45 protein-coding genes (1 of these 45 cut by a window edge) are annotated in these 46501 nt (G+C 59.8%); 20 read left to right on the top strand and 25 right to left on the bottom strand.

What is annotated here, in order from left to right:
* The first annotated feature begins 237 nt into the window (after positions 1–237).
* The 5 genes from GH784_RS15770 to GH784_RS15750 all read left to right on the top strand — a co-directional run bounded on the left by GH784_RS15770 (position 238) and on the right by GH784_RS15750 (position 5542).
* Positions 238–1365, top strand: coding sequence for an S-(hydroxymethyl)glutathione dehydrogenase/class III alcohol dehydrogenase (locus tag GH784_RS15770; RefSeq protein ID WP_065702461.1), 1128 nt, complete (start codon positions 238–240; stop codon positions 1363–1365).
* Between the two features lie 276 nt (positions 1366–1641).
* The gene (locus GH784_RS15765; RefSeq protein ID WP_065702460.1) at positions 1642–2400 is read left to right on the top strand and encodes a hypothetical protein; all 759 of its coding nucleotides are present in this window, start codon (positions 1642–1644) and stop codon (positions 2398–2400) included.
* 88 nt (positions 2401–2488) lie between these two features.
* The gene (locus GH784_RS15760) at positions 2489–2752 is read left to right on the top strand and encodes an acyl carrier protein (RefSeq protein WP_003515534.1); all 264 of its coding nucleotides are present in this window, start codon (positions 2489–2491) and stop codon (positions 2750–2752) included.
* Positions 2749–4281, top strand: coding sequence for an AMP-binding protein (locus GH784_RS15755; RefSeq protein ID WP_065702459.1), 1533 nt, complete (start codon positions 2749–2751; stop codon positions 4279–4281). Before GH784_RS15760 ends, GH784_RS15755 begins: the two co-directional genes overlap by 4 nt.
* Positions 4265–5542 (top strand): type III PLP-dependent enzyme, encoded by a 1278-nt coding sequence (locus GH784_RS15750; protein ID WP_065659340.1) that lies wholly within the window; start codon positions 4265–4267, stop codon positions 5540–5542. The genes GH784_RS15755 and GH784_RS15750 overlap by 17 nt, the downstream gene beginning before the upstream one ends.
* Before the next feature lie 113 nt (positions 5543–5655).
* Here the strand turns inward: GH784_RS15750 and GH784_RS15745 are convergent, their stop codons facing one another.
* The 6 genes from GH784_RS15745 to coaD all read right to left on the bottom strand — a co-directional run bounded on the left by GH784_RS15745 (position 5656) and on the right by coaD (position 10897).
* Positions 5656–6813, bottom strand: coding sequence for an aminodeoxychorismate synthase component I (locus GH784_RS15745; protein ID WP_065702458.1), 1158 nt, complete (start codon positions 6811–6813; stop codon positions 5656–5658).
* 36 nt (positions 6814–6849) lie between these two features.
* Positions 6850–7980, bottom strand: a complete 1131-nt coding sequence (gene tgt / locus GH784_RS15740) for a tRNA guanosine(34) transglycosylase Tgt (RefSeq protein ID WP_065702457.1) — start codon at positions 7978–7980, stop codon at positions 6850–6852.
* Positions 7980–9062: a tRNA preQ1(34) S-adenosylmethionine ribosyltransferase-isomerase QueA gene (gene queA / locus GH784_RS15735; RefSeq protein ID WP_065702456.1), complete on the bottom strand. Its 1083-nt coding sequence runs from the start codon at positions 9060–9062 to the stop codon at positions 7980–7982. The genes tgt and queA overlap by 1 nt, the downstream gene beginning before the upstream one ends.
* 195 nt (positions 9063–9257) lie before the next feature.
* Positions 9258–9767, bottom strand: a complete 510-nt coding sequence (locus GH784_RS15730; protein ID WP_003515547.1) for a peptidylprolyl isomerase — start codon at positions 9765–9767, stop codon at positions 9258–9260.
* Between the two features lie 36 nt (positions 9768–9803).
* Complete coding sequence (locus GH784_RS15725; RefSeq protein WP_019566173.1) at positions 9804–10373, bottom strand: peptidylprolyl isomerase; 570 nt, start codon at positions 10371–10373, stop codon at positions 9804–9806.
* A gap of 29 nt (positions 10374–10402) precedes the next feature.
* Entirely contained in the window at positions 10403–10897 is a 495-nt protein-coding gene (coaD, locus tag GH784_RS15720) for a pantetheine-phosphate adenylyltransferase (protein WP_003515552.1), read from the bottom strand.
* 418 nt (positions 10898–11315) lie between these two features.
* On the opposite strand from coaD, the gene GH784_RS15715 reads away from it, so the two are divergent.
* The 8 genes from GH784_RS15715 (at position 11316) to GH784_RS15680 (ending at position 19008) form a co-directional block, all read left to right on the top strand.
* Positions 11316–11495, top strand: a complete 180-nt coding sequence (locus GH784_RS15715) for a hypothetical protein (protein ID WP_003515553.1) — start codon at positions 11316–11318, stop codon at positions 11493–11495.
* Positions 11496–11536: 41 nt separating this feature from the next.
* Positions 11537–11671 (top strand): hypothetical protein, encoded by a 135-nt coding sequence (locus GH784_RS27615; protein WP_003515556.1) that lies wholly within the window; start codon positions 11537–11539, stop codon positions 11669–11671.
* Between the two features lie 270 nt (positions 11672–11941).
* Positions 11942–13834 (top strand): peptidylprolyl isomerase, encoded by a 1893-nt coding sequence (locus GH784_RS15705; RefSeq protein WP_013636263.1) that lies wholly within the window; start codon positions 11942–11944, stop codon positions 13832–13834.
* A 16-nt stretch (positions 13835–13850) separates the two neighbouring features.
* Positions 13851–14885, top strand: a complete 1035-nt coding sequence (trpD, locus tag GH784_RS15700) for an anthranilate phosphoribosyltransferase (RefSeq protein WP_013636264.1) — start codon at positions 13851–13853, stop codon at positions 14883–14885.
* Between the two features lie 19 nt (positions 14886–14904).
* Entirely contained in the window at positions 14905–15720 is an 816-nt protein-coding gene (trpC, locus tag GH784_RS15695; protein WP_003515561.1) for an indole-3-glycerol phosphate synthase TrpC, read from the top strand.
* 7 nt (positions 15721–15727) lie between these two features.
* A complete protein-coding gene (gene moaC / locus GH784_RS15690) occupies positions 15728–16219 on the top strand; it encodes a cyclic pyranopterin monophosphate synthase MoaC (protein ID WP_065702455.1) in 492 nt (163 codons plus the stop codon).
* Positions 16220–17437, top strand: coding sequence for a molybdopterin molybdotransferase MoeA (locus tag GH784_RS15685; RefSeq protein WP_065702454.1), 1218 nt, complete (start codon positions 16220–16222; stop codon positions 17435–17437).
* A 500-nt stretch (positions 17438–17937) separates the two neighbouring features.
* Positions 17938–19008 (top strand): GGDEF domain-containing protein, encoded by a 1071-nt coding sequence (locus tag GH784_RS15680; RefSeq protein ID WP_065687305.1) that lies wholly within the window; start codon positions 17938–17940, stop codon positions 19006–19008.
* A 238-nt stretch (positions 19009–19246) separates the two neighbouring features.
* Here the strand turns inward: GH784_RS15680 and GH784_RS15670 are convergent, their stop codons facing one another.
* The 3 genes from GH784_RS15670 to GH784_RS15660 form a co-directional block, all read right to left on the bottom strand.
* Entirely contained in the window at positions 19247–19855 is a 609-nt protein-coding gene (locus tag GH784_RS15670) for a pyridoxamine 5'-phosphate oxidase family protein (RefSeq protein ID WP_065702453.1), read from the bottom strand.
* 52 nt (positions 19856–19907) lie between these two features.
* Positions 19908–21719 (bottom strand): monovalent cation:proton antiporter-2 (CPA2) family protein, encoded by a 1812-nt coding sequence (locus GH784_RS15665; RefSeq protein ID WP_019566167.1) that lies wholly within the window; start codon positions 21717–21719, stop codon positions 19908–19910.
* Positions 21720–21941: 222 nt separating this feature from the next.
* Positions 21942–22310: a gamma-butyrobetaine hydroxylase family protein gene (locus tag GH784_RS15660; protein WP_003515573.1), complete on the bottom strand. Its 369-nt coding sequence runs from the start codon at positions 22308–22310 to the stop codon at positions 21942–21944.
* A gap of 85 nt (positions 22311–22395) precedes the next feature.
* On the opposite strand from GH784_RS15660, the gene moaA reads away from it, so the two are divergent.
* The 5 genes from moaA to mobB all read left to right on the top strand — a co-directional run bounded on the left by moaA (position 22396) and on the right by mobB (position 26951).
* The gene (gene moaA, locus GH784_RS15655; protein ID WP_153793571.1) at positions 22396–23493 is read left to right on the top strand and encodes a GTP 3',8-cyclase MoaA; all 1098 of its coding nucleotides are present in this window, start codon (positions 22396–22398) and stop codon (positions 23491–23493) included.
* A 153-nt stretch (positions 23494–23646) separates the two neighbouring features.
* Positions 23647–24615: a DMT family transporter gene (locus tag GH784_RS15650; RefSeq protein ID WP_065702452.1), complete on the top strand. Its 969-nt coding sequence runs from the start codon at positions 23647–23649 to the stop codon at positions 24613–24615.
* A gap of 1 nt (position 24616) precedes the next feature.
* Positions 24617–25816, top strand: coding sequence for a multidrug effflux MFS transporter (locus tag GH784_RS15645; protein WP_065660876.1), 1200 nt, complete (start codon positions 24617–24619; stop codon positions 25814–25816).
* Positions 25813–26439 carry a molybdenum cofactor guanylyltransferase MobA gene (gene mobA, locus GH784_RS15640; protein ID WP_065702451.1) on the top strand — a complete coding sequence of 209 codons (627 nt, stop codon included), beginning with the start codon at positions 25813–25815 and terminating at the stop codon, positions 26437–26439. Before GH784_RS15645 ends, mobA begins: the two co-directional genes overlap by 4 nt.
* Positions 26436–26951 carry a molybdopterin-guanine dinucleotide biosynthesis protein B gene (mobB, locus tag GH784_RS15635; RefSeq protein WP_019566162.1) on the top strand — a complete coding sequence of 172 codons (516 nt, stop codon included), beginning with the start codon at positions 26436–26438 and terminating at the stop codon, positions 26949–26951. The genes mobA and mobB overlap by 4 nt, the downstream gene beginning before the upstream one ends.
* A 190-nt stretch (positions 26952–27141) precedes the next feature.
* Here the strand turns inward: mobB and GH784_RS15630 are convergent, their stop codons facing one another.
* The 13 genes from GH784_RS15630 to GH784_RS15570 all read right to left on the bottom strand — a co-directional run bounded on the left by GH784_RS15630 (position 27142) and on the right by GH784_RS15570 (position 42963).
* Positions 27142–28707, bottom strand: coding sequence for a LysM peptidoglycan-binding domain-containing M23 family metallopeptidase (locus GH784_RS15630; RefSeq protein ID WP_019566161.1), 1566 nt, complete (start codon positions 28705–28707; stop codon positions 27142–27144).
* Positions 28708–29052: 345 nt separating this feature from the next.
* The gene (locus GH784_RS15625) at positions 29053–29694 is read right to left on the bottom strand and encodes a protein-L-isoaspartate(D-aspartate) O-methyltransferase (protein ID WP_029658770.1); all 642 of its coding nucleotides are present in this window, start codon (positions 29692–29694) and stop codon (positions 29053–29055) included.
* An 8-nt stretch (positions 29695–29702) separates the two neighbouring features.
* Positions 29703–30473, bottom strand: a complete 771-nt coding sequence (gene surE / locus GH784_RS15620) for a 5'/3'-nucleotidase SurE (RefSeq protein WP_013636276.1) — start codon at positions 30471–30473, stop codon at positions 29703–29705.
* A 156-nt stretch (positions 30474–30629) separates the two neighbouring features.
* On the bottom strand, positions 30630–31913 hold the full coding sequence (serS, locus tag GH784_RS15615) for a serine--tRNA ligase (protein ID WP_065687302.1): 1284 nt from the start codon (positions 31911–31913) through the stop codon (positions 30630–30632).
* A 104-nt stretch (positions 31914–32017) separates the two neighbouring features.
* Positions 32018–32821 (bottom strand): twin-arginine translocase subunit TatC, encoded by an 804-nt coding sequence (tatC, locus tag GH784_RS15610; RefSeq protein WP_153793570.1) that lies wholly within the window; start codon positions 32819–32821, stop codon positions 32018–32020.
* Positions 32818–33546 (bottom strand): Sec-independent protein translocase protein TatB, encoded by a 729-nt coding sequence (gene tatB, locus GH784_RS15605; protein WP_065702450.1) that lies wholly within the window; start codon positions 33544–33546, stop codon positions 32818–32820. Before tatB ends, tatC begins: the two co-directional genes overlap by 4 nt.
* Before the next feature lie 54 nt (positions 33547–33600).
* Positions 33601–33807, bottom strand: a complete 207-nt coding sequence (locus GH784_RS15600; protein ID WP_003515599.1) for a twin-arginine translocase TatA/TatE family subunit — start codon at positions 33805–33807, stop codon at positions 33601–33603.
* Between the two features lie 130 nt (positions 33808–33937).
* On the bottom strand, positions 33938–34684 hold the full coding sequence (gene scpB / locus GH784_RS15595) for an SMC-Scp complex subunit ScpB (protein WP_019566157.1): 747 nt from the start codon (positions 34682–34684) through the stop codon (positions 33938–33940).
* Positions 34674–35522: a segregation and condensation protein A gene (locus GH784_RS15590; RefSeq protein WP_013636280.1), complete on the bottom strand. Its 849-nt coding sequence runs from the start codon at positions 35520–35522 to the stop codon at positions 34674–34676. Before GH784_RS15590 ends, scpB begins: the two co-directional genes overlap by 11 nt.
* A 58-nt stretch (positions 35523–35580) precedes the next feature.
* A complete protein-coding gene (gene nagZ, locus GH784_RS15585; RefSeq protein ID WP_003515605.1) occupies positions 35581–36597 on the bottom strand; it encodes a beta-N-acetylhexosaminidase in 1017 nt (338 codons plus the stop codon).
* A 242-nt stretch (positions 36598–36839) separates the two neighbouring features.
* The gene (locus tag GH784_RS15580) at positions 36840–39845 is read right to left on the bottom strand and encodes an SPOR domain-containing protein (RefSeq protein ID WP_065702449.1); all 3006 of its coding nucleotides are present in this window, start codon (positions 39843–39845) and stop codon (positions 36840–36842) included.
* A gap of 66 nt (positions 39846–39911) precedes the next feature.
* Complete coding sequence (gene argS / locus GH784_RS15575) at positions 39912–41669, bottom strand: arginine--tRNA ligase (RefSeq protein ID WP_038492845.1); 1758 nt, start codon at positions 41667–41669, stop codon at positions 39912–39914.
* 76 nt (positions 41670–41745) lie between these two features.
* Positions 41746–42963 carry a deoxyguanosinetriphosphate triphosphohydrolase gene (locus tag GH784_RS15570; RefSeq protein WP_065702448.1) on the bottom strand — a complete coding sequence of 406 codons (1218 nt, stop codon included), beginning with the start codon at positions 42961–42963 and terminating at the stop codon, positions 41746–41748.
* 229 nt (positions 42964–43192) lie between these two features.
* Here GH784_RS15570 and erpA point away from each other — a divergent pair, with 229 nt between their 5' ends.
* Complete coding sequence (gene erpA, locus GH784_RS15565) at positions 43193–43525, top strand: iron-sulfur cluster insertion protein ErpA (RefSeq protein WP_003515615.1); 333 nt, start codon at positions 43193–43195, stop codon at positions 43523–43525.
* A gap of 222 nt (positions 43526–43747) precedes the next feature.
* A complete protein-coding gene (gene xth / locus GH784_RS15560) occupies positions 43748–44545 on the top strand; it encodes an exodeoxyribonuclease III (RefSeq protein WP_065702447.1) in 798 nt (265 codons plus the stop codon).
* A gap of 119 nt (positions 44546–44664) precedes the next feature.
* Here xth and exoR read toward each other — a convergent pair whose 3' ends face one another.
* From exoR to GH784_RS15545, 3 genes are all read right to left on the bottom strand, one after another.
* On the bottom strand, positions 44665–45459 hold the full coding sequence (gene exoR, locus GH784_RS15555) for an exopolysaccharide production regulator ExoR (protein ID WP_003515620.1): 795 nt from the start codon (positions 45457–45459) through the stop codon (positions 44665–44667).
* Positions 45446–45754 (bottom strand): hypothetical protein, encoded by a 309-nt coding sequence (locus GH784_RS15550; RefSeq protein WP_233283652.1) that lies wholly within the window; start codon positions 45752–45754, stop codon positions 45446–45448. Before GH784_RS15550 ends, exoR begins: the two co-directional genes overlap by 14 nt.
* A 269-nt stretch (positions 45755–46023) precedes the next feature.
* Positions 46024–46501, bottom strand: the 3' end of a protein-coding gene (locus GH784_RS15545) for an outer membrane protein transport protein (protein WP_003515621.1). Its footprint extends 812 nt past the window's final position; 478 of the gene's 1290 nt are visible here — the last part of the coding sequence; the start codon falls outside the window, past its right edge — the gene reads right to left on this strand; the stop codon is at positions 46024–46026.

The raw sequence follows: 46501 nt of genomic DNA, 5'->3' as shown, positions 1-46501 counted from the left end.
GTAAAAACATGCACTTAAATCACGTATTCATAATTTAGAATAGCTGAAGTAAACCATATAAAGACAACGCGAAACATTGCCCTGATGGCAGGCCCGCGACGGTGCGCAAATTCCTCACAGGTGTGACGGGCATTGCCGTCTTTTGAATACGGCAAGACGGATTTGTACCTTGCCCCTGCCGCCAAGCTCGGGCAAAACAGCCCTATCCAATCACGAGACCATGCCAGGAGATAGAATATGGACGTTCGCGCCGCAGTTGCCATTCAGGCAGGAAAACCGCTTGAGGTCATGACCGTTCAACTCGAAGGTCCCCGCGCTGGCGAAGTGCTGGTCGAGGTCAAGGCGACAGGTATCTGCCACACCGATGATTTCACCCTCTCCGGTGCCGATCCCGAAGGTCTGTTTCCGGCCATCCTTGGCCATGAGGGTGCAGGCATCGTCGTTGATGTCGGTCCCGGCGTCACCTCGGTCAAGAAGGGCGATCATGTCATCCCGCTCTACACGCCGGAATGCCGCGAGTGCTATTCCTGCACATCGCGCAAGACCAATCTCTGCACCTCCATCCGCGCCACCCAGGGCCAGGGCGTGATGCCTGACGGCACCTCGCGCTTCTCGATCGGCAAGGACAAAATCCACCACTATATGGGCTGCTCGACCTTCTCGAACTTCACCGTCCTGCCCGAGATCGCTCTTGCCAAGATCAATCCCGATGCGCCCTTCGACAAGGTCTGCTACATCGGCTGTGGCGTGACGACCGGCATCGGCGCCGTCATCAACACCGCCAAGGTGGAGATCGGCTCGACGGCAATCGTCTTCGGTCTCGGCGGCATTGGTCTCAACGTTCTGCAAGGCCTGCGTCTTGCCGGCGCTGACATGATCATCGGTGTCGATATCAACAATGACCGCAAGGCCTGGGGCGAGAAGTTCGGCATGACCCACTTCGTCAACCCGAAGGAAGTGGGCGACGACATCGTGCCCTATCTCGTCAACATGACGAAGCGCAATGGCGACCTGATCGGCGGCGCGGATTATACGTTCGACTGCACGGGCAATACCAAGGTCATGCGCCAGGCGCTGGAATCTTCGCATCGCGGCTGGGGCAAGTCTGTCATCATCGGCGTTGCCGGTGCGGGCCAGGAAATCTCCACGCGTCCGTTCCAGCTGGTCACCGGCCGCAACTGGATGGGCACGGCCTTCGGCGGCGCGCGTGGCCGCACCGACGTGCCGAAGATCGTCGACTGGTACATGGAAGGCAAGATCCAGATCGATCCGATGATCACCCACACGATGCCGCTCGAAGACATCAACAAGGGCTTTGACCTGATGCACAAGGGCGAGAGCATCCGCGGCGTCGTAATCTATTGATCGGCTGACAAAATGGCAGGCGCGCACCGCGCGTCTGCCATATGAATTGACCGACCTTTCCGCTTACAGCCGTGCCGATTAACGGGACGGTAAATCTATCGTCGTATGCCGATATTGCGCGGTGGAGTTGAAAAATCCCTCCCTGCCCGAAACGACGCGAGATAGCGGGAGCGACCTCTGAGAACCGTACCGATCGACAACGGAAACCGCGTCGCTGCCGTTGCACTTCTGACGAAAGGTTTTCCGGAAAAGAGCGAGGCTTTCTGGGCGCTCGGCGTGTCCCTTATAAGCGACCATCATCAGCGGCAGGATCTCGGCACCATCGGGCAATTGCTGATGAAGGGCGACGATGCCGTTGGCGTTCTTCTGACGATCCGAAGCCGCTTGGCCGAGACCGGCAGGACAGTCGTCAACCTGTCCAGCTGGTATGTCGAACCTTCCAGCCGCTGGTTTGCACCGCGTATGCTGCAAATGGCGACATCCTCCGAAGAAGACATCTTCACCGATCTCACCCCGTCTCCAGAAGCCTGCAAGCTGAACGAGAGACTGGGGTTCACAACGATAACGAATTGCACGCTTTTTTATCCCCTGCCTTTAAAGGCATTCGGCCCGGCCAGGGCGCGGCTGCGCCCGCTTGCCGAAGTGCCGCAGGGCACGCTGTCTGCCGCCACGCGCGACATGCTGGAAGATCATGCGCGTTTCGGCTGCATCGTGGCAGTCATGGAGGCGGATGGAAGCCATTATCCGCTGGTGTTTTTAAAAACCATAACCAAAAGGCTGCCCTCCGCCCGCCTCATCTATTGCGAGGACAGGCAAGTCGCCCAGAGGCACATTTCGGCAATTGCCCGCCATCTTCTTGGCAAAGGCCGGCTTGCATTGACCATGGCAGCTTCCGATGAGAAGCGAGACGCCGGCGGATTTGCCATACTCAAATCCTCGCCAATACAAGTAAAGGGAGCATGGAACCCACGGTTTATTAACGAAACATATTCAGAATTGGTGTTATTGCCACCCTGGGTATTGGGACGCTCTTAAAAGACGCGCGCTTAAACCTTGCCTGAAAAGAAGAAAATGCGCTTCGGCCGAGACTAGTCCCGACTGCGCGAACGAGCGGAGAATAAGCATGCTTTCAGCGAAACCCAGGGAAGTCGATGTCTCCGAGACCATCTATTCCTACCTCTCGCAGCGTTTCCCGGCTCATGCACCGTTTTCCGCAGATACGCAATTGCTCGAAGGCGGCGTGATCGATTCGCTCGGTTTTCTCGAACTGATGATCTTTCTCGGCGAAGGTTTCGGCATCGTTCTCAATGATGAACATTTCACCCCGGAAAATCTCAGCACGCCGGCCGATCTGATTGCCTTCGTCACGCAGGAACGGCGCAGATGACAACCCACATCCTGCTGCACCACCTGCTCACCGCGCGGGCGGAAAGCGGCGATGAGGCGCTTGTCTACAAAGAAAAATCACTGAGCTATCGCGAATTTTCCGAAGCGGCCGCACGTTGTGCGGCGGCATTGCAGGAGGCCGGAACGGAGCGCGGCGACCGTGTCGTCATCTTCCTGCCGCGCGGCATCGAGGAATGCTGGTCGATCTTCGGCGTGAGCATGGCTTCCTGCGTCTTCGTGCCGGTCAACGCGCTTTTGAAGGCGCAGCAAATCCGCCATATCGTCGCGGATTGCGGCGCAAAAATCGTTATCAGCAGTGCTACGATGATGGATGAGCTGAACGCGGCTGTGGAAGACCTGCCCGAGGTCACTGTACTGCTGGCGGAACAAATCGACCGCCGCCCGCCCGTGCCTGCCAAAGTCTCCCCATCAATTGGCGAGGACCTTGCAGCAATCCTCTACACATCCGGCTCCACCGGCTCGCCCAAGGGCGTGATGCTGTCGCACCGTAATCTTCTGGCCGGAGCGCGCATCGTGCGCACCTATCTGGAGATCACCGGAAAAGACCGCCTTCTCTCCATTTTGCCCTTCAGTTTCGATTACGGCCTGAACCAGTTGCTGACGGCGGTTGAACAGGGTGCGACCACTGTTATCTCCACCTTCAGGCTCGGCGACGACATTGTCAGGGACTTGCGCGACCATGCCATCACCGGGCTTGCCGGCGTACCAACTGTCTGGGCGATCCTGACGAGGGCCGCGCCGTTGCTGGCGAAAACGCCGCTGCCGCAGTTGCGATACATCACCAACTCCGGCGGACGCGTGCCGCAGGAAACCGTGAGGGCGTTGCGCGAAAAGCTGCCGGGAACGAAAATCTATCTGATGTATGGCCTGACCGAGGCCTTCCGCTCCACCTTCCTGCCGCCTGATGAAATCGACCGCCGCCCGACTTCCATCGGCAAGGCAATCCCGGAATGTGAAATCTTCATCGTCACCGCCGAGGGACAGAGGGCAAAACCGGGTGAGCCCGGCATTCTCGTCCATCGCGGCCCGACCGTGTCGCTGGGTTACTGGAACCGGCCGGAAGATACCGCCAAGGTGCTGCGCCCTCACCCTTTCATTCCGGCTGCACGCGGCGGCGAGACCGTGTGTTATTCCGGCGATCTGGCGGTGGAAGACGAGGACGGCTTTTTCAGTTTCGTTGCCCGCAACGATGCGATGATCAAATCGTCAGGCTATCGCATCAGCCCGACCGAGGTGGAGGAAAGCCTGATGTCGACTGGCCTTTTCCAGCAGGTCGCCGTCATCGGCCTGCCGGACCCCTTTGCAGGCGAGAAGGTGCATGCCGTGGCAACCGCCGCCAACGAAAATATCGATGTTTCCGCAGCTCTCAAAAAAGCCGCCGAAATGCTTGCCCCCTTCATGATTCCGCGCGCCATCGAACTGGTCGACCGGCTTCCGGTGACGGCCAATGGCAAGGTGGATTACCGCGCGCTGGTGCGCGAACGGACGGACAATGGCGCCCACGGATAAACCCCAAAGCCACGGCCCTGCCCTTGCCGCCGCGCAATTCGCAGTCGACGAAAACGATCTCGTCATCGGCGGCCTTGCCGTGCGCGATATCGTCGCTGAGACCGGAACGCCGTGCTTCCTCTATGACGCGAGCGCCATGCGCCGCGCCTATCGCGATCTCGCAACCGCGCTCAGTGGTTTTGCCAATATCTTTTATTCGGTGAAAGCCAATCCCCTGCCCGCCATCATCTCGCTTTTCCGCGAAGAAGGCGCTGGCGCGGAAATCGCCTCTGTCGGTGAATATCGCGCCGCCATCAAGGCGGGCATACCGCCGGAAAAGATCATCTTCGCCGGCCCCGGCAAGCGTCAGGCCGAATTGCTTGAGGTGATCGAGGGCGGTATCGGCGAAATCCATATCGAGAGCGCCGAGGAAATTGCCCGTATCGAAGCCATCGGCAAACCGGTCAAGGCTTCGATCCGCATCAATCCGGTGCCGGATGCGCAGGCAGGCGCCATGCGCATGGGTGGCAAGGCCACCGCCTTCGGTTTCGACGAGGAAGAACTCGAAAACGTCCTGCCGCTGTTCAGGGACATCAGGCATATCAATCTCGTCGGTGTCCATATTTACGGCGGCACGCAAATCCTCGATGCCGACATGCTTGTCTCCCAATGGAGACACTCCATTTTGCTTGCCGCACGCATGGCCGAAATGCTCGGCAGGCCACTTGAAACCATCGATCTCGGCGGCGGCCTCGGCATCCCCTATTTCGCCGGGGAAACGCCGCTCGATCTTGCAGCGGTCAGTGCCGCCATTCCCGATCTCAAGGCCTTGATGCATGCGCATCCGCTGATTGCGAATGCTCACATCATCGTCGAACCCGGCCGCTTCCTCGCCGGTCCCGGCGGCATCTATGTGGCGGAAGTCAATTCGGTAAAGACCTCGCGCGGCACCACCTTCGTGGTAACGGATGGTGGCATGCATCACCATCTGGCAGCCTCCGGCAATCTCGGCCAGATCGTCAAGCGCAACTACCCCATCGTCGCACCGGCCATGATGCAGGCAGACAATGAGGAAACGGCAACCATCGTCGGCCCGCTCTGCACACCACTCGACACGCTGGCCCGCAATGCGGCCCTGCCGAAGCTGAAGGCTGGTGATCTCCTGGCAATCCTGCAATCGGGCGCCTATGGCGTCACCGCCAGCCCTTCGGGTTTTCTCAGCCATCCGGTGGCGAAGGAAGTGCTGGTGGAGAATGGTGCGTTTAAGGTGATAGGGCGCTGAGGACGTTTGGCAGCGAAAACCGTAGCCGGTTTTCTTACGGACGCATATCCGCCTGCTGACATTGGAGCTTCCTCCAACCTCCCTCATTCCTGTGCTTGTCACAGGAAAGGAGATCACCCCCGTAACAGCCTGTCCCCAACCGCAAACTTGGATTTCAGCAGACACTCATCATATTCCGCCTCGGCATCCGAATCGAAAACGATGCCGCCGCCGACATTGAAGATCGCGCGGCCGCCATCGAACAGGGTCAGCGTGCGGATCGCCACCGAAAAACGCATTTCTCCATTCGGAGACATGAAACCGATAGCACCGCAATAGGCGTCGCGCGGCATCTGTTCCAGTTCGCGCAGGATCTTCATCGCCCACAATTTCGGCGCGCCGGTCACCGAACCGCAGGGAAAAAGCGCCGCGAAAATATCCTCCACCGTCACATCAGGCAAAAGCTTCGCGCGCACATGGCTGACCATCTGGTGCACGGTGGGATAGGTCTCGATATCGAACAGTCGCGGCACATGGAGGCTGCCGACCTCGGTGATGCGGGAAATATCGTTGCGCAGGAGATCGACGATCATGCGGTTTTCGGCAAGCGTCTTTTCATCCTCAAGCATCACCGCGATGATCGCCCGGTCCTCTTGCGCATTCGCACCGCGCGGCGTCGTTCCCTTCATCGGATGGGTTTCGATGAAACCTTCCCCGTCAACTGAGAAAAACAGTTCCGGTGAGCGCGACAGGATCACCGGTCCACCGAGATCGACCAGCGCGCCATATTTAACCGGCTGGCGCTCAACCAATGACCAGAAAGCCGTGAGCGGATCGCCGCTCCAGCGAGCATGAACGGGCATCGTCAGATTACCCTGATAACAGTCGCCGCGACGCAGATGCCCGTGCAGCCGCTCGAAGCGCTGGCAATAGTCTTCAAGGCTCCATGCGGGCGCGGGATCGGCCAGGAACGCATCGGCATCCGGCAGACTTTCGGGCCGCGCAAATCGCCCCTCATCCGGTTGTGGGCCGGAAAAGACGCCGAAGCGAAGGAACGGCACGTTGCGAGGCTCGGCAGCAAAGTCCGCAAGTTTCGGCTCGAACAGGAAACCCGCCTCGTAGGACATATAGCCGGCAAGGTATTTCCCGGCGCGGCGCAGCTGCTCCATGCGTTTCAGCGCCGCGAAAAACGCCTCTGGCTCATCCGCGACGATGATCTCCTCCGGCTCGGTGAAGGCTGTCACCGTGCCGGTCGTGTCATCCCGGAAAAGAACGTAAGGCGCATGTGCCAAGGAAAGCGTCCGAACAGGAGAAAGGGTCGGGAAAAATCAGATCGGGTCTATGTCGCCCCGCGCCCACATCTCTATGGTTTCCGCATAAAAATCGGCGAAACGGCCTTCCTCGATCGACTTGCGGATACCCTGCATCAGCTCCTGATAATAGGCAAGATTGTGCCAGGAGAGCAGCATACCGCCCAGCGCCTCGTTGGAGCGCGTAAGATGATGCAGATAGGCGCGGGAGTAATCACGCGAGGCCGGGCAGTTTGACTGCTCATCGAGCGGCCGCATATCCTCCGCATGGCGGGCATTGCGGATATTGACCCTGCCGCGACGGGTGAAGGCAAGCCCGTGACGACCGGAACGGGTCGGCATCACGCAGTCGAACATGTCGATGCCGCGCGCCACCGATTTCAGAATATCGTCAGGCGTACCGACGCCCATCAGGTAACGCGGCCTTTCGGTGGGCAGCACCGGCAGCGTGATGTCGAGCATGCCCAACATCACATCCTGCGGCTCACCGACGGCAAGGCCGCCGACAGCGTAACCCTTGAGATCAAGCTGCTTCAGCCCTTCGGCGGAGCGAATGCGCAGATCCGGCTGGTCGCCGCCCTGCACAATGCCGAACATGGCCTTGCCGGGCTGTTCACCGAAGGCGACGCGGCAACGCTCCGCCCAGCGCAGCGACATTTCCATGGCGCGCTCGATTTCCTTGCGCTCGGCCGGCAGCGCGATGCATTCATCGAGCTGCATCTGGATGTCCGAATCAAGCATGCCCTGAATTTCGATCGAGCGTTCCGGCGACATATGGTGCAGCGAACCGTCCACATGGCTCTTGAAGGTCACACCCTTCTCGTCCAGCTTGCGCAGGCCTGAAAGCGACATGACCTGGAAGCCACCGCTGTCGGTGAGGATCGGATGCGGCCAGCGGATAAGCTCATGCAACCCGCCAAGCCTTGCCACGCGCTCCGGGCCGGGCCGCAGCATCAGGTGATAGGTGTTGCCGAGAATGATATCGGCCCCGAGCTCGCGCACCTGGTCGAGATACATGGCCTTGACAGTACCGACAGTGCCAACAGGCATGAAGGCAGGTGTGCGGATGACACCGCGCGGCATGGCGACTTCGCCAAGGCGGGCGCCGCCGCTCGTGGCTTTCAGGGTAAAGGTGAATTTGTCGTGCATCAGTTCTTCCGGAACAACAGGCTTGAATCGCCATAGGAATAAAAACGGTATCCGGTTTCGATGGCATGCGCATAAGCGGCACGCATCGTCTCGAGACCGCAAAAAGCCGAAACGAGCATGAACAGCGTCGATTTCGGCAGGTGGAAATTGGTCATCAGAATATCGACCGCGCGGAAACGGTATCCGGGCGTGATGAAGATGCCCGTCGCGCCCGACCATGGCTGAATAACGCCATTCTCATCAGTGGCGCTTTCGATAAGCCGCAGCGAAGTGGTGCCGACAGAAACGATCCGTCCGCCGCGCGCCTTGACGGCATTGAGCTTTGCTGCAGTCTCTTGCGAAACATGGCCGATCTCGAAATGCATCTTGTGATCGTCGGTATCGTCGGCCTTAACTGGAAGGAAGGTGCCTGCCCCAACGTGAAGTGTCACGAAATGTCGCTCGATGCCGGCTTCGTCCAGCGCCGCAAACAGATCGGGCGTGAAATGCAGGCCGGCAGTGGGTGCGGCAACGGCGCCCTTCTCGCGGGCATAAATTGTCTGGTAATCGGTCTGGTCCTGCGCATCTTCCGGGCGCTTCGCGGCGATATAGGGCGGCAAAGGAATATGGCCGACGGAGGCGATCGCCTCGTCCAGAACAGGTCCGGAAACGTCAAAAAGCAGCGTGATCTCGCCCTCCTCACCCTTTTCTTCGACGGTGGCCTCCAGATGGGCAAGGCCGCAGGCATTGTCGCGCTCATAACCGAAACGAATGCGGTCACCCTGCTTGATGCGCTTGCCCGGCCGCGCGAAAGCCTTCCAGCGCGACTGGTCGGCGCGCATGTGCAGCGTGGCTGAAACTGCCGTTTCAGGCGCACCTTCGCGCAGCCGCACGCCTTCAAGCTGGGCTGGAATAACGCGGGTGTCGTTGAATAACAGCGCGTCGCCGGGCTTCAGGAAGGAAGTCAGGTCGGATACGATGCGGTCTTCCATGTGGTTCGCATTCGGATCGACCACGAGAAGACGCGCACTATCGCGCGGGTTCGCCGGGCGAAGGGCGATATTGTCCTCGGGGAGATCGAAATCGAACAGGTCTACGCGCATTGCAAGGGCTCTCGAAATATCAAAACCCGCCCTGCATGGCATGGGGCGGGTGGTGGGTGATGACAAGGCTTCCGACTACACTCGATCTCATCCTCGGGCTTGTCGCGAGGATGAGGTCTGGGAGGTTGACGCCATCATCAATGTGAAACGCCCCGCAGTTTCCTGCGGAGCGGGTAAACACTTTATACGCTATTATCAGGCCGCCGATGCAAGCTTCATCGAAACGATCGAATCGGGGTCCTTCACAGGCTCGCCGCGCTTGACCTTGTCGATGGCTTCCATGCCTTCGATGACCTGGCCCCATACGGTGTACTGCTTGTTCAGCCACGGCGAATCGGTGAAGCAGATGAAGAACTGCGAGTTGGCGGAGTTCGGGCTCTGCGAACGGGCCATCGAGCAGGTGCCGCGTACGTGGGAAATAGCCGAGAATTCAGCCTTGAGGTCAGGCTTCTCGGAGCCGCCCATGCCGGCGCGGGCCGGGTTGAAGCTTTCCGAACCCTTCTTGCCGAACTTCACATCGCCCGTCTGGGCCATGAAGTCTTCGATGACGCGGTGGAACACGACGCCGTCGTAAGCGCCTTCCGATACCAGTTCCTTGATACGGGCAACGTGGCCCGGAGCAACTTCCGGAAGCAGCTGGATCACGACCTTGCCGGTCGTCGTTTCCATGATGATGGTGTTTTCCGGATCCTTGATCTCGGCCATGATTATTCTCCTCTGTTCGGGCTCTATTGCCCTACCTTACTTCTTGCCGACGGTGACCTTGATCATCCGGTCGGGGTTGGAAACTTCGCCGTTGCCGCCGGCGCCACGCTTGATCTTGTCCACGGCTTCCATGCCGGACACGACCTTGCCGACCACGGTGTACTGGCCGTTCAGGAACGGACCGTCGGCAAACATGATGAAGAACTGCGAATTGGCGGAATTCGGATCGCTGGAACGGGCCATGCCGACAACGCCGCGCGTGAACGGTGTCTTGGAGAACTCAGCCGGAATGTCGGCCATGTCAGAGCCGCCGGTGCCGGCACGCTGGGCGTTGAAGCCCTTCTCCATGTTGCCGTACTGCACGTCGCCGGTCTGCGCCATGAAACCGTCAATGACGCGGTGGAAGGCCACGTTGTCATAGGCGCCCTTTTTCGCCAGCGCTTCAATCTGCGCCACGTGCTTGGGCGCGACTTCCGGCATCAGTTCGATGACGACGGGGCCGTCCTTCAGCTGGACGGTCAGGAATTCGGCAGCCGAAGCGAAGGTGCTGGCGGCAAGCGCGCCCGCAAACAGGGCGCCGGCAAAGGCAAATCGAACGAGTTTCATTGGATTGGCTCCGGAATCTGAGGCTGAAGTCAGCGCTTCAGCTTGGCGTTGAGGGCTTCAAGCACGGCTTTGGGAACGAAGGCATCCACATTGCCGCCCATGGCGGCGATCTGCCGGACCAATGTGGCTGTAATGGGTCGCGACGACGTACCCGCCGGCAGGAACACGGTCTGTATATCAGGTGCCATCTGGCGGTTCATGCCGGCCATCTGCATTTCATAATCGAGATCGGTGCCGTCACGCAGGCCGCGCAGAAGAAGGCGCGCGCCATGTTGACGGGCTGCATCGACGACCAGATTGTCGAAGGAAACGACCTCAACGCGCGCCGCCTCACCGGGCAGGCTTTCAGAAAGCGCCCGGCTTATCAGCGTCGCCCGCTCCTCGAAGCTGAACAGCGGTGCTTTTCCGGGATGGATGCCGACGGCGACGATGACTTTGGACGCCACGTTCAGCGCCTGGATAAGCACATCCAGATGTCCGTTGGTCATCGGATCGAAGGATCCTGGATAAAAGGCAATCGTCATATCGCTCTCAAGTGGTGGGCGTTATGTGCCGCCTTTTGTCACGGAGATGGGCGCGGCGCAAGACTTTTACAACCCGGACGCCCTCCCGGTGCGGTCTGAACAACGGATGAATGCGCCGTTCAGTGCGGTTTCAGGGCTCATTTATATAAATACACGGCATCGGGAAACCGAAATGCCCCTCACCTCGTTAAGCCCCCGGAGAAATGAAAATGCTGGCCTTTATGATCGTCTTTTCGGTCATCGCATCATTCGCAGCCGAGTATCTTTTCCTCGAATGAGGCCAGTCGCCGGTTTCCTGAACGCCAGATGAACAAGCCATTCAAGGAAGTTTCACAGGCGCGATGCTAATCGATTTTTAAGGTTGACGCGGAACATGATTGGACGTGGCGCGTTAATATCAAACCAAAGGAACAGACAGATGTTTGTAAGAGAAAAACAGTCTACTTCGGCAAAAATCAGCGTCATCAGCACCGCCTGGACAGTACTGGTCATCGCAATGGTAGCAACAACGTTTAGCCTTTATGATCAGAAGCCTGCCGCCCAGGGACCGGACTATCCACAGATGACCGCCCGCTACCAGTCCATGACCTATTACTGATGAGGAACTAGGATTTCCTCGCTACCAACGGAGATGATATCATGTTCACATTCCTGACTCTGCTTCTTGCCCTGATCAGCATTATGTTCGTGACGTCAATGATCTCCGCCGTCGCCGAGATGCGACGGGAAGACGAGGAATTCAAGGCCTCGGTAAGACGCAACCGCGCGTTCTGACCGCAACCATCAGACTTAGCCGTCTTTCAGAATATGATTCTCCGCAACCGCCTGGACGCTCCGGGCGGTTTTATTTTGCCGCCTTAACGGCCAGTATGGCGAAGATGAAGGCGTAAAAACCTAGCCCCAATCACATAAGCGTTTTCAAAACCCCGTTTTTCCAAGGCAAATTCCCTTCAATTTCCCATTGGATTGATTTAAGGAACGCCGATACGTTGCGGGCCGGACGGCTGGCGACCGCAATGACGTTCCTGTGAGGTTTGCATAACGATGCTCGATTCCCTGAGAAATGCTTCTCGAACCATGGCAGCCAAGCTGCTGCTTCTCCTGCTTGTTGTTTCGTTTGGCGTCTGGGGCGTCTCCGCATCACTCGTCACCTCCAATTCGCATGCGGTCATGACCGTCGGCGACCAGACGGTCAGCCCGCAGGAATTCCGCCTCGCCTATCAGCGTCAGGTTTCCGATCTGAGCCGCCAGTTCGGCGCGAGACTGACCACCGAACAGGCCAAGGCCTTCGGTATCGACCGCCAGGTATTCAGCCAGCTTGCGGCGGGTGCCTCGCTGGATGAACTGGCGTCGAAGATGAATCTCGGCCTTTCGGAAGACCGCCTCGCCAATCTCATCGCCGAAGACCCGGCATTCAAATCGGTTAATGGCCAGTTCGATCGCACCCTGTTCACCGAACGGCTGCGCAATTCCGGCCTGCGCGAAGACGACTATATCAAGGAACGCAGCAAGGTCGCGGTCAGAAGCCAGATCGTTGAGGCCGTTTCCGATGGTTTCAAGGCACCGCAGGTACTGGTGGACGCACTCAAGCAATACCGCAACGAACAGCGCTCGGTCGATTACGTCATCCTGTCCAACGCCGTCATTGCGCCGGTCAAGGCGCCGGGCGACGACGTGCTTGCACCCTGGTTTGAAACCAACAAGGCGAAATATCGCGCGCCCGAGTTCCGCAAGTTCACCTATGTGAAGCTGGAACCATCGGACATTGCCGATCAGGCTTCGGTGACGGATGCGCAGATCGCCGACTATTACAACAGCCACAAGGACAGCTTCCGCACCGCCGGTCGCCGCACCGTCGAGCAGCTGACCTTCCCGGAAAAGGAAATGGCAGAAGCCGCCGCGGAGCAGATCCGCCTCGGCAACACCACCTATGATCAGGTGGTTAAGGATCAGGGCAAGACCGCCTCCGACGTGACGCTTGGCGAATTCACCAAGGACACGATCCCCGACCAGTCGATTGCCGATGCTGCTTTCGCCGTCCAGAAGGATGGCGGCGTGTCTCCGGTCGTGGCAGGCTCCTTCGGCCCGGTCATCCTGCGCATCACCGGCATCAAGCCGGAAACCACCCGCACGCTGGAAGAAGCGAAAGAGGACATCCGCAAGGACCTCGCCACCGCTGCTGCAGCCGAAGAAGTCACCAATGTGCATGACCGTTACGAAGACCTGCGTGCCGGTGGCTCCTCGCTTGCAGATGCGGCAAAGCAGCTGAACCTCAAGCCCGTCACCATCGACGCCATCGATGCCGCCGGTCTTGATGAAAAGGGCGACGCCATTCAGGACCTGCCCTCGCCGCAGCTTGCCCAGGAAGTCTTCAAGACCGAACCCGGCACCGAAGCCCTGCCGATCAATCTTGGCCGCGAAGGCTACATCTGGTTCGACGTCGATCAGATCATCCCCGCCCGCGACCGCACGCTTGCCGAAGTGCGCGACGATGTCGTGGCCGACTGGACGGCAGAGCAGCAGCGCACGGCGCTTGCCACCAAGGCCGACGAGCTGAAGGCACGCGTTGAAAAGGGCGAGACACTGGCAGCGGTGGCTGGCGAACTCGGGCTTGCCGTCGAGCAGAAATCCGGCCTGCGCCGCACCAGCGAGGACGCGATTTTCGGTCGCCAGACGATTACGGCGGTATTCTCCGGCGCTGAAGGCATGACGGGCACAGCGGCAGACGCCGATGGTTCCAGCCGCATCCTCTTCAAGGTCACGGCAGTCGACACCAACGCGCCTGCCGATGCGCTTGCCAATGACGATCAGCAGTTCGCCGCCATCGCCCGCGCGGCCGGCGACGACATGCTCGACCAGATGGTCAACCGCCTGCAGAACGACTACGGTGTGACCATCAATCAGGCCCTCGCCGATCAGGCGATGGTCGGCTTCTAACCGGGGGGCGGAAACGATGGCCGAACTGAAACCGCTGATCGCAAAGGTCGCAAACGGGGAAAGCCTGAACCGTGAGGAATCGCGGGCCGCTTTCGACATTCTGATGTCGGGCGAAGCAACCCCGTCGCAGATCGGCGGTTTCCTCATGGCACTGCGCGTGCGCGGCGAGACGGTGGACGAGATTGTCGGCGCCGTCTCCTCCATGCGCGCGCGCATGCTGCCGGTTTCGGCCCCCGAAAACGCGATCGACATCGTCGGAACCGGCGGTGACGGCATCGGCACCTACAATATCTCGACGCTCGCCTCGATCATCGTTGCCGGCACGGGCCTTCCCGTTGCCAAGCACGGTAACCGGGCGCTAAGCTCCAAATCCGGCACGGCGGATGCGCTGTCCGCACTCGGCGTGAAGCTGGATATCGGCCCTGACCTTATCGCCCGCTGCATCAGTGAGGCGGGACTCGGCTTCATGTTCGCGCAGCTGCACCATTCCGCCATGCGCCATGTCGGTCCAAGCCGCGTCGAACTTGGCACGCGCACCATCTTCAACCTGCTCGGCCCGCTTTCCAACCCGGCGGGCGCGAAGCGCCAATTGCTCGGCGTCTTTTCGCCGCGCTGGCTGGTGCCGCTTGCCGAAGTGCTGCGCGATCTCGGCTCGGAAAGCATCTGGGTCGTACATGGCGACGGCATGGATGAAGTCACGACGACAGGCGTCACCCATGTGGCGGCGCTTGAAAACGGCAAGATCCGCACCTTCGACCTGACGCCGAAGGATTTCGGTGTTGAACCCGCTTCCATGGCAGACCTCAAGGGTGGCGACGGCATTGCCAATGCAGCGGCACTTCGCGAGGTTCTGTCCGGCAAGCGCAACGCCTATCGCGACGTATCGCTATGCAACGCCGCGGCAGCCCTCGTCATTGCCGGCAAGGCCGAAACGCTTGGCGAGGCGATGACGACCGTGAGCCAAGCGCTCGACAGCGGCGCGGCGGCAGCAGCGCTCGACCGCCTGGTCGCCGTCTCCAATGAAACAGTCTCCGGGCAGGCCGACCACTAAAAGGAATGAGAGCGAAACCATGAGCGACATTCTGAAAAATATCGAGATCTACAAGCGCGAGGAAATTGCCGCCGCCAAGGCCAGGGTTTCACTTGCCGATCTCAAGGCGATGGCCGCAGGCCAGACTGCGCCGCGCGGTTTTTACAAAGCGCTGCGAACAAAGCAGGCTGAGGGCAAATTCGGTCTGATTGCCGAAATCAAGAAGGCCAGCCCCTCCAAGGGGCTGATCCGCCCGGATTTCGATCCGCCGGCACTGGCCGCCGCCTATGAGGCTGGTGGCGCCGCCTGTCTTTCCGTGCTGACGGACACGCCGAGCTTTCAGGGGGCGCCGGAATTTCTGACGGCTGCCCGCAATGCCTGCGCGCTGCCTGCGCTGCGCAAGGATTTCATGTTCGATACCTATCAGGTGCATGAGGCCCGCGCCTGGGGCGCGGACTGCATCCTGCTCATCATGGCGTCTCTTTCCGACGATGAGGCGAAACGCCTTGAAGACGAGGCTTTTTCACTCGGCATGGACGTACTGGTCGAGGTGCATGATGCGGAAGAAACCGAACGGGCGCTGAAGCTCGCCTCGCCGCTTCTCGGCATCAATAACCGCAATCTGCGCACTTTCGAGGTCAGCCTCGAAACCAGCGAGAAACTGGCTGGCCTCGTGCCCGCCGATAAGCTGCTTGTCGGCGAAAGCGGCATCTTCACCTATGAGGATTGCCAGCGCCTCGAAAAGAGCGGCATCAGCACCTTCCTCGTCGGCGAAAGCCTGATGCGCAAGGACGATGTGACGGCAGCTACCAAAACCCTGCTAACCGGCCAATCCGGCGTCCTGGCGGCGGAATGATGCGCCGATGAGCGAGGCGACAAAGCTCACCCATATCAATGCGAGCGGCGAGGCCCATATGGTCGATGTCGGCGACAAAGCCGAGACCGTCCGTGTCGCCGTTGCCGAAGGCTTCGTGAAGATGAAGCCGGAAACGCTGGCGCTCATCCGCGATGGCAATGCCAAGAAGGGTGACGTCATCGGCACAGCCCGGCTCGCGGGCATCATGGCAGCCAAGCAGACGGCAAACCTCATCCCGCTCTGCCACCCGCTGATGCTGACCAAGGTTGCGGTGGACATTACCGAAGACGCTGCCCTGCCCGGCCTGCGGGTGGAGGCAATGGTGAAGCTTTCCGGCAAGACCGGCGTGGAGATGGAGGCGCTGACCGCCGTGTCCATCGCCTGCCTGACCATTTACGATATGGCCAAAGCCGCCGACAAGGCGATGGAGATCGTCAATATCCGCCTTCTCGAAAAGAGCGGCGGCAATTCGGGCGATTTCCGGCGACAGGAGACCTGAATGAAGCCACTGCTGCCCGTGGATGAGGCCGTAACGCGCCTTCTGGAGGCGGCGGTTCCTGTGGTTGACAGCGAAACCCTTCCGCTCGCCGAATGCGATGGCCGCGTCCTTGCGGCTGACCTTGCGGCGCGTCTTACCCAGCCGCCTTTCGATGCCTCGGCCATGGACGGCTATGCGCTGCGCAGTACCGATGCGCCACAAATCGGGTCAGTCCTCACCGTCATAGGCCAGGCTGCCGCAGGCCACGCTTTCGCGGGCACGGTGGGTAAAGGCGAGGCCGTGCGTATCTTTACCGGCGCACCGGTGCCAGCGGGTGCGGATGCCATTCTCATTCAGGAAGATGCCGAGCTTCTCGGCGAGGGCAAAATCCGCACCGCTTTCGACATCACCGCCGGGCGCCACATTCGCCCGCGCGGACAGGATTTTGCCGAGGGCGACACCGTTTTGAAGTCCGGCCGCGAACTCTGCTTCACCGATCTCACCGTTGCGGCGGCGATGAATCACGCAACGCTTGCAGTCTATCGCAAGCCACTGGTCGCCATCCTTGCCACCGGCGACGAATTGCTGCCGCCCGGAAGCACGCCCCTTCCCGCCCAGATCATCGCCTCGAACACCTTCGGTGTCGCCGCACTTGCGCGGGCAGCCGGTGCGGAGGTTCTCGATCTCGGCATTATACCCGACAACGACACGCTGATCCGCGCCGCCATCGGCAAGGCTGTCGCGGCAAAGGCCGATGTGCTCGTGACGCTCGGCGGCGCCTCTGTCGGCGACCATGATCTCGTTCAGGCGGCGCTTAAGGCCGAAGGCATGCAGCTCGATTTCTGGCGCATTGCCATGCGTCCTGGAAAACCGCTGATGGTGGGTGCCATCGATGCCATGCAGGTTTTGGGCCTGCCAGGAAATCCAGTCGCGAGCCTCGTCTGCGGCCTGCTGTTCCTCGAGCCACTGCTCCACAGAATCGCCCGCCGCATTCCGCCGCAACGCGTCACCACGGCCCGAACCGCCACACCGCTGAAGGCGAACGATCACCGGCAGGATTATCTTCGCGCCCGTTTCAGCGCCGATGACAACGGCGCTCTGGTGGCGCAAGCCTATGCCAAACAGGATTCATCCATGATGAACATACTGGCACATTCAGACGGCCTGATCGTGCGCCCGCCAAATGCGCCGGCAGTTGACGCAGGTGCGGAATGCTCGGTGATACGGCTTAGAGCCTGACGGGACATATTCCGGCGGCGCACAAAACAACGCATTGTTTCAAAATCTTGCGCAATTTCCACCGCAAGTAGTCACAGAAATGAGACGGGCTGCAGCCACTCCTGTTGAGACGACGTAATAAAAAATGTAACGTTGCTGTATCCGGACATGCGCGAAGAAGTTCGTTGCTTATAAGCGGCGTCTTGCCAGATGAAAAACTCCGTGCCTCAACCATCTCCCGATTATCACCCTGCGTTGTTGTGCCGAAATAAATCACCCTAAAATCACTATCGGGATTGACAGAATAAATACGAAGCTGGCACCAAGACGAGCAGTAGAAATCAAAAAACTCCGGAACTTCCTCGAAATGAGAATTACTTATAATTATCAGCTAAATAAGATAAAAATTGCCGAAGATCAAATTTCAGGGAACAAAAATTAGTTTCCCATAAATTAAGCTTTTCAAAACGGCCTACATAATAATAATCATAGTCGATAAGCAGACTCACTGGAGTTTCTTGATGAACACGGCATCCACGCCCAAATCCACGGGGCCCGACATCGCCGGGCAGATTGCCTACGCCATGCGGAGCATGGGTGTGTCGCCGATCCCGCGCAACTATAGCCTTTTTTACGAAGCCTATATCGGCTCGAACCCGGCGCTGACGAGGGATCTGGCGGCACTGGGAAACCGGGTGACGCAGGAGGATCTGGACGAACTGTCCGCGCGGTACGGGGAAGGCAATCCCATCGCCTCGATCGACGACGCGCACGAGAAGCTGCGGCGTGAACTGGAGGCGCTTCTCGGAACGCTGAGGCGCGAACAGTCCTCCATCGAGAACTACAACAGAATTCTCGGCGAAACCCGTCAGCGGATTGACGACAAGACCGTATCGAGCACCAATATCCTGAAAAATGCGGTCTCGCTGCTGGCAGAGGCCACCGGCTCGAAAATCATCGATGGCGAAAAGGCGTTCAACGACGTCAACCGCCATGCCGAGGAAATGCAACAGGTGCGTCTGGAGCTGGATGAATACAAGCGCATCGCCAATACCGACTCGCTGACGCGCCTTTCCAACCGTCGCGCTTTCGATGACAGGCTGGCCTCCGTCTACAACAGCTCCATCGGCCTGCAATATACGACGCTCATCCTGCTCGACATCGACCATTTCAAGCGGATCAACGATACGTTCGGCCACCCGGTCGGCGACAAGATACTGGCCACCGTCGCCTCCGTCATCCGCGCCAATGTCCGCAAGGACGGCTTCGTCGCCAGAAGCGGCGGCGAGGAATTCGCCATCATTCTTGATGGCAACACGCCGGAAGAAGTCATGGTGATCTGTGAGCGCATCCGCCTGTCGCTGGAAAGCACGCCGTTCCGCAATTCAAGATCGGGCGCCGACTACGGTACGGTGACGATATCGATAGGCTTCGCCTCCGCCTCGCAGGCAAACAATCCGGGCGAACTTTACGGACATGCCGATATGGCACTTTACCACGCCAAGGAAACCGGCAGGAACCGTTCCGTCATTTACGAGGACGGCATGCAGAAGAACTATATCGGCAAGAACTGGCTGATCTACCGTACCTAGGGCGTCGTGCGTCCTTATCGGGGGCGCAGTTAACGGACGCTCTCCTCTTCCCTCATTCCTGTGCTTGTCACAGGAATCTAGCCAGACCAAGTCCTTGGGCTGAAAAGAGCCTCTCTCGCCGCGCCGACGCGCGTCGGCTAGATTCCTGTGACAAGCACAGGAATGAGGGCGGAGAGAAGCCAATGGCTCACGGGCGAATGTGCTGGTCTCGTCAGGACGAAAGCCGCACCGCCACCCCTCACCACATGGTCTTCGCCGCCCGCACCGCCCATTCGCGGTCATAAGTCTCCTGATCGAACTCCGCCTTGGCGGCTTTGAGCAGGCTGCCGGGTGTGGGCAGTGACGCGGGTTCCACGAAGTTATCGGGGTTCCACAGTTCCGAACGCATCAAGGCCCTCGCGCACTGGAAATAGACCTCGTCGATTTCGACCACAATGACGGTGCGCGGGTGTTTACCGTCCATCTCGAAGCTCTGCAGCAAATTGGGTGCGACCGAAACGACAGCGCGGCCGTTGATGCGCATCGTTGTATTCGAGCCCGGGATCAGGAACATCAGCGCCACGCGTGGATCGCGGACGATGTTCAAGAGCGAATCGACGCGGTTGTTGCCGCGCCAGTCGGGCAAAAGCACCGTCCTGTCGTCGGCCACCCTTACCACACCGCCCTTGTCGCCGCGCGGCGAACAGTCCATGCCTTCCGGCCCGACAGTCGCCAGCGCCAGAAATGGCGAAGCCTCGATCATCTGCCGGTATTCGGCGGTCAGCGTGGCTGTCACCTTCGCGATAGATGCCTCGCTTGTGCCATCGTAGATGGCCTTCAATTCCTCAACCGTGCGAATGACCGTCATTGTGCGCTCCAACTCCTGCAATCAATCTGCCCCACCCATAAATCAGGGCGCGTTATTCCTCTGCCGCTTCCGCTTTTTCCCGCTCCGCCCGCTCGCGCGCGGTGCGTGCAGCAACGAGGTCCGCCGGCTGGGAATTGCCGCGGATCAGCGACCGGCCCGCATAAATACCGCCGACGACTTCCATCGCGAAACGTTCCTCGTCGCGGTCGCGGAACTCCTCCACCAAGCGGGCAGCATCTTCACGCTCCTCACCCATGGCGCCAAGCACTTCCTCGCTGAAATTCATCGCCGATTCCAGAGTCTCGCGGATCTGGTAATCCACGCCAGCCTTCACAAGATCGATTGCGTGGCCACGGTCATAGGCACGGGCAAGAACGGGAACCAGCGGAAACTCATGCTTGACGATCTCCGCGATCCGCACAGCGGCTTCCTTGTCATCGACGCAGATCAGCACCGCACGCGCGGTGCTTGCCCCGGCGGCATGCAGGATTTCCGCGCGTGAGCCATCGCCATAATAGACCTTGAAACCGAATTCCGCAGCATCGCGCACAAAGTCGGCATCCTTGTCGATCAGCGACAGCGTGTAGCCACGCGCGAGAAGCGGCTGGCTGACAATCTGGCCGAAACGCCCGAAACCGATCAGCAGAATGCTGCCCTCGACATTTTCCGGCACATCGAGATCATCGGTCTTGGGAACGGCCGCCGGCACCAGCCGGTCGTGCAGAATGACCATCAGCGGCGTCAGCACCATCGAGATGATGATGGTCGCCGTCAGGATGGCGTTGGCTTCGCGGTCGAGGATGCCGGCGCTGACAGCGGCGGAATAGAGCACGAAGGCAAATTCGCCACCCTGCGCCATCAACACAGCCCGCTCCAGGCTTTCGCGCCTGGTAGTGCCGAGCGCCCGCGCCACGCCGTAGATCAGGAATGCCTTGAGCAGCATGTAACCTGCGACGCTGACGACCACGAGCTGCCAGTTCGACGCAATGACGGCAAGATCGATCGCCATGCCGACGCCGAGAAAGAACAGGCCGAGCAGAATGCCGCGAAACGGCTCGATATCCGCTTCCAGCTGATGGCGGAACGACGATTCGGACAGCAGCACACCAGCCAGAAACGCGCCCATCGCCATGGAAAGACCACTGACCTGCATCAACAGCGCCGAACCGAGCACCACGAGCAGGGCCGCGGCCGTCATTACCTCGCGCGCACCGGACGCCGCCAGCAGGCGGAAGAACGGGTTGAGAAGATAACGCCCGGCCAGAATGAGCGCGCCGACGGCGGCAAGCGCGATGCCGACGGAAATCCAGCGCTCCGACGGTGTGACGTGCTCGCCACCAGCACCGAGGAAGGCAACGAGCGCCAGAAGCGGCACGATGGCGAGATCCTCAAACAGCAGGATGGCGATGATGCGCTGGCCCTTGAGGCTGGACATGCTGTTGCGTTCCTGCAGCATCTGCATGACGATTGCCGTGGAAGTCAGCACGAAGCCGGTACCGGCGACAAATGACATGATGAGCGGAAAGCCGAGACTGACGCCAACCATCGTCAGACCCGCCATACAGACCAGCACCTGCAGCGCGCCAAGCCCGAAAATATCCTGCCGCATGGACCACAGCCGTGACGGCTGCATTTCAAGGCCGATGATGAACAGGAACATCACCACGCCGAGTTCGGCGATATGAAGGATCGCCTGCGAATCGGAGAAGAAGCCGAAGCCATATGGCCCGATCACCAGACCGGCGGCCAGATAACCCAGCACCGAACCGAGGCCTATGCGCTTGAAAATCGGCGCGGCCACCACGCCCGCCGCCAAAAGCACGACCACCTGGGCCAGATCATTCCCGTTCGCTTCGACCGCCACACATCACCCCGTTTAAATTGATAGAACGAGGGTGTTCCCTCCGTCACTTCCTAGCGCATCAGTATGAAAATCGAAAATGATTTTACAGAAGGACGATGCGCAGATTCAACGGGTTATTTGTCCATAAGGCTTGCGGGCTTCAGATGCCGCTGCCCTTCTCCCCTCATTCCCGTGCTTGTCACAGGAATGAGGGTGGGGAGTGTCCGCAGGCCTTGCGCCCGCCTACCGGGACAGCGGTTCCCTGCTCAAGCCCTTTTCGGCGAGCTGTCGCTCATAATCGGCAAACGATGCGTCGCCGGTCTCTCCCAGTTCCTTCAGATATCTCCAGGTGAAGATGCCGCTGTCATGGCCGTCGTCGAAGACGATGCGCACGGCATAATTGCCCGTCGCCATCATGGAGCGGATCGTCACGTTGCGCTTGCCGGGAACAGTGACCTTCTGGCCCGGCCCGTGGCCCTGCACTTCCGCGGAGGGTGAAAGCACGCGCAGCATCTCGGCACCAAGCCGATAGACGCTTCCATCATCGAAGGAAACGGTCAGTTGCCGCCGGTCTTTCGACACAAGCAGTTCAGTCGGCCAGGCATCACTCATTTTTCACTTCCGCAAGCTCGTCTTATGCGTCAGAATTACGGACTTGCCTCGCGATAGGCAAGTCACTACATCACCTGTAAAGCACATGCCCGGCAATCTTGTGCCCGGCGCATCGCGCAGTGAGGACGGAGACGTGAACAGTTTCCCCGGATCGCTCGAAAGAGCGCAGTCCCTGACGGAAAACAAAGCACCGATGGTGGACCCTTTCGGCCGGTCCATAACCTATCTGCGCGTTTCCGTGACAGACCGCTGCGATTTCCGCTGTACCTACTGCATGTCCGAACACATGACCTTCCTGCCGAAGAAGGACCTTCTGACGCTGGAGGAACTCGACCGGCTCTGTTCCGTCTTCATTCAAAGGGGCGTGCGCAAGCTGAGGCTGACCGGCGGCGAGCCGCTGGTGCGCAAGAACATCATGATGCTGGTGAGGAACCTCGGCCGCCATATTGGCACCGGCGCGCTGGATGAGCTGACGCTGACCACCAACGGTTCGCAGCTTGCGAAATTCGCCGCTGAACTCGCCGATTGCGGCGTGCGGCGCATCAACGTCTCGCTCGATACGCTGGACCCGAAGAAATTCCGCGAGATCACCCGCTGGGGCGATATCGACCGTGTGATGGAAGGGCTGGATGCCGCGCAGGCCGCCGGCATCAAGATCAAGCTCAATGCTGTCGCGCTGAAGGACTTCAACGAGACTGAAATTCCCGAGCTGATGCGTTTCGCCCATGGTCGCGGTATGGACCTGACTGTCATCGAGACCATGCCGATGGGCGAGATCGAGGAAGATCGTACCGATCGCTACCTGCCGCTTTCCAGGCTGCGCGCCGATCTGGAACAAAGCTTCACGCTTGTTGACAACGACTACCAGACCGGCGGCCCTGCCCGCTACGTGACGGTGAAGGAAACCGGCGGCAGGCTCGGTTTCATCACACCCATGACCCATAATTTCTGCGAAAGCTGCAACCGCGTCCGCCTCACCTGCACCGGCACGCTCTATATGTGTCTCGGGCAGGACGATGCCGCCGACCTTCGCACGGCGCTGCGCGCTTCCGACAGCGACGCCTATCTCTCGGGCGCCATAGACGAGGCCATTTTGCGCAAGCCGAAAGGGCATGATTTCATCATTGACCGCACCCACAAGCGCCCCGCTGTCGCCCGCCATATGAGTGTGACCGGCGGCTGAACCTGTTTCTCGTCCACCCACCCATTTAAGCGGTTGAAATGCCGGCTTGGCCGTGTCAGGTCTCTTGGCATGGAGGAATGCGCGGTCCCGCCCGGCGGGCGACCCCTGAGAGGAATTTGGGGTTAGGCTGTGCATGGTCTGGGACAGTATGAAATGGCATTGACGGACAATACGCGCGGCGCCCTTCTGATGGCGCTCGCCATGGCAAGCTTTACGGCCAACGACGCCCTGACGAAATCCGTCACCCCCTACATCAATACCGGCCAGATCATGTTCGTGCGCGGCATCATGACGGTGGTGCTGATCTATATTGCCGCCCGGCACTTCGGCGCGCTCCGGCCGCTGAAAACCCTGATGCGCCCCATCATCATCCTGCGCTGTCTCTGCGAAGTGACAGCCGCCGTTCTCTATCTGACGGCGCTTGGACTCATAGAATTTTCCAACGCCTCGGCCATATTGCAGTCCCTGCCGCTGATCGTCACGCTGGGTGCGGCACTGTTCCTGCGCGAGCCCGTCGGCTGGCGGCGCTGGGCGGCGATCATCGTCGGCTTCATTGGGGTGCTCGTCATCATCCGGCCCGGCCCGGAAGGCTTTACCTCAGGCGCGCTGCTGGTCGTCGCCTCGCTGGCGGTCACCGCCGCGCGTGATCTTCTGACCCGCAAGATGTATGCGGATGTCCCCTCGCTTGCCATCACCTTCGTTACCGCCTCCGTCAACATGGCGGTGGGTGGCCTGCTGATCCAGCCCTTCGGCGGCTGGCAGCCCATGAACTTCATGATCCTGTCGCATCTGGCCGGTTCTGCCGTTCTGGTGCTGGTCGGTTACCAGGCAATTATTCTGGCAATGCGAACCGGCGAAATCTCCTTCGTCGCGCCATTCCGTTACACCAGCCTGCTCTGGGGTTTCATGATCGGCGTGTTCTTCTTCAATGAAAAGATCGACAGCTTCACGATCGTCGGCGCCGTGATCGTCATCGGCTCGGGCCTCTACACCTTCTACCGTGAAAGCCTGCGCAAGCGCTCGCAGATGGCCAAGCGCTCCGCCGCCACGCCCACTGCCGCGACCACCGTGCGGCCAGCGTCCGTAACGAAAGCTGCCGTTACGGAAAAAGCGGGAGAATGACATGAAAAACGCCCGCTTTCTGGATCGCACCACCCCGCCCCACATCATCACGCTCGTCGTTATCGCCGGCGTCGCGGCGCTTTGCATGAACCTGTTCCTGCCCTCGCTTGCAGCGATGGCGCTCCATTTCGAGACCGATTACGCCGTGATGCAATTTGCCGTGTCCGGCTATCTTGCCGCCACCGCCTGCCTGCAACTCCTCATCGGCCCGCTATCCGATCTCTTCGGACGCCGACCCGTCATGCTTGCCAGCATCGCGATGATGATCGTCGCCACGCTCGTCTGCATGCTGGCGCCAGATATCACCGTCTTCATGTTCGGGCGTGTGGCGCAGGCGGCCGTCGTTTCCGGCTTCGTGCTGGCGCGCGCCATCGTGCGCGACATGGTGCCGATGGAACAAGCCGCTTCGATGATCGGCTATGTGACCATGGGCATGTCGGTGGTGCCGATGGTCGGCCCAACGGTCGGCGGTCTGCTCAACGATATCTCCGGCTGGCAATCCAGCTTTGCGCTTCTTGCCCTGCTCGGGGTCGGCATTCTGGTGCTCGCCTGGTTTGATCTCGGCGAAACCAATCACAACAGATCGGCAAGCTTCTCGCAGCAGTTCCACGCCTGGCCGGAACTTCTGCGCTCGCCACTCTTCTGGGGATATGCGCTGACCTCGACCTTCTCGTCGGGCATGTTCTTTTCGTTTCTCGGCGGCGCACCCTTCGTCGGCAGCGTGCTTTATGGCCTTGCCCCGGCCATGCTCGGCCTGCAATTCTTCTTCATGGCCAGCGGCTACATGCTCGGCAACTTCGTCTCCGGCCGTTATGCGAGCCAGATCGGCATCACCCGCATGATGCTGTCGGGCAATGTCGTCGCCATCGCCGGGATTGTCGCAGCCATAGCGCTGATATTCACCGGGGCGGAAAGCCCCTATGCGTTTTTCGTGCCGCTTGCGCTCATTGGTGTCGGAAACGGTGTGACCCTGCCAAGTGCCAATGCAGGCATGGTCAGCGTCCAGCCGCATCTGGCAGGCTCCGCCTCCGGTCTTGGCGGCGCCATGACCATCGGCGGCGGTGCGGCACTTTCCGTGCTTGCCTCCTCGGTTCTGTCCAAAGAGGACGGAACCTGGCCGCTTCTTCTCGTGATGCTGGCGACCGGCCTTGTCGCCCTCCTCACCACCTATATCGTAAGGCTGCAGGAAAAGCGGCAATGACGGCGCGATTTGAAATACCCGGTCTTGTGCTTGCCGGCGGCCTGTCGCGACGGATGGGCACCAACAAGGCGACCGTGATGCTGGGCGACGAACCGCTGCTTTCCCATGTCGTGCGCCGCATCGCGCCACAGGTGTCGGATGTCGCCATCAATGCCGCGAATGGCTGGGCCGAAAGCTTTGGCCTGCCGTTGCTGCCTGACACCGTGAACGGCCATGCCGGGCCGCTCGCTGGCGTTCTCGCCGGCATGCGGCATTTCCAGAACCATCGCGCCCGGAAAAGCCACTTCCTGACAGTGCCCGCCGACAGCCCGTTCTTTCCCGAAGATCTCGTCGACCGCCTCTGCGAACACATGGCCGAAGACGCAATCGTCATCGCCGCCTCCAGCGGCCAGTTGCACCCGGTTTTCGCGCTATGGCCCGTGGCGCTCGCGGACGATCTGGAGGAATGGCTGAAGAACGATGCAAACCGGCGCATCCGCGCCTATCTTGCACGACACGTCACGATCGGTATCGCCTTCCCGCCGCTGGAAACGGCCAAGGGCAGCCTCGATCCGTTCTTCAACATCAACACGCCGGATGAACTGGCGCTCGCTCGAAGCTATCTGGAGAGCATGGAACCATGATGAGCCAAAAGGTCTTCGGTATTGCCGGCTGGAAAAACTCGGGCAAGACCGGCCTTGCGGTCCGCATCGTCACCGAGCTGACGGCGCGCGGCTATCGGGTCTCGACCATCAAGCATGCCCATCATGATTTCGATATCGACAAGGTTGGCGCCGATAGTTGGCGTCACCGTCAGGCGGGCGCGCACGAGGTCACCATCGTCTCCGGTACCCGCTTTGCCATCATGCATGAATTGCGCGGCGAAGCCGAACCGTCTTTCGAGGAAATCCTCTCCCGCCTCGCCCCTTGCGATCTCGTACTGATCGAGGGTTACAAATACGAGCCGGTGCCGAAGATCGAGGCGCGCCGACTGGAAGCTGCCAAGACCGAACCGCTTGCCGGAAGCGATCCGCACATCATCGCAATTGCCGCCGACCACGCGGTGACCGACACCACCCTTCCCGTCTTCGATCTCGACGATACCGCCACGATTGCGGACTTCATCGAGAAGACGGTTGGGTTGGTGAGGGCGTAACTGCCGTTTCGGCAAACTCTTCTCCTCCGTCATCCTCGGGCTTGACCCGGGGGCCCGCAAACCGACCGTACCATGGATCCTCGGGTCAAGCCCGAGGATGACGTCGAATGTGTGAGGACGTTTGGCCTACCCCCAAAAATGAAAAAGCCGGGCGTTCGGCCCGGCTTCATCATTCCTTGAGACGCAATACCTATTCAAGGAAACCGGAGGGGTTCACCGGCGTCGCATCCTTGCGAACTTCAAAGTGAACCTGAGGACGTTTGGCGCTGCCGGTCATGCCTGACGTGGCGATGGTCTGGCCGCGCTGAACCTTCTGGCCGCGCTGCACGTCAAGATTGGCGGCGTTGCCGTAAACGGTGACCTTGCCGTCGTCGTGGCGGACAAGAACCGTGTTGCCGAGCTGCTTAAGGCCATTGCCCGCATAGATGACCACACCATTTTCGGCGGCCTTGATCGGCGTGCCTTCCGGAACGGAGATGTTGATGCCATCGTTGCGGCTACCTTCGACGTTGTCGCCGAAATTGTTGATGACGGCGCCACGAACCGGCCAGCGATATTTGCCGATGCCCGTGGATTCCGGAGCGAGCGAGGCCATATCGGACTTCTTCTCGATATCGCCGACGCTTGCCGTTGCGGCAGGAGCGGACGGTACGGTCGCAGCTGCGGCAGGAGCCTTGTAGGGTTCCGGCTTGGCGGATGCGGTTTCCACTGCCTTGGCCGCTTCCTTTGCGGGTACGGAGGCTGTCTTAATGGCGTCGGTCGAAGCACCCGGCATGGCGAGTGTCTGGCCGACACGGATGCTTTCGGTGGAAATGCCGTTCGCGGCCTTGAGGGCTGCAACCGAAACGCCGTTTTCACGGGCGATCTTTGCCAGGCTGTCGCCCGGCTGAACCTTGTAACCACCGGCTGGCGGCATAGGCTTGCCACCGGGAGGTGTGAGCTTGCCGTTTTCAGCCGAAACCTTGTCGCGGGCAACACTCTGCGAGGGAAGCACGGCTACCTTCTGGTCTGGACCACGCAGCGGGTTCGGCTCGTCGCCGTTGCGGTTGAGCGCAATGTCACCAGCCGCAGCCTTGGCGGCATTGCGGACCTGACCGAATTTCGGAATAAGGATCGACTGGCCAGCCTGCGCGGACGCCGCGGTTTTCAGACCGTTGACCCGCAGCAGTTCCTTTTCGGGAACGCCGTAGCGGTTGGAGATAGTCGCGATGCTTTCACCCGGACGCAGCGTTACCGAAGAGGCGCCATCCGTATGCCAGCCGTTCTTGTCGGAACGGACGGTTGCGGTGGTGAGATTGTCGGCGACGGGAGCGGCAGCCTGCTGTGCAGGTGCTGCGAGAGACGGAGCGGCTGGTCGTTGTGCGGACGGGAAAGGCTGGGCCATGGCTTCGTTGCGGGTCGACGGGTCGCGGCTTGCTACCGCCGGCGGAGCCGACAGCTCGGAGCGCTGCACCGGAGAGGCCGAAGCCGAACGGGCCGTCGAAGGCTGAACGCCACCGCCGTAACCGCCGGAAGACGGATAGGAGTTGGCCGCCATGTTCTGATTGGCGTAGCCGCCCTGGGGAGCCGCAGAGGCATAACCACCGTTCATGTCACCTTGCGGGACCGGGGCCTGCCCATAAGCACCGCCGCCCTGGCGGGCTGGAATTGACGCTGTCGTCATCCGATCCGGTCCACTGGAAAAGAGGCCGCTGAACCGCGTTGCATCCGAGCTACAGCCCGTTGCGACGCTTGCCAGCAATGCCGCTGCGAACATTTTTGCGACTGATTTTCCGATTTTAGACGAATGTCTCATACGCATAACTCGATCTACACTGACGCCAACCCGCCGCATCGAGGTCGATCCGGCACAAATTTCACTTCTTGCAAGGCCCATTTCCCGATCCCGGGAAAACCATGCGTCGATGTTTATGATTAAAGCGCGTTAGTGTTACCACGCCGTTAAAACGTTAAGCCGCTCGGCGCTTTTTTGACACTTCGATAACCATGACGAAAACGGCATGTGTCATGTCGGAACAATATTATGATGGAAAATCAGTTGGTTGTGATGATTTAGAATATTCTAAGACGAAAATTAATCGCCTTCGATATTTTCATTTTGTCACAAATGCCGGGCAATATGGCTGCCAAGCGGCAGATAGGGCGTCTCGAACAGCTCTTCCTTCTCGAAGCGGCTGCCGGTCTTGGAGAAGCGCGTCATCACGCAGCGCCCGTCTTCCAGAATGATCGGCGCGATCATCATGCCGCCGGAGACGATCTGCTCGGCGAAAAAGCGGGGCATGGTGGTAAAGGCGGCGGTGGCGACGATTCGGTCGAAGGTGCCCTCGCCGACCAGACCGTTGCTGCCATCCGCCTGGCGGATGACGACATTGCGGATGGAAAGATCGTCCAGACAGTTCTGCGCCTGCTGCACTAGCGTCTTGTATCGCTCCAGCGAAAAGACCCGCTCCACCCGGCGCGCGATGATCGCCGTCATGAAACCGCTGCCGGTGCCGATTTCCAGCACGCGCTGGCCCGGCTTCAATTGCAGGCGGGCCAGGATTTTCACCGCCATGTCAGCGCCTTCCATGAAGGCGCCGCAGTCGATCGGGATTGTACGGCTGGAATAGGCATCAGCGGCGAATTGCGGCGGCACGAATCTGGAGCGCGGCGTCTGTTCGACCGCCGTCAAAAGGTCGAGGTCGGAAATCCCCTCGCCCCGCAAGCGGAGAACGAGAGCGGCAAAACCTTCCTTTTCAACCATTGCGGATTTCAATCGGCGACTCCGAATCCAAGTGCTTGCGCAACCCGATCCTTGACCGTGTAATCCGTAAGGTCAAGCTTTAGCGGTGTGACCGAAATCTTGCCGTGCTTCAAAGCGTGGATATCCGTGCCCTCGAGGAAGGTGCCGAGGCGTTCGCCAAAGCGCAGCCAGTAATAAGGAAGACCGCGGCCATCCTGGCGTTCTTCTACCGTCAGGCCGAAATCGAGCTTGCCCTGCCCGGTAACGGAGACACCCTGCACATCATCAGGTGCGCAATTGGGGAAATTGAGATTGAGGAAGGTGCCATCAGGCAATTCCACATTCATCAGCTTGCGCAGCAGATCCGGCGCATGGGTCTCAGTCACCTCCCACGGCACGACGCGGCCTTCGGAATGGCTGAAAGCCTGGCTGAGTGCGAAGGAGCGTACCCCTTGCAGCGTACCTTCAATGGCGCCGGCAATCGTGCCGGAATAGGTGACATCGTCAGCCATATTGGCACCGGCATTGACACCTGAGAGTACGAGATCGGGCTTTTCCGGCAGAACTTCACGGATGCCCATGATGACGCAATCGGTCGGCGTACCGCGCAGCGCGAAATGCTTGTCGGAAACCTTGCGCAGCCGCAGCGGCTCGGAGAGAGTCAGGGAGTGAGCAAGACCGCTCTGGTCGGTCTCGGGCGCCACGATCCAGACGTCATCGGACAGCGTGCGGGCGATACGTTCCAGCACCGCCAGCCCTTCGGCATGGATACCGTCGTCATTGGTCAGCAAAATCCGCATGTTTCTCTCTCCGCTTTTCATATCTTCCGGGACGGAGCATCCTCCCCACCGGCAGTGAGGTGTGCAGTTCTCTCAACGTCATCCTCGGACCTGTCCCGAGGATGACGTCGGCGTAATTGGGAGATTCTCCTTCCAATAGCACGACGCTGCGCTCCCTCAGGCCGCCTTCTCGATTCGTGTCAGACCGCCCATATAGGGCAGCAGCACGTCTGGAATTGTGACGGAACCGTCGTCGTTTAGGTAATTTTCGAGGACCGCGATGAGGCAGCGACCGACGGCGGTGCCGGAGCCGTTCAGCGTGTGCACGAACTTCGTCGCCTTGTCGTCCTTGCCGCGATAACGCGCATTCATGCGCCGCGCCTGGAAATCGCCGCAGACGGAGCAGGACGAAATTTCGCGGTAGGTGTTCTGGCCGGGCAACCACACTTCCAGATCGTAGGTCTTGCGCGCGCTGAAACCCATATCGCCGGTGCACAGCGTCATGGTGCGGAAATGCAGGCCAAGACGCTTCAGCACTTCTTCGGCGCAGGCCGTCATGCGCTCATGCTCGGCAACAGCACTTTCCGCGTCGGTGATGGAGACGAGTTCGCATTTCCAGAACTGGTGCTGGCGCAGCATGCCGCGTGTGTCGCGGCCGGCAGAGCCCGCTTCCGAACGGAAGGACGGCGTAAGTGCCGTGAAGCGTAGCGGCAGCTTTTCCTGCTCGAGAATTTCGCCGGAGACAAGGTTGGTCAGCGTCACTTCCGCCGTCGGGATCAACCAGCGGCCATCAGTGGTCTTGAACAAATCCTCGGAAAACTTCGGCAATTGGCCGGTGCCGAACATCGCCTCATCACGCACCATCAGCGGCGAAGAGACTTCCGTGTAGCCATGTTCCGAGGTGTGCAGGTCGATCATGAACTGGCCGAGCGCCCGTTCCAGACGCGCCAGCTGGCTGGTCAGCACGGTGAAGCGCGAGCCGGAAAGCTTGGCAGCCCGCTCGAAATCCATGTAGCCGAGCGCTTCGCCAATCTCGAAGTGCTCCTTTGCTTCATGGTTCCAGCCGGGCTTCTGGCCGACCACGCGGGTCACCACATTGTCGTGTTCGTCCTTGCCGTCAGGAACATCGTCGAAAGGCATGTTGGGCAGGCGCGACAGGGCGTCGTTAAGCTCGGCGGTGACCTGGCGGTCCTCCTCCTCGGCGCGCGGCATGTTTTCCTTGATGTCGGCGACTTCCGCTTTCAGCTTTTCCGCCAGCTCCATGTTCTTCTGCGCCATGGCGGCGCCGATGTCCTTGGAAGCGGCATTGCGACGCGACTGCATGTCCTGCAGGGACTGGATGACGGAACGGCGCTTTTCGTCGAGAGCGATCAGGCTGCTTGCGGCAGGCTCTGCGCCGCGCCGTGCAAGTGCTGCATCAAAGGCTTCGGGGTTTTCGCGTATCCATTTAATGTCGTGCATCGTCGTTCCAGACTATTGTTGGTCGCTCGCGTTTTATCAGCAAAACGCCGGGCGAAAGGCCCGGCGCGAGGAGATTTGATGAGCAGGAAGACCGTGGCGAAGCGTCAGGTCTTTTCCAGCTCCGTGCTTTTGGATTCCGCAGCACGTTTCCTCTCCACGAGTCGAGCCATGTAGATGGAAATCTCGTAGAGAATGATCGCAGGTAGCGCAAGACCGATCTGGGACATGGGGTCTGGCGGCGTCAGCACGGCCGCAACCACGAAGGCCATGACAATGGCAAACTTGCGCTTTTCCCGCAGCCAGTCGCTGGTCAGAATCCCGACCCGCGCCAGAAGCGTGGTGACGACAGGCAGCTGGAATACCAGGCCGAAGGACAAAACCAGCGTCATGATGAGGCTGAGATATTCCGACACCTTCGGCATCAGGGAAATCGCCACCTCGCCATCTACTGGCAATTGCTGCATGGCGAGGAAGAACCACATGACCATGGGCGTAAAGAAGAAATAGACGAGCGCCGCGCCGATAAGGAAAAGGATCGGCGACGCGATCAGGAACGGCAGGAAGGCGGCGCGCTCGTTCTTGTAGAGGCCCGGCGCCACGAATTTATAGAGCTGCGAGGCAATCACCGGAAAGGAGATCACCATGGCACCGAACATGGCAACCTTGATCTGCGTGAAGAAGAACTCCTGCGGCGCCGTATAGATCAGCGATGATTTCGCCACATCCAGCCCCGCCCAGATGACCGCCCACTTATAGGGAATGACGAGCAGGTTGAAGAGATGCTTGGCAACGGCGAAACAGGCGATGAAGGCGACGAAGAACGCGCCGAGCGACCAGATCAGCCGCGTGCGCAACTCCATGAGATGTTCGATAAGCGGCTGCGGCTTGTCCTCGATGTCCCCGCTCATGCTTCATCCTTTTTGGGCTTTGCAGCCTTGGTTCTTGCCGGTTTGGCCGGTTTGGCATCCGCAACGGCAACCGCCTTCTCCGCTGCCGCTTTCCTGACAGCAACCTTTTTGGCGACAGCCTTCACGGTCGGCTTCAAGACAGCAGCTTCTTCAACAGGCGCTGCGGCAGGCTTGCTGCGGGTGGTGCGCTTCGGCTTGGCGGCAACCGCTTCGGCTTCAACGGTCGCAACAGATTTCGCACGCGCACGCTTCGGCTTTTCTTCCGCAGCAGCAACCGCAGTAACCGGCGAAGACGCAGAAGGCGTGGGAACCACCGCAGGCGCCACATCCGGAAGCTTCATCTCGGGCTCCGGCACACTGACAAGAGGAGCCACCGGCTCACTTGTTGCAGGTGCTGCTGTCGACGACATCGCATCGGGAGCGGCTGTCGCCTTCTGGAGATCGGACTTGATTTCGTTGCCGAGCTGGCGAAGCGGGTTCATAGCATCGCGCAGCGAGTTGGTCGGGTTGAGATTGCGCACATCGGAGATCGTCTGCCGCACATCGTCCATGTCTGCCTCTTTCAAGGCCTCGTCGAACTGCGTGCGGAAATCCCCCGCCATCTTGCGAAGGCCGGCCATCGTCTTACCGAAGGCGCGGATCATGGGCGGCAAGTCCTTGGGGCCGACGACCACGATCAAAACGACCGCGATCACCAGAAGCTCGCTCCAACCGATATCAAACATCAAAACGCTCCCGAGACCCTAGCGCCAGTCTCAAAACAAGCAGGTTCAAGCCGCTTACTTGATCTCGTCAGCCTTGTGGTCAACAGTCTTCGCGTTGACATCGGCCGGCGGCGGAGTCTGATCTTCGTCAGCCATGCCCTTCTTGAAGCTCTTGATGCCCTTGGCGACATCGCCCATCAGTTCCGGGATCTTTCCGCGTCCGAAGAGAACGAGAACGATCACCAGCACGATCAGCCAATGCCACACACTAAAAGAACCCATAACTGAAACTCCTGAATTTCGCTTTCAGACGATGTAAGACGTTTGAAAGGCTTTTTCAAACAACAAATCGTTGCTTCAACAGGCTGTGGGCATAAAGTTTTCGTGCCTTGTCATCCGCATGAAGACGATATCAATCGTCGCCATCGCCGCCACCAGGTGCAAGCAGGCCCAACTCTTCCAGATCGAGCTGCGTGATCGGGTCTTCGTCTTCGCGCAATTCGTCGCTCATCATCGGCAAAGGCACGCCGAAATTGGAAGGAATACGGCCCGAAAGCAGGCCCGCACCCTTCAGTTCCTCAAGGCCCGGCAAGTCCCGCAATTCCTCAAGGCCGAAATGGTCGAGAAACTCCACCGTGGTGCCGATCGTCACCGGCCTGCCCGGCGTGCGCCTGCGGCCCCTGAAACGCACCCAACCCGCTTCCATCAGCACATCGAGGGTACCGCGTGAGGTTTGCACGCCACGGATTTCCTCGATTTCGGCGCGTGTCACCGGCTGATGATACGCCACAATCGCCAGAACCTCCAGCGCCGCACGCGATAGCTTCTTAGGTTCCTTTTCCTCAGAATGGACGACGAAGGAGAGATCGCCGGCCGTGCGGAACGCCCATTGCCCGCCCACCTGCACCAGATTGACACCCCGCTCGCCATAAGCGGCCTTCAGCCCGTGGAGTATGGCAACGACATCCATGCCGCGCGGCAGCCGCTCGGCAATGAAGGCAACTGAAACCGGTTCGGCCGAGGCAAAGACCAGCGCCTCGGCAATGCGCTCGGCTTCCTTCAGCTGACGCTCGGAAAATACCGCGGGCTCGGCCCCAACCACATCCGCCGCCCCATCTGCCACGATGGCGGCTTCGCCGGTCTCGTCGTCATGCGTCATTATCAGTCCTTTCCGCATTCGGCGCGCGGTCATCTCGCTCGCTCCTGCGCATATAGATGGGCTGGAACGCGCCCTCCTGCCGGATTTGCAGCGATCCCTCGCGCACGAGCTCCAGCGAGGCGGCGAAAGCGCTGGCGATTGCCGTCACGCGCATCGCGGGGTCAGGCACATATTGCAGCAGATATTGGTCGAGCACCGTCCACTCGCCGACATCCCCGAGCAGACTGGTCAGAAGTTCCCGGGCTTCCACAAGCGACCAGACCTGCCGCTTTTCAATCGTGACCTGGGTGATGGCCTGCCTTTGCCGCAGATTGGCATACGCACTCAGGAGATCGTAGAGGTTCGCCTCGTAAGCCGAGCGGTTGATATGCGGAATATGCTCCGGCGCGCCACGGGCGAAAATATCGCGGCCAAGCTGGGCGCGGTTGACGAGGCGTTCAGCCGCCTCCCGCATCGCCTCCAGACGCTTCAGCCGGAAGGCCAGCGTCGCGGCCATTTCTTCGCCGGAGGGGCCGTCATCCTTCGCCTGCTGCGGAATGAGAAGCTTGGACTTGAGGAAGGCAAGCCAGGCCGCCATCACCAGATAGTCGGCAGCAAGCTCGATGCGCACGCGGCGGGCTGTTTCCACGAATTGCAGATATTGCTCGGCAAGCGCCAGCACCGAAATGCGCGAAAGATCGACCTTCTGCGTGCGAGCAAGGTGTAGCAACAGATCGAGCGGGCCTTCGAAACCCGCGACATCGATCACCAGCCCGGCCTCGCCCGTCAACCGCTCCGGCGTCACATCCTGCCAGAGCTTGTCCATAGGCGTTGAAGTGCGAGACTTGTCTGCTGCCATTGTTCCATCCGCCGGGCGTCCGGCCTGTCGTCCCGAGTACCGGGCCGCCGCCCGATTGTCAGGAAACGGCCCACATGGCGTTGAATTCGGCTCTCAGTTCAGCTTCGTCGGAGGCATCAGTGGCGGGAAAACCCGCTTCCACGGCCCGCACCCGCTCCAGCGAACGGCCGGAAAGAACGGGAACCTCCTTCACGACCTCAAGCATTTCACCCATCACGCCGTTGCAATGCAAGACTATATCGCAGCCACCCGCAACAATATTCGCGGCACGCTGGCCAAGCGTGCCCTTCAGCGCATTCATGGAACTGTCGTCGGACATCAACAGACCGTCAAAGCCGATTCGCCCACGAATGATCTCCTCGATCACCTTTGGCGAGGTCGTTGCCGGACGCTCCCGATCGACGGCATTGAACACCAGATGCGCGCTCATCGCCATCAATTCACGGTTCAGCGCGCGGAATGGCACAAAATCATGGGCGTCCAGCTCGTCCAGCGGCACATCGACAACAGGCAATTCATGGTGCGAATCCACCATGCCGCGACCGTGGCCCGGCATGTGTTTCATGACAGGCAACATGCCGCCCGCCTTGAGACCGTCAGCCGCCGCCTGCCCCATCTCCGCCACCATGGTCGGGCTGTAGCCATAGGCCCGGTTGCCAATGACGTTACTGGCGCCTTCCACCGGCACGTCGAGCACCGGCAGGCAGTCGATATTGATGCCGAATTTCATGAGATCGAAGGCATGCAGACGCGACATCAACCACGCCGCGCGCAGGCCTTCCTCGCGGTCACGCTCGTATATCTCGCCAAGAATGCGGGCATTCGGATAGGCTTGCAAAAGCGGCGGCTTGATGCGCTGAACGCGCCCGCCTTCCTGATCGATCAGAACCGGCGCATCCGGCCGCGCGACGGCATCGCGCATTGAGGCGACGAGATCGGTAATCTGTTGCGCATCACCGATATTGCGCCCGAACAGGATGAAACCCCAGGGCCGCTCATTGCGGTAAAGGGCAATCTCGTCAGCGGAAAGCGTAAGCCCGCCGCATCCGAGGATCATAGCTTTGCAATCGGTCATGATGTCACGCTCACAGAATGGGGAAATGGCCTTATACCGCAAGGCGTCGGGGATAAGTCGACAACCCCTCCGCCGTCATGCTCGGGCCTTTCCCGAGCATCTGCAACCGAACGGTTGGCGAAACGTTGGCAGATCCTCGCCACGGGGCCGAGGATGACGTCGAATGTGAGGAAAGCCTTTCCCCACTGCGAGGGCTGCCTTAGACGGCAGCCCCAATCTTCACTCAACCGGATCAGCCGCGATCAGCGCGCCACCAGGCAGCTGCCGCCAGCTGCGCGGAACTTTTCGCACAGCGCCACGGCTTCGTTCTTGTCCCCCGCCGGGATGCGGACGCGGTAGAACGTGCCCTTGCCGGCGATCTCAGCGGCCTTGATGTCGACGCCCCGACCAGAAATGACCGAACCGAACTTGGCCGACATGTTCTGGTAGGACTTCTGGGCCTCCGCCTGGCTCGGCAGGGACGCGATCTGGATGTAATAACCACCCGAAGACGGCGCGCTCGTTGCTGCGGGCATGGCGGCGGCTGTCTGCTGCTGTGCAGCCTGCGGCTGGGCCGGAGCAGTTGCAGCAGGACGGACGTTGCCCTGATTGGTCACCGTTGCCACCACATTGGAAGGCTGTGCAGACGGACGCGCCGAAGGAACGGGCGCAGCCGACTGCGAGGCCGGTGTGGAGGAAGCGGCTGGCGTATTGGCCTGCGGGTGTTCAGGCGCAACCGGAACACGCGAAGCGGCGATGACGGCGGGAGCGCCCTCACCCGGCTTGGCTGCCTGCGGTGCAGCAAGCTCCGCGACCTTGTCGGCCTTCGGTGGCTGGGCAGCAGGCGCATCGACTTCCTGTGCAACCAGCGTACCATCAGGCTTGACGATCATGGTGCGGACCTTGCGCGGCGAAACGCCCGTCGCACCGGCACCTTCGTTCTGGCTGGCCTTTTCTTCCGGCGAAAGCAGGCGCGGATCTTCAGTCTCGCCAACCGGCGTGCCGGTGGCTTCCATGTCCGCGTCGTTTTCACCTTCCAGCGGCAGCTGTTCGGGTATCAGCGTACGCTGGACCACATCGACAGGCTTTTCGTTGCTGGAGATCAGCGCCGGTTGCTTCGGATCGGCAGCGCTACCACCGGCCACGCGGTCGTAAACCGCCTTGTCCTGGTTGGGCACGACGCGGCCACCCGGATTTTCCGGCACCACCTTCATCGGGTCGTTATCGGCGGAAATGATGACCGGCGCGCCATTGGAGCCCGCTCCGGACGAACCGCCCGACATCAGCGCGTAAACACCACCACCGACAAGCACCAGACCGATTGCTGCGGCAACCGGCATGATCCAGCGGCGACCGCCGCGTTCTTCTTCGCGATAGGCCGGCTGATGGTCGACATAGGTATTCTCGGCATCGCGCGGCGCATTGCCACGCGAGGCAGCAGCCTCCTGCATAGAGCGGCGGAAATCTTCTTCCAGCGCCCGCTCAAATTCGTCGACCTCCTCCGGACCCTGTGCCTGAGGACGCGCCTGCGGGGCAGCAGCCCGGTTTTCCGCATGTTTGTGACGGTCAAGACCACCGGCAACCGCCGGGGCAAACAGCGTTGCGAGCTCGGTGTCGATATCGAGGTCTTCTTCGTGACGACGGGCGACAGGCTTGGGTTCGAAAACGCCGACCGGCAATTCCGGCACGTCCATCTCGGTAATATTTTCCGGATGTTCTTCCGTCTCACCGATCTGCGAGGGATCGAAAGGCAGGCTTTCAAGCGTTTGTGGTGCAACCGGCTGCGGTGCGGCTGCGACCGGACGCGGCTGAACCGGAGGCGCGGCTACCGGAATTGCAGCAACCGGGGCCGGGCGCGGCTGAGGTGCTGGCTGTTCCCGCACCGGCTGCGGCGCGGCGGCAGCAACCGCTACCGGAGCGACCGGCTGCTGGCGAACGGGCTGCGGCACAGGCGCAGGTGCGACTTCCGCTGCAGCGATTTCGGAAAGGTCGAGGTCAAGATCGAGATCATCAAGCGCAAGCTCGAAATCATCGTCGTTGAAACCTGCGAAATCCCCAAAGTCCGGCTCCTGAACGGGCGGCGCTGCTACGACCGGGGCTGCTTTTACAGGGGCTGCGGCAACCGGCGCCGTGGCAACCAAAGGCGGCTCCACTCTTGCAGCCGGAACGATAGGCGCAGCCTGTGCGATGGGGGCATCCTGAACGACAGGCTCTTCGCCGCGTCCGGGAATGGAATATTTCGCAACGCCGTAGATCAGCTCGTCCATCGGCGAAAGATTTGTTTCAACCGGCTTCTCTGCAACCGAAGGAGCAAAGGTAGGTGCAGTTTCTTCCGCCTGAACGAAGACGGGCTCAGGCGCCGGAACTGGTTCGGCCTGTGGCTCGATCCGGGCTGCAGGCAGCGCTTCGGCCCTCGGCTCGATCCGCTTGGGATCACCTGCCGCAACATCGCGGCGCGCGCCGAAATTGGCAAGCGGCAGACGCAGGCTGGAAAATTCCAGCGAAGAACGGCCACCATGCAAAGGCGGACGCACGGAAATCGGCGCCGGCGCTTCGGCGACGGCGATCTCTACCTCATCGGCAAGATCGAAAGACTGCGGCTCAGGCGCATGGCTCTGATCGGAATGCGCAATATTGCTCGAAACATCGGCCGGAAGCTCAGGCATGGCGTGCCAGGTGCTTTGAGCCGGCTCGACAGCCTGCGGCTCTTCCCATGCAGCCTGCTGGTAAACCACCGGCTCGGCAGGGCGCGACTGGCGCGAATGCACATCGAAAACCTCGGCAACCGCACCGGCATCGTCACGGAAATCCGCGCGGATGTCCTGCGTCGACGTCTCGACGTAATTGTGAATGTAGGCCTGATCGGCCTCGGGAAGTGGCTCCTGGCTCACTTCGGGTGCGGGGCTTGCCTCGAACACGGGTTCGTCCGCTGGCGCAAGCTCAGGCTCGCGCCGGGCGAAAACCGATTCGACGCGCTGCATGAAGTCGCTGGGGTGGATGCCCGCACGCACATCGTTTGCCGGGTCAAGAACGACCGGATCGGCATGCGGCGCATCGTAAACCTCGAACTCTCGAAGCAGCTCGTCTTCGAGATTGAATTCGGGTTCGCGGCGGGTTGCCGCAGAGCCGGCGCGTGGCGCAGCTTCGGAACCCGCATGCGAAGGACGCTCATCGAAACCGACGATACGCGCCAGTTCTGCCAGAGGATCGTTGTCAGCGAACCCTTCAGACCGGGCGTCCCGGTTATACGCGACATTTTTTTCGACCATTACGTGTTCCACCATCTACGCATTGCAGCTCTTGCCAGCGTATTGTGAGCAAATAATGGTGATATGTTATCGCATCTCGTCAGGCGCGTCCGCTCCTAAAAGCGTAAGACCAGACTTCAAAACATTCGCGACAGCATTCACCAGCCCGAGTCTGGCAATGCTCAATTCTCGGTTTTTATCGTTAATAAAACGTAATTCCTGATGGTCTTTACCTTTGTTCCAGTGTCCATGGAAGGAACTGGCGAGATCATAGAGGTAAAAAGCAAGCCTGTGCGGCTCGTGTGCAAGGGCTGCGGATTCGATCAGGCGCGGGTACTCAGCAAGCTTTGCAACCAGCTGCAACTCGTTGATATCGCTAATCAAAGCAACGGAAGACGACATGTCGTCCTGCGAGAGCGCAAGACCCGGAAACGCTTCCTGCGCCTGGCGGAAGATGGACATGCAACGGGCATGCGCATATTGCACGTAAAAGACCGGATTATCCTTCGATTGTTCGGTCACTTTCGCAAAATCGAAGTCCAGCGGCTCGGAATTCTTCCGATAGAGCATCATGAATCGCACGGGATCGCGACCTACTTCGTCCACCACATCGCGCAGCGTGACGAAATCGCCTGAGCGTTTCGACATCTTCACCGGCTCGCCATCGCGATACAGCTTCACGAGCTGGCACAGAAGAACCGTCAGCTTCGACTTGCCTTCCGAGACGGCGCGCGCAACCGCTTCAAGCCGCTTCACATAGCCGCCGTGGTCGGCGCCGAGCACATAGATCATCTCGGAAAAACCGCGATCGAACTTGTTCTTGAAATAGGCAACGTCGGCGGCAAAATAGGTGTAGGAACCGTCCGACTTCATCAGCGCGCGGTCCATGTCGTCGCCCACCTCGGTGGACCGGAACAGCGTCTGCTCGCGGTCTTCCCAGTCTTCCGGCAACTCGCCCTTCGGCGGCGGCAGGGTGCCCTTGTAGACGTGGCCCTTGAAGGTGAGATCGTTGATGGCCGAGAGAATGGGTCCGCCATTGCCCTCATGCAGCGTGCGCTCCGAGAAGAACACGTCGTGCTTGACGTTCAGCGTCTCCAGATCCTCACGGATCATCACCATCATTGCGGCGATCGCCTTGTCCTTGACGATAGGTAGCCACTTTTCCTCGGGCATGGCGCGCAGCTTGATGCCATATTCATCCGCCAGCGCCTGGCCGACTGGAACGAGATAGTCACCGGGGTAGAAGCCCGACGGAATGGCGCCGATATCTTCGCCAAGCGCCTCGCGGTAACGCAGGAAGACCGAACGCGCGAGCACGTCGATCTGCGAGCCGGCGTCGTTGATGTAATATTCCTTGGTCACGCCATAACCGGCGAAGGCGAGCAGGTTCGCCAGCGTGTCACCCACGACAGCACCACGGCAATGGCCGACATGCATAGGACCGGTGGGGTTGGCGGAGACATATTCGACGTTGATCTTCTGGCCCGCGCCGATCTTCGAGCGGCCGAAATCGATGCCCTGCCCGATCATGTCGGCAAGAAGACGCTGCCAGTAACCGACAGAGACCTTGAGATTGATGAAGCCGGGACCGGCGACGTTGACGCTATCGACATCGCCATCGGCCTGAAGTGCTGGCACGATGAGTTCGGCCAGCGCCCGCGGATTGGTGCCGAGCGGCTTCGCCAAAACCATAGCGGCATTGGTTGCGACATCGCCATGGCTGAGATCGCGCGGGGATTCGACCGTAATTCGACTGAAATCGACCTTTTCGCGGTTCTCTTTCACGAGATCGAGAGTCTCGAGCGCGTTTTTGATCCTGGTATCGAAATCGGCAAAAATGTTCATCGTTCCAACCTGCGCGAAGGGCTTCTGTTCATGTCCGGCCATCATAACCGGGTTGGCTTCGCGATCGCCCGCTGCCCTATCGCAAATCGGGGGTGTGGTCAAACAGCCGCTGGTGGGCGCGCAGTGCATAACTGTCGGTCATACCGGCCAGATAATCCCCCACATGGCGGGCTTTTGCGGCCTTGCTCATACCGGAAATGCTGTCCACCCAGTAGTGACTCTGCATCTCTGCCGGCACTTCCATATAACGGTGGAAAAGGTCGGTAACGATCTGCGTAGCGCCGGCGCGGATGCGCATGATTTCCGGATGCCGGTAGATATGGGCAAACAGCAGTTTCTTGATCTGCCTGTCGGTTTCAGCCATTTCCGGCGAGAAAGTCGCGACGGTAAAATCAGCGGCGCGGATATCGGCCGCACTCTCCGGTTTCAGCCGGGAAAGATTCTGCTGCGCGACCCCGATTACATCCTCGACCATATGGGTGATCTGGCGGCGCATGATTTCATTGGCGAAGCGTTCCTTGTCGAGCACGGGATATTTCGCACGTACCTCAGCCATCAGCTTGCTGAGGAAAGGCACCTCTTCCAGCATCTCGAAGCTCAGATAACCGGCACGCAGGCCGTCATCGATATCATGGGTATTATAGGCGATGTCGTCGGCAATAGCCGCCATCTGTGCCTCAAGGCTGGCATAGCTGCCGATTTCCAGATCCTGCAGCTCGCAATATTCGAGGATGGGCAGCGGAACCGGGCCCTTCACGCCCTCGCCCTCGGCATTGACCAGCGGGCCATTGTGCTTCACCAGCCCCTCCAGCGTCTCCCATGTCAGGTTGATGCCGTCATATTCGGCGTAGCGGCGCTCCAGCTTGGTGACGATGCGCAGCGACTGCGCGTTGTGATCGAAGCCGCCATAGGGCAACAACACCGCATCCAGCGCATCCTCACCAGTATGGCCGAACGGCGTGTGGCCGAAATCATGCACCAGAGCCACGCCCTCGGCCAGATCCTCGTCCAGCTTCAGAGCACGTGCGAGTGCGCGGGCAATCTGCGCAACCTCAATCGTGTGGGTGAGCCGGGTGCGGTAATGGTCGCCGTCAGGGCTGATGAAAACCTGCGTCTTGTGTTTAAGCCGGCGAAAGGCCGTGGTGTGGACGATGCGGTCCCGGTCGCGCTGGAACTCCGAGCGCGTCAGGCTCCCCTCCTCGGCAAAAAGACGCCCGCGCGTGGTCCATGGATCAGAGGCGAAAACCGCCCTCTCGCCACTTCCGAAACCCAATGCGCGCTGGTCTATAATCATTCATCCACCTGTACTGTTCTCTGGCCGGGACTTCCTTTGACCCGAAGTCCATGGCCTTTGACCATTGACCTTTTCATCCACCCTTCATACCTATCGCAAAGGTCGGCGCAAAGCATCATCGCTGCAAAGGCCGTTGCGGACATCGCTATAGACCGTTTATTTGACTGGTTTATAATGGTGGCGACAAATCTATTGCTCTCCGGTTCTTGACCCCGGCACGAGGAACGACATGGAAAACAGCGACATTACACTTTCGGAAGCCGCAGCGAAGCGAATCGCCCAGATCGTCGCAGCGGATGCGGGCAAGCAGGCTCTGCGCGTTTCGGTGGAAGGCGGCGGCTGCTCGGGCTTCTCCTACAAGTTCGATCTGGCGGAAGACCCCGCCGATGACGACATCGTGATTGCGCGTGGCGACGCCAAGGTGCTGATCGACAGCCTGTCGGTTGTCTATATGGCCGGCTCTGAAATCGACTTCGTCGACAATCTGCTCGGCCAGTCCTTCCAGATCAAGAACCCGAACGCGGTCGCAAGTTGCGGCTGCGGCACCAGCTTTTCTATTTGATGGTGATATCAAGCGCCAAGCTTGAGATCATTCACGCCTTTCTCTCCGCCCTCGTTCCTGCGCTCGTCACAGGAATGAGGGTTTGGGGAGCTGCGGTGCATCCATAGCTGTTGATCTACCCTGCCCCGGCTTCTATCCACCACATCCTCACCAGCCGTTTCCAAAAACGGTGGCAATCGCTTTTGCATCGGGTAAAAGTAACCTCACAAAAGGGAAACTCCGATGAAGATTGCCACCTGGAACATCAACGGCGTCAAGGCGCGTATCGAAAACCTCTGCCAGTGGTTGAAGGATTCATCGCCCGACATCGTTTGCCTTCAGGAAATCAAGTCGGTTGACGAAGGCTTTCCCCGCCTTGAGCTGGAAGCGCTCGGCTATCACGTCGAGACCCATGGCCAGAAGGGCTTCAACGGCGTCGCCCTTCTGTCGAAGATGAAGCCCGACGAGATCAATCGCGGCCTGCCGGGCGACGATGCCGATGAACAGGCGCGCTTCATCGAGGGCGTGTTCTCCGTTGATGGCGGTGTGATCCGGGTCTGCTCGCTCTACCTGCCGAACGGCAATCCGCCTGACGATCCTGTCAAATATCCCTACAAGCTCGCATGGATGGAGCGGCTGCGCCGCTTTGCCGAAGATCGCCTTGCGCTTGAGGAGCCGCTTATTCTGGCGGGTGACTACAACGTCATCCCCGAACCCTTCGATTGCCACGATCCGCGGGTCTGGGCTGGCGATGCGCTGTTCCTGCCCAAGACGCGCTCGGCATTCCGCAGGCTGGAAAATCTCGGCTTTACCGATGCCGCACGCGCGACGACGGATGAACCCGGACTTTATTCCTTCTGGGATTATCAGGCTGGCGCATGGCCTAAGAATAACGGCATCCGCATCGATCACCTGATGCTGTCGGCGGAAGCGGCCGACAGGCTGGAATCGGTGAGCATCGAAAAACATGTGCGGGCCTGGGAAAAACCGTCCGACCACGTACCGGTCTGCGGTTATTTCAATTTTACGCCGATCAATTGAACGGCGCTCGCCGGGCGAGTTAGAGAATTTCCGGTAAAAGTGCGCCGAAACAAAGAGTTAGAGCACGTCAAACGATTCCGTTTAAACAGGACGTGCTCTAGTCGCCTCAGCCAAAATTGTCAGTTCGGATCGTCGATCTGCATGTTCTGCGCCAGCGCGATGGCCGCGCGGCGATCGTTTTCACCCGCGAGCGAAAAAGCCTGTTCCTGAAGGGTCTGTATCCAGGTGCAATCCACCGCCGTGCACTTGTCGAGCGCGGCCGTCATGAAGGCGAGCCCCTGCGTCGTCTGGCCTTCCTGGAAAAGCAGATTACCGAAAATCGACATGGCGCCGGCATGGCCGTGCTTGCGTGCCTGATTGAGCCACTTCTTGGCCTGCTGCACATCCGCCCGGCCGCCCTCACCCGCAAGGATCATTTCCGCCAGACGGAACTGGGCCTCAGCCACGCCAAAGGTGGAAGCCACCTGAAAATAGAGCTGGCGGGCCTGCGACAGGTCCATCTTTACCGGAGTGCCGGGAATGCCGTGGCGGTAATAATCGGCAAGAGAAAGCAGCGCGTTGACGAAGAAGCCGGTATCCTCGGAGCCCGGCTCGACGCCCTGGCTGGCAATTTCGCTGTAAATCTTGAAAGCTTCGAAGTCGTTCTTGGCAACGCCATCGCCGAAGGCATACATATTGGCAAGCGCCCAGCGCGAGCCGGTATGGCCCTTTTCGGCCGCATAGCGATAGGCCTCGACGGCTTCGTCCTTGTTACCGTTCTTGTAGGCCTTGAAGCCGAACTTGAACAGGTCGAAGGGCCCGGATTCCTTGGTAACGCCTGCGTTGATGTCAAAAGCCAGCACCGGCATTGCGAGCGACGCAAGCAAAAGGCTCATGATGAGCGGCTTTAGAACATGTGCTTCACATTTCAGCATTTAGGCGAACTTCTCTCACTCTTCCCGGCATATAGCCAATACTTGCGGAATACTGCAAAGCTGAACCCCGCCGGGTCGCGATTTTTCGAACACACTGCGTCTTTCCGGCAGCACTTTCCAGCGCACTGCCGGTGGTCATATGCGGTAATTGCTCCAAATTTTCAGTGAGACAGATATAGGCATAATTTCCGGCAATATAACGGCGTTTGACCGCCTGCCGGTCAGCGCCAAACAAGAAACCCGGATCAAATTCCCGTATTACTTGCTTAAACCCTGAATCCAAACCCGTTTTCACTCTTCGCAACTCCGCAGGCCCACATCAAACGCCTGCATGTTCTTCCATCCCCGCGTCCATAAACAGAAGCCAAGCACCTTGTTTGTGGCGGGAAATGGACAGATATGCCCACATTCCAACGCGGCACCACGCTTGCAGAAAAGTGTTGCCAAATCGTCACAAAACTTTCGGGCTAGAAATTTTTATCGAGCAGGAATCATAGTCGGGAATGAAAAAAGGTCCGGTTGGTAAACCGGACCTTTCTTTTCGTTCAGGTGTGGCGAATGGTGTCAGAATTTGACCTTGACGCCCGTAGAGATCGCAGCCACGAGATCGTTGCCGAAGTCGTAGCCCGCCTCGTTGCCGCAGGTGAAGCCCGCACCGCAAGGTCCACCGTTGATGGATGAGCTACCGGAGGTCAGGAGGCCGAGAGCACCGGCAACCTTGAACTCGATATTCTTGTTCGGCGAGTAGACGATCTGCGTGCCCAGCGTCCAGGTGTCGGTCTGGGTGCCGATAACAGTCGATGTACCGCGATCCCAGGTCAGGCTCACAGCACCGCTCCACTGCTCGTTGAACTTGTGACCAACGCCGCCGGAAATCGTCCAGCCATCACGATAAAACAGGTCTAGCGTGTTCAGCGTGTCAGCACCGCTCGGAACGCAGGGAGACGTCCCTACCGCGCAGAAAGGAATGACCTGAATCTGGCTCCAGTCAGTCCACTTCACCGAACCGAAAGCCAGCCAGTCCGGCGCTATGCCGGATTGC

Origin of the sequence: Agrobacterium tumefaciens (assembly GCF_009649785.1) — a bacterium.
Classification (GTDB): Bacteria; Pseudomonadota; Alphaproteobacteria; order Rhizobiales; family Rhizobiaceae; genus Agrobacterium; species Agrobacterium tumefaciens.
This window is presented reverse-complemented; position numbering and strand designations above follow the sequence as displayed.

Excerpts from the sequence above, each read along its gene's own strand:
- GH784_RS15770 (WP_065702461.1), top strand. The coding sequence starts at position 238 with ATGGACGTTCGCGCCGCAGTTGCCATTCAGGCAGGAAAACCGCTTGAG.
- GH784_RS15760 (WP_003515534.1), top strand. The coding sequence starts at position 2,489 with ATGCTTTCAGCGAAACCCAGGGAAGTCGATGTCTCCGAGACCATCTAT.
- GH784_RS15755 (WP_065702459.1), top strand. The coding sequence starts at position 2,749 with ATGACAACCCACATCCTGCTGCACCACCTGCTCACCGCGCGGGCGGAA.
- GH784_RS15750 (WP_065659340.1), top strand. The coding sequence starts at position 4,265 with ATGGCGCCCACGGATAAACCCCAAAGCCACGGCCCTGCCCTTGCCGCC.
- tgt (WP_065702457.1), bottom strand. The coding sequence starts at position 7,980 with ATGCACGACAAATTCACCTTTACCCTGAAAGCCACGAGCGGCGGCGCC.
- queA (WP_065702456.1), bottom strand. The coding sequence starts at position 9,062 with ATGCGCGTAGACCTGTTCGATTTCGATCTCCCCGAGGACAATATCGCC.
- GH784_RS15730 (WP_003515547.1), bottom strand. The coding sequence starts at position 9,767 with ATGGCCGAGATCAAGGATCCGGAAAACACCATCATCATGGAAACGACG.
- GH784_RS15725 (WP_019566173.1), bottom strand. The coding sequence starts at position 10,373 with ATGAAACTCGTTCGATTTGCCTTTGCCGGCGCCCTGTTTGCGGGCGCG.
- coaD (WP_003515552.1), bottom strand. The coding sequence starts at position 10,897 with ATGACGATTGCCTTTTATCCAGGATCCTTCGATCCGATGACCAACGGA.
- GH784_RS15715 (WP_003515553.1), top strand. The coding sequence starts at position 11,316 with ATGTTTGTAAGAGAAAAACAGTCTACTTCGGCAAAAATCAGCGTCATC.
- GH784_RS27615 (WP_003515556.1), top strand. The coding sequence starts at position 11,537 with ATGTTCACATTCCTGACTCTGCTTCTTGCCCTGATCAGCATTATGTTC.
- GH784_RS15705 (WP_013636263.1), top strand. The coding sequence starts at position 11,942 with ATGCTCGATTCCCTGAGAAATGCTTCTCGAACCATGGCAGCCAAGCTG.
- trpD (WP_013636264.1), top strand. The coding sequence starts at position 13,851 with ATGGCCGAACTGAAACCGCTGATCGCAAAGGTCGCAAACGGGGAAAGC.
- trpC (WP_003515561.1), top strand. The coding sequence starts at position 14,905 with ATGAGCGACATTCTGAAAAATATCGAGATCTACAAGCGCGAGGAAATT.
- moaC (WP_065702455.1), top strand. The coding sequence starts at position 15,728 with ATGAGCGAGGCGACAAAGCTCACCCATATCAATGCGAGCGGCGAGGCC.
- GH784_RS15685 (WP_065702454.1), top strand. The coding sequence starts at position 16,220 with ATGAAGCCACTGCTGCCCGTGGATGAGGCCGTAACGCGCCTTCTGGAG.
- GH784_RS15680 (WP_065687305.1), top strand. The coding sequence starts at position 17,938 with ATGAACACGGCATCCACGCCCAAATCCACGGGGCCCGACATCGCCGGG.
- GH784_RS15670 (WP_065702453.1), bottom strand. The coding sequence starts at position 19,855 with ATGACGGTCATTCGCACGGTTGAGGAATTGAAGGCCATCTACGATGGC.
- GH784_RS15660 (WP_003515573.1), bottom strand. The coding sequence starts at position 22,310 with ATGAGTGATGCCTGGCCGACTGAACTGCTTGTGTCGAAAGACCGGCGG.
- moaA (WP_153793571.1), top strand. The coding sequence starts at position 22,396 with ATGCCCGGCAATCTTGTGCCCGGCGCATCGCGCAGTGAGGACGGAGAC.
- GH784_RS15650 (WP_065702452.1), top strand. The coding sequence starts at position 23,647 with ATGGCATTGACGGACAATACGCGCGGCGCCCTTCTGATGGCGCTCGCC.
- GH784_RS15645 (WP_065660876.1), top strand. The coding sequence starts at position 24,617 with ATGAAAAACGCCCGCTTTCTGGATCGCACCACCCCGCCCCACATCATC.
- mobA (WP_065702451.1), top strand. The coding sequence starts at position 25,813 with ATGACGGCGCGATTTGAAATACCCGGTCTTGTGCTTGCCGGCGGCCTG.
- mobB (WP_019566162.1), top strand. The coding sequence starts at position 26,436 with ATGATGAGCCAAAAGGTCTTCGGTATTGCCGGCTGGAAAAACTCGGGC.
- GH784_RS15630 (WP_019566161.1), bottom strand. The coding sequence starts at position 28,707 with ATGTTCGCAGCGGCATTGCTGGCAAGCGTCGCAACGGGCTGTAGCTCG.
- GH784_RS15625 (WP_029658770.1), bottom strand. The coding sequence starts at position 29,694 with ATGGTTGAAAAGGAAGGTTTTGCCGCTCTCGTTCTCCGCTTGCGGGGC.
- surE (WP_013636276.1), bottom strand. The coding sequence starts at position 30,473 with ATGCGGATTTTGCTGACCAATGACGACGGTATCCATGCCGAAGGGCTG.
- serS (WP_065687302.1), bottom strand. The coding sequence starts at position 31,913 with ATGCACGACATTAAATGGATACGCGAAAACCCCGAAGCCTTTGATGCA.
- tatC (WP_153793570.1), bottom strand. The coding sequence starts at position 32,821 with ATGAGCGGGGACATCGAGGACAAGCCGCAGCCGCTTATCGAACATCTC.
- tatB (WP_065702450.1), bottom strand. The coding sequence starts at position 33,546 with ATGTTTGATATCGGTTGGAGCGAGCTTCTGGTGATCGCGGTCGTTTTG.
- GH784_RS15600 (WP_003515599.1), bottom strand. The coding sequence starts at position 33,807 with ATGGGTTCTTTTAGTGTGTGGCATTGGCTGATCGTGCTGGTGATCGTT.
- scpB (WP_019566157.1), bottom strand. The coding sequence starts at position 34,684 with ATGACGCATGACGACGAGACCGGCGAAGCCGCCATCGTGGCAGATGGG.
- GH784_RS15590 (WP_013636280.1), bottom strand. The coding sequence starts at position 35,522 with ATGGCAGCAGACAAGTCTCGCACTTCAACGCCTATGGACAAGCTCTGG.
- nagZ (WP_003515605.1), bottom strand. The coding sequence starts at position 36,597 with ATGACCGATTGCAAAGCTATGATCCTCGGATGCGGCGGGCTTACGCTT.
- GH784_RS15580 (WP_065702449.1), bottom strand. The coding sequence starts at position 39,845 with ATGGTCGAAAAAAATGTCGCGTATAACCGGGACGCCCGGTCTGAAGGG.
- argS (WP_038492845.1), bottom strand. The coding sequence starts at position 41,669 with ATGAACATTTTTGCCGATTTCGATACCAGGATCAAAAACGCGCTCGAG.
- GH784_RS15570 (WP_065702448.1), bottom strand. The coding sequence starts at position 42,963 with ATGATTATAGACCAGCGCGCATTGGGTTTCGGAAGTGGCGAGAGGGCG.
- erpA (WP_003515615.1), top strand. The coding sequence starts at position 43,193 with ATGGAAAACAGCGACATTACACTTTCGGAAGCCGCAGCGAAGCGAATC.
- xth (WP_065702447.1), top strand. The coding sequence starts at position 43,748 with ATGAAGATTGCCACCTGGAACATCAACGGCGTCAAGGCGCGTATCGAA.
- exoR (WP_003515620.1), bottom strand. The coding sequence starts at position 45,459 with ATGCTGAAATGTGAAGCACATGTTCTAAAGCCGCTCATCATGAGCCTT.